This window comes from Staphylococcus sp. 510 (assembly GCF_057219715.1).
On the sequence record NZ_JBXVVK010000001.1, the window covers coordinates 1 to 57671 of the forward strand.

A 57671-nucleotide genomic window follows, 5' to 3' on the forward strand; every position below is an offset into this window, starting at 1 on the left:
TTGGACTTGAAGAATGATTTGAAGTGTCTAATAATTGAGTAATTCTCATTCTTAGATTTTAATTTTTTAAACGTTTATAATAGTGATATTACTTACATTCAAGTATTAAAAGGGGAGAAATATGTTATGAATATTTCAATAATTGCAGTAGGGTCAGAGTTACTATTAGGTCAAATAGCTAATACAAACGGTCAGTATTTATCCAAATTACTAAACGGAGTAGGTAAAAACGTTGTCGAACATACTGTTATTGGAGATAATCCTGAACGCTTAGAGTACATAATACGACAAGGACTAAAACGATTTGACATGATTGTACTAACAGGTGGATTAGGTCCAACTAAAGACGATCTTACAAAGCATACAGTTGCCAAAGTATTAAATAAAGAATTAGTTATAGATCAACCATCTTTACGATATATAGAAAGTTATTTTGCAGACCAGGGACAAGTTATGACGCCAAACAATAAACAACAAGCGCTTGTTATTGAGGGAGCTACTGTACTACCAAATAAGAATGGTATGGCTCCTGGTATGTTAGTGGAAATTGAAGATAAACAGGTAGTATTATTACCAGGACCGCCTAAAGAAATGCAACCAATGGCGAAAAATGAGTTGTTATCCTATATTTTAGATGACGATAACGTCATCTTCTCAGAACAACTTAAATTTGCGGGAATAGGTGAGTCCAAAGTTGAAACTATCTTAATGGATTTAATCGACCAACAAACTAATCCTACTATTGCGCCACTTGCAGGAACACATGAAGTATATATCAGATTAACTGCAAACGCTGAAACTGAAGAAGAATGTCAGAAACTAATCCAACCGATGAAAAACGAAATTTTGAGTCGAATTGGTAATTACTACTTTGGATCTGATGATATCAGTATAGAAGAATCAGTGATGGAATGTATGGACACTTCATTTGCAATATATGACGGCGTCACTAATGGTGCTTTATATACACGATTGAAAAATGTAGATGATAGACAACTATTAAAAGGTGCATTACCACATTCTTCGCAATTTGTTGATAGCGAATTAAATATAAATGAACAATTATATGAGAGTGCTAAATACGTCCGAGATTTATTTAATGTAGAAATGGGTATGGCATTATTGCACGATGAAAATGAAGTTTATTTAGGAAAACTTGTCGGAGAAGAATTGGAAATTGAGTCATTTAAAATGTCTCAGAACAGAAATTTACTTAGAAACAGAAGTCAAAATTATGCACTCATTAGATTATTAAAATGGTTAGAACAATCGAAATAAATCAATTACCGTTTAAATTAATAGCACGTTTGTTCGTTTTTGTATAATTAAATCTTGGAATAACGCGAACAAATATTCGCAAAATGCTTGTAATTTTATTTAAAAGCTTGTATAGTATGAATTAAGATATTAAACAGAAAACATTCTCAATTTAGGAGGTCTCGCTTTGGATAACGAACGTCAAAAAGCTCTCGATACAGTAATAAAAAATATGGAAAAATCATTTGGTAAAGGTGCAGTAATGAAATTAGGCGATAATAAAGGTCGCAGAGTTTCAAGTACATCAAGTGGTTCAGTTACATTAGATAACGCATTAGGTGTAGGTGGCTATCCTAAAGGAAGAATTATTGAAATATATGGACCAGAAAGTTCTGGTAAAACTACAGTTGCATTACATGCCATTGCAGAAACACAAAAAAATGGTGGCGTTGCTGCATTTATTGATGCTGAGCATGCTTTAGATCCTGTTTATGCTCAAGCATTAGGCGTAGATATTGATAACTTATACTTATCACAACCTGACCATGGGGAACAAGGTTTAGAGATTGCTGAAGCTTTTGTTCGTAGTGGTGCAGTGGATATCGTAGTAGTCGATTCAGTAGCTGCATTAACACCTAAAGCTGAAATTGAAGGTGAAATGGGAGATACACATGTTGGTTTACAAGCGAGATTAATGTCTCAAGCATTACGTAAACTCTCTGGTGCTATTTCTAAATCAAATACGACTGCTATCTTCATTAACCAAATTCGTGAAAAAGTAGGTGTAATGTTCGGTAATCCAGAAACAACACCAGGTGGAAGAGCATTGAAATTCTATAGTTCTGTTCGATTAGAAGTTCGTCGTGCCGAACAATTGAAGCAAGGACAAGAGATTGTTGGTAATAGAACTAAGATTAAAGTAGTTAAAAACAAAGTTGCACCACCATTTAGAGTTGCCGAAGTTGATATTATGTATGGTCAAGGTATCTCTAAAGAAGGCGAACTGATTGATCTTGGTGTTGAAAATGAAATCGTTGATAAATCTGGTGCTTGGTATTCTTATAATGGGGAAAGAATGGGACAAGGTAAAGAAAACGTTAAAACTTACCTTAAAGAAAATCCTCAAATTAAAGATGAAATTGATCAAAAACTACGTGAAAAGCTCGGTATTTTTGATGGTGACGTAGAAGAAAAAGAAGAAGACGCTCCGAAGTCATTATTTGATGAAGAGTAAAATAATTTAATGTATTGAAAGAGGTCAAGACAAAAGTATTTAGGATATGAGCAGAACTGATTGATGAACAAAATTGCTATTAAAATTTTGTTGAATCGTGTGAGTTTCTTGTTCAACAAGCAGTAATCATTAGTTTTCAATTAGAAAACTAACGAATACTGCAGATAAATCCTGCTATGGGGATGCTGTTTATCGGTTATCCAGAGTATAAAAACTTTATGTCTTCACCTCTTTTTTTATTTATATAGAAAACTAAAAGTTAAAAATTAAATCTTGTAATATAAGTATTTAATACATTTATGATACTGATAAGTTCAAATTGATATCTTGACACTTATAAGTGTAAAACCGTACAATTAGTATGTATGATTCTTATATAATTTCATATAATCATATTGATTTTGATATACAGAGCAAACCCTAGATAAAGGAGGTGTTTATGTGAATTTATTAGGCCTCCTACTCATTTTGCTGGGTATAATTCTAGGCGTTGTTGTAGGGTATGTTGTTGCCCGAAATTTATTGCATCAAAAACAAGTTCAGGCTAGACAAACTGCCGATGACATTGTTAATCAAGCACACAAAGAAGCAGACAACACTAAGAAAGAAAAATTGCTTGAAGCAAAAGAAGAAAATCAAATTTTAAGAGAACAAACTGAAAATGAACTACGTGAAAGACGTGGTGAATTACAAAAACAAGAAACCCGACTTCTTCAAAAAGAAGAGAACTTAGAGCGAAAATCTGATCTATTGGATAAAAAAGATGAGATTTTAGAGCAAAAAGAATCAAAAATTGAAGAAAGACAACAACAAGTAGATGCAAAAGAGAGTAGTGTTCAAACATTAATAATGAAGCATGAACAAGAATTAGAACGCATCTCCGGTCTCACTCAAGAAGAAGCTGTAAATGAGCAACTTCAACGAGTTGAAGAAGAACTGTCACAAGATATTGCAATACTTGTTAAGGAAAAAGAAAGAGAAGCTAAAGAAAAAGTAGATAAAACCGCAAAAGAATTGTTAGCTACTACAGTACAAAGATTAGCAGCAGATCATACAACTGAGTCAACCGTATCAGTTGTAAACTTGCCAAATGATGAAATGAAAGGTCGAATAATCGGACGTGAAGGAAGAAATATTCGAACACTTGAAACACTTACGGGAATCGATTTAATTATCGATGATACTCCAGAAGCTGTCATTTTATCTGGTTTTGATCCTATCAGAAGAGAAATCGCTAGAACAGCTTTAGTTAATCTAGTTTCAGATGGAAGAATCCATCCTGGACGCATTGAAGATATGGTCGAAAAAGCTAGAAAAGAAGTAGACGATATCATTAGAGATGCTGGTGAACAAGCAACATTCGAAATCAATGTTCATAACATGCATCCTGACTTAGTTAAAATACTTGGCCGTTTAAATTACCGTACAAGTTATGGACAAAATGTGCTTAAACATTCAATTGAGGTAGCACATTTATCAGGAATGTTAGCAGCCGAACTAGGTGAAGATGTTACTTTAGCGAAACGTGCTGGCTTACTTCATGACGTTGGTAAAGCAATAGATCATGAAGTCGAAGGTAGTCACGTAGAAATAGGTGTTGAATTAGCGAAAAAATATGGTGAAAATGAAACAATCATTAATGCTATTCATTCTCATCATGGTGATGTTGAACCAACATCTATTATCTCAATTTTAGTTGCAGCAGCTGATGCATTATCAGCAGCTCGTCCTGGCGCTCGTAAAGAAACATTAGAAAATTATATTCGTCGTTTAGAGCGTTTAGAAACACTTTCTGAAAGTTATGATGGTGTTGAAAAAGCATTCGCAATTCAAGCAGGAAGAGAAATCCGTGTGGTAGTATCTCCTGAAGAAATAGATGATTTAAAATCATATCGATTGGCTAGAGATATTAAAACTCAAATTGAGGATGAATTACAATATCCAGGTCATATCAAAGTGACAGTTGTTCGAGAGACTAGAGCAGTAGAATATGCTAAATAATTTCTTACCCCTGATCATCGTAAAGGTGATTGGGGGTTTTATGTTAAAAAAAAGTGATTATTGATTTACATCAAATCAATAATCACTTTTTCATATTATGTTAGTATTAAAATTGTTTATTTTAATTGTAAATCTGTTTTTTTCAATTCTTGGATAATTTCAGCTGTGTCATAACAGTTAGTAGCGATGTTAGCATATCTTTCAGCTAAGCGATATGCATTGATATATAATTTTAAGCTATCTTTTGCGATATCTTCCACATCTTCTGATTTAGATGGGTTAGCACTTACTACTAATTCTGCAAATTTTTCAGGATCGATATTAATAGACATTTATTATTTACAACTCCTAAACTTTTGATAAACATATACTAACATAATATATGTTGATAAAAAAGCAAAGACAGTTATTACTCAAATAAATAATTTTCAAAGAGTACTTTAAATAAAGTTATCTATCTATTAAACTTATTTGTATGAGAGGATGAACATGACATGAGAATATTATTTATAGGAGATATCGTTGGTAAGATTGGAAGAAATGCGATTTCAACATATTTACCTAAGTTAAAACAAGAATATCGTCCTACCGTTTCCATTGTAAATGCAGAAAATGCAGCACACGGTAAAGGACTGACAGAAAAAATATATAAGCAATTACTTCGTGAAGGCGTTGATTTTATGACAATGGGTAATCATACATATGGTCAACGTGAAATTTATGAATTTATCGATGAAGCTAAAAGAATGGTCAGACCAGCTAACTTCCCGAGCGAAGCACCTGGCGTGGGTATGCGCATTATTCAAATTAATGATATTAAGTTAGCGATTATTAATCTACAAGGTAGAGCTTTTATGCAAGATATAGATGATCCATTTAAAAAGGCTGATGAACTTGTTAAAGAAGCACAAAATGTGACACCTTATATTTTTGTAGACTTTCATGCTGAAACGACATCAGAAAAAAATGCTATGGGGTGGTATTTAGATGGTCGAGTTAGTGCGGTAGTTGGTACACATACTCATATCCAAACTTCAGATAATCGTATCTTACCTAGTGGAACTGGATATATTACTGATGTTGGTATGACAGGATTTTACGATGGCATATTAGGTATTAATAGAGATGAAGTGATAGAACGATTTATTACAAGTTTACCTCAACGTCATGTAGTTCCTGACAATGGTCGAAGCGTGTTATCTGGTGTTATCATTGATATAGATAAGAATGGTAAAACGACTAACATTGAAAGAATACTGATTAATGACGATAATCCTATGAAATTATAGTGCAATGACATGTGACATAACAGTTACAATTAGTTATCGTCCATTAGTATGAATTTAAAAACACGCCACTGTTTACATAGTAATACAGTGGTTCTTTTTGTTATCATTTAATATGAATTAAAACCACAGGAGGCTTATGATATGAAATCACAAATATCATGGAAAGTGGGCGGACAACAAGGTGAAGGTATTGAATCAACTGGTGAAATCTTTGCGACTGCAATGAATAGAAAAGGTTATTTCCTATATGGTTATAGACACTTTTCAAGCCGTATCAAAGGTGGGCACACAAACAATAAAATTCGAGTGTCTACATCTCCAGTACATGCAATAAGTGATGATTTAGATATTTTAATTGCATTTGACCAAGAGACTATTGAAGTTAATCATCATGAAATGCGCGAAGATAGCATCATTATTGCTGATTCAAAGGCGAAACCAGTTAAACCTGAAAATTGTCAGGCACAACTTATAGACTTACCGTTTACAAGTACTGCAAAAGAATTAGGCACTGCATTAATGAAAAATATGGTGGCAATCGGTGCTACATCAGCATTAATGCATTTAGATACATCTACATTTGAAGATTTAATTACTAATATGTTCACTAAAAAAGGTGACAAAGTTGTTGAAATGAATATTCAAGCATTAAATCAAGGCTATCAACTAATGAAAGAACAATTAGCCGATATCAATGGTGACTTTGAATTACAAGAAAGTAATGAAGCACCACATCTTTATATGATTGGGAATGATGCTATCGGATTAGGTGCTATTTCAGCAGGCTCTAGATTTATGGCTGCATATCCAATTACACCTGCGTCAGAAATTATGGAGTATATGATTGCTAATTTACCTAAAGTAGGCGGAACAGTAGTTCAAACTGAAGATGAAATCGCAGCTGCAACGATGTCTATTGGTGCAAATTATGCAGGGGTTAGAGGTTTTACAGCTAGTGCAGGTCCAGGATTGTCATTAATGATGGAATCGATAGGCTTATCAGGTATGACTGAAACGCCATTTGTTGTGATTAATACACAACGTGGTGGTCCATCAACTGGTTTACCAACAAAGCAAGAACAAGCTGACTTAATGCAAATGATTTATGGCACACATGGCGATATTCCTAAAATTGTTGTTGCACCTACTGATGCAGAAGATGCATTTTATTTAACGATGAAAGCATTTAACTTAGCAGAAGAATACCAATGTCCTGTAATTATCTTAAGTGATTTACAATTATCATTAGGTAAACAAACCGTTAAAAACCTAGATTATAATAAAATTCAAATTAAACGTGGTGAACTAATCCAATCTGATATAGAACGAGAAGAAGATGATAAATCATACTTCCGAAGATATGCATTAACGGGTAGTGGTATTTCACCTAGACCTATTCCAGGTACAAAAGGTGGTATTCATCATATAACTGGTGTTGAACATAACGAAGAAGGTAAGACAAGTGAAGCTGCTACAAATCGTCAACAACAAATGGATAAACGTATGAGAAAAACGAAAAATCTTCTAATAGAAAAACCTGTAGAACTTACTGAAAATCATGAACAAGCAGATATTTTATATATTGGATTCATTTCTAGTAAAGGGGCAATTCAAGAAGGGGCAGAACGTTTAAACAATCAAAATGTTGCTGTTAATACATTACAAATTAGACAATTGCATCCTTTCCCTACAGAAACGATTCAAAATGCAATTGATAAAGCTCAAAAAGTAGTTATTGCAGAACATAACTATCAAGGACAATTAGCAAGTATAATTAAAATGAATGTTAATATTCAAGATAAATTGGTGAATCAAACGAAATATGATGGCACACCATTCTTACCACATGAAATTGAAGATAAAGGTTTAGAAGTTGCCAAAGAATTAAAGGAGTTGGTCTAATTGGCTACATTTAAAGATTTTAGAAATAATGTTAAGCCAAACTGGTGTCCTGGGTGTGGCGATTTCTCTGTTCAAGCGGCTATACAAAAAGCAGCAGCAAATGTAGGACTAGAACCTGAGGAAGTTGCACTCATTACAGGAATTGGATGTTCAGGTAGATTATCTGGTTATATAAATGCATATGGGGTTCATGCGATACATGGTCGTGCATTACCACTTGCACAAGGCGTAAAAATGGCTAATAAAGATTTAACTGTTATCGCTTCTGGTGGAGATGGTGATGGGTATGCTATTGGTATGGGTCATACAATTCACGCTTTACGTAGAAATATGAATATGACATATATTGTCATGGATAATCAAATTTACGGATTGACAAAAGGGCAAACATCACCTTCATCTGCTGTAGGCTTTGTGACTAAATCAACACCAAAAGGTAATATCGAGAAAAATGTAGCACCTCTAGAATTGGCATTATCATCAGGCGCAACATTTGTAGCACAAGGTTTTTCAAGTGATATCAAAGCACTAACGAAATTAATTGAAGACGCTATCAATCATGATGGCTTTTCATTTGTAAATGTGTTTTCACCATGTGTGACTTATAATAAAATTAATACTTATGACTGGTTTAAAGAAAACTTAATTAGTATTGACGATATTGAAAATTATGATCCAACTAATAAACAACTAGCCATTCAAACTGTGTTGGAACATGAATCACTAGTTAAAGGTATTGTTTACCAAGATACAGAAACACCTTCATATGAATCACAAATTGAAGAAATGGAAGGCGAAGCATTAGCTAAAAAAGATATTCACATTTCTGAAGAAACATTTAATGATTTAACAAAACAATTTGTATAACTTTAATGAATTAACCTGAGGCACAATAAAGATGGCTCAGGTTAATTTTATATGTGACTTAAATATTCAAATCATAAGTAATATTTATTTAACTACATATCCTTGATTTTATAAAAATATTTTTATTATTGAAACACTCCAATTTTTTAATTTGAAAAGGTTAATAAAAAATATAAAATTGTAAGTACTATAATGATTTTGTAAATTAGAATTAAAAATATATAGATGGTGGAATAGAATAGTAAGGATTAACTGAGGAGGTATAGGGATGGATAAATATAGTACGATGATTGAATTACAAGAAAATACTATTGAAGACAAAGATTGGCATATCGAATGTATAGATAATCATCACGATATAACTATTCTTGCTATTCATGGTGGTGGTATCGAACCTGCAACTAGCGAATTAGCATTAGTCACTGCACAAACTAATGATTATAACTTTTTTACGTTTAAAGGGGATAGAAGCAAAGGTAATAATGAATTACATGTGACTTCAATTCACTATGATAATGATACAGCATGTCAATTGACTCAAAAAAGTAAAAGAGCTATTTCAATACATGGATGTACTGGACATGAATCAGTCGCTTACATCGGTGGGAAAGATGACGAGTTAATAGAACTTATCACTTCAGAACTTGATAAAATTGGTGTAAACGTCCAGTCTGCACCTCATACAATGTCTGGTAAGCAAAAAGAGAATATTGTGAATCAAACTCGTATTAAGGGTGGCGTTCAACTTGAATTGACGAAATCTTTAAGAAAGCAATTTTTTAAAGATGGAAAAATTGGTCGTAAAAGTAGAGAAGATAAAAATAATTGGGATGATTTTTTATATGATTTTGCTAATGCACTTGCAACAGCACTTGATAAAGTAGAAAATGAGAGTTGAATATAAGTAATCATATAGAACGATATATTATATAAATTGAGGTGCATAAAATGATCGATACACTAATGAGTATTCAAATTATACCGAAAACACCAAAAAATGAGGATGTTATTCCATATGTTGATGAAGCAATTAAAATCATTGATCAATCTGGTTTACATTATCGCGTAGGGCCTCTCGAGACAACAGTCCAAGGAGACATGAATGAATGTTTAATTTTAATACAAAAATTAAATCAACGAATGGTTGAATTAGAGTGTCCAAGTATAATAAGTCAAGTTAAGTTTTATCATGTGCCAGAAGGTATAGAAATAGAAACATTAACTGGAAAATATGATGCAGGGTAAAATAATAATATCTAAAGCATATTCTAACAAATGATAAATTTTAAAATCATAGTGCATAAATGAGGCAGGACCAAAAGCTAGTCATTTTGATATAGATAGAAAAGAGATTTTCTTCGTCAATTTTTCGTATTGATAATCATGCTAGTGGCTTTGGTCTTAGCCTTTTTTGTATGATTGAATGATGACGCTTTTTGCACTTTTGTATTAAATTTAATATAATGTAGAAATGATATATGGGCATATAGAAAGGATTTTTAATAGTGAATGAAGAGCAGAGAAAAGCTGGTACGATAGATATTTTAGCAGAACGTAATCGTAAAGAAGAAAAAGATTATAGCAAATATTTTGAACATGTGTATCAACCACCTAATTTAAAAGAAGCTAAAAAGCGTGGGAAACAAGAAGTTGAATACAATAGAGACTTTCAAATAGATGAAAAATATCGTGGCATGGGTAAAGAACGTACATTTTTAATAAAAACATACGGGTGTCAAATGAATGCACATGATACTGAAGTTATGGCGGGGATTTTAGAAGCTTTAGGTTATAGTGCAACGACTGATATTAACACTGCTGATGTCATTTTAATCAATACTTGTGCAATTCGTGAGAATGCAGAAAATAAAGTGTTTAGTGAAATCGGTAACTTGAAACATTTAAAAAAGGAAAGACCTGATTGTTTAATTGGGGTATGCGGGTGTATGTCTCAAGAAGAATCAGTTGTAAACAAAATATTAAAATCATACCAAAACGTTGATATGATTTTCGGTACACACAATATCCATCGTCTACCAGAAATATTAGAAGAAGCCTACTTATCAAAAGCAATGGTTGTTGAAGTATGGTCTAAAGAAGGAGATGTTATTGAAAATCTTCCTAAAGTACGTGATGGTCATATAAAAGCATGGGTAAATATTATGTATGGTTGCGATAAGTTCTGTACATATTGCATCGTGCCATTTACTAGAGGTAAAGAACGTAGTCGTAGACCAGAAGACATTATTGATGAAGTAAGAGAGTTGGCTAGAGAAGGTTATCAAGAAATTACATTATTAGGTCAAAATGTTAATTCTTATGGTAAAGATATTGAAGGACTAGACTATGGATTAGGCGATTTACTAGAAGATATTTCTAAAATTGATATTCCGAGAGTAAGATTTACAACTAGCCATCCATGGGACTTTACAGATCGTATGATTGAAGTAATTGCTAATGGAGGTAATATTGTTCCGCATATCCATTTACCAGTACAATCAGGTAATAACGCAGTATTAAAAATTATGGGAAGAAAATATACGAGAGAAAGTTATTTAGATTTAGTATCTCGCATAAAAGAAGCCATTCCTAATATTGCCTTAACGACGGATATTATTGTTGGTTATCCTAATGAAACTGAAGAACAATTTGAGGATACTTTAACTTTATATGATGAAGTAGGATTTGAACATGCCTACACGTATTTATATTCTCAAAGAGATGGTACACCAGCTGCGAAAATGAAAGACAACGTACCTACAGAAGTTAAAAAAGAACGTCTACAACGCTTAAATAAAAAAGTCGGAGAGTACTCTCAAAAAGCTATGAGCCAATATGAAAATGAAATTGTCACAGTGTTATGTGAAGGCTCAAGTAAAAAAGATGATTCTGTTTTAGCGGGTTATACTTCAAAAAATAAATTAGTCAATTTTAAAGCACCAAAAGAAATGGTTGGCAAGCTAGTAGATGTTAAGATTGATGAAGCTAAACAATATTCTTTAAATGGTACCTTTATAGGAGAACATCAAAGAGAATTGGTGATGCAATAATAATGTATAACAAAACACAAATACTTTCTAATGCAGATCAATTAGCGCAGAAGATTAAAAACTTAGAAATGATCAAAGAATATCAATCAATTGAATCACAAATTCATAATAATAAAGCGATTGAAAATAAAATGAATCAATTAAAAAAGCAACAGAAGCAATCAGTTAACTTACAAAATTATGGTAAGGAAACGGCATTTCACCAGTCAGAGAATCAAATACATCAGTTAGAAAATGAAATCAATGAATTGCCGATTGTTGAAGAATTCCGTGCATCACAGTACGAAGCTAATGATTTATTACAAATGATGATTAATACAATGGAAAATCGCTTAAATGAGCATAATGAGAACTACCACGATAAATAAATTGGATAAGGAGACAATGCATTGAATATTAGAAAATTAACCATAACAGCGCTATTAATAGCGATTAATGTCATCTTAAGCAGTATCATTGTCATCCCACTTGGTCCAATCAAAGCAGCACCTATGCAACACTTAGTTAATGTACTTTGTGCAGTTTTTGTAGGGCCTTGGTATGGATTAGCTCAGGCTTTAATATCATCCATTTTACGCGTAACATTTGGTACAGGAAGTGTATTTGCATTTCCAGGCAGTATGATCGGTGTGTTATTGGCTAGTTTATTTTACATGTATCGTAAACATATTTTTATGGCTGCAGTAGGTGAGGTTTTAGGCACGGGTATTATAGGCAGTTTGATCTGTATTCCATTAGCATGGATACTTAACTTACAAAACTTCTTTGTAAAACCGCTTATGACTGCTTTCATTGTATCTAGTATTATCGGTGCAGCTATTAGTTATGTGTTATTAATAATATTAAAAAGACGAGGCCTCTTAGATCGTTTTCAAAAATAATGATTGAGTACGTATAGTCCAATGTGTAACTGTAATGATTTAGCACATGGGATTATGCGTATTTTTTATGCTTCATTTTAGATAATGGGCTAGATGTGATTGTATATGTTAAAATAGATGAGTTAAATAATACGTAAAAAATTACATAAATTTATTGAACCATATTAATAAAAAGACTATAAAATAAGGGTTGTGAAGAACTTTATGTCAAATGTGACACCAATGATGCAACAATATTTAAAAATCAAATCAGAATATGATGACTGCTTGTTATTCTTTAGACTTGGAGACTTTTATGAAATGTTCTTCGATGATGCTAAAGAAGCATCAAGAGTATTAGAGATTACGCTAACAAAAAGAGATGCCAAAAAAGATAATCCTATACCTATGTGTGGCGTTCCATATCACTCAGCAGATAGTTATATAGAGACGCTAATTAATAACGGGTATAAAGTAGCGATTTGCGAACAGATGGAAGACCCAAAACAAACTAAAGGTATGGTTAAAAGAGAAGTTGTTCGAATCGTAACGCCAGGGACAGTTATGGATCAAGGTGGCGTGGATGAAAAGCAAAATAACTATATCTTGAGTTTTATACAATCTCCTCATGAATATGCATTAAGTTATTGTGATATTTCAACAGGTGAATTTAAAACTACACATTTTGAAGATGAAGCTACATTATTAAATGAAATCACGACTATCAATCCCAATGAAATAGTTATTTGTGAGCCTTTATCTGAGAATATGCAACGACAAATTAATATGATTACCGAAACCATAACAGTTCGAGATGAGATTTCAAATCAATATTTTGAAGTGAATAACATTGAACATCAGCACATGCAACAATCAACGCAATTATTGTTAGATTATATACAACATACACAAAAAAGAGATTTATCACACTTAGAAGATGTCCAACAATATGCTGCTATTGATTTTATGAAGATGGATTTCTATGCTAAAAGAAATTTAGAATTAACAGAAAGCATTAGATTGAAATCTAAAAAAGGGACACTTCTATGGTTGATGGATGAAACCAAGACGCCAATGGGTGCAAGACGACTGAAACAATGGATAGACCGTCCGTTAATATATAAACAACAAATCGAAGAACGATTAAATATCGTTGATGAGTTTATCAATCATTTTATTGAACGAGATACATTGAGAAACTATTTGAATCAAGTATATGACATAGAAAGATTAGTAGGTCGTGTAAGTTACGGAAATGTAAATGCACGCGATTTAATTCAACTTAAACATTCAATTAGTGAAATACCTAATATAAAGCAATTATTAAGTCAATTAGATAGCGATACGATTACGCAATTTGATGCACTCGAACCGCTTGATGACTTACTCGAAGTATTAGAGAATAGTTTGGTTGAAGAACCACCTATTTCAGTCAAAGATGGTGGCCTATTTAAATCAGGATTTAATCACCAATTAGATGAATATTTAGAAGCTTCACGTAATGGTAAATCTTGGCTTGCTGAATTACAAGCCAAAGAAAGAGAACGTACAGGCATTAAATCATTAAAAATAAGTTTTAATAAAGTATTTGGCTACTTTATCGAAATTACTCGTGCCAACTTACAAGGCTTTGATCCATCACAGTTTGGATATAATCGTAAACAAACATTATCTAATGCTGAGCGCTTTATAACAGATGAGTTAAAAGAAAAAGAAGATATTATTTTAGGTGCCGAAGACAAAGCAATAGAGTTAGAATATCAATTATTTGTCAAATTAAGAGAACATATTAAAGAATATACCGAGAGACTTCAAAAACAAGCTAAAATCATATCGGAACTGGATTGTTTACAAAGTTTCGCAGAAATAGCTCAAAAATATAATTATGTTCGACCACATTTTAGTGATGATAAAACATTAAAATTAAAAAATTCTAGACATCCAGTTGTTGAACGTGTCATGGATTATAATGATTACGTACCTAATGATTGTGCTTTAGATAATGACACATTTATTTATCTGATAACGGGCCCTAATATGTCTGGTAAATCGACTTATATGAGACAAATTGCAATTATTAGTATAATGGCTCAAATGGGTGCGTATGTACCTTGCGAATCTGCGACATTACCAATATTTGATCAGATTTTCACTCGTATTGGCGCTGCAGATGATTTAGTTTCAGGTAAAAGTACATTTATGGTAGAAATGTTAGAAGCTCAAAAAGCATTAACCTATGCTACTGAGGATAGTTTGATTATTTTCGATGAGATAGGAAGAGGAACGTCAACGTATGATGGTTTAGCGTTGGCACAAGCGATGATAGAGTATGTCGCACAAACCTCACATGCTAAAACGCTATTCTCAACACACTATCATGAATTGACGACATTAGATCAGCTATTACCATGTTTAAAAAATGTGCACGTAGCGGCTAATGAATATAAAGGAGAGCTCATCTTCTTACACAAAGTTAAAGATGGTGCGGTTGATGATAGTTATGGTATTCAAGTAGCGAAACTTGCTGATTTACCTGATGAAGTCATTCAAAGAGCACAAGTTATTTTGAATGATTTTGAACAAAAATCTGATAGTCCTGAACCTCAGATCGTTCAAACTGAATCATATCAAGCTGATGAAACTAAGGCACCTAATAAAAAGGCAAATCATGACAAGTGTGATGAGAAAGAAGCATCATTTGAACAAGCCGCATTTAACTTATTTGAATCGGAAACACAACAAAGCGAAATTGAAACGCACATCAAATCATTAAACTTATCAAACATGACTCCAATCGAAGCATTGATAAAATTAAACGAATTACAAAATCAATTAAAATAGAGGTGTTGTAAATGGGAAAAATTAAAGAACTACAAACCTCCTTAGCTAATAAAATTGCAGCTGGCGAAGTAGTCGAAAGACCTAGTTCGGTTGTTAAAGAATTACTGGAAAATGCCATCGATGCCCAATCAACTGAAATAAATATTGAAGTAGAACAATCTGGTGTTGCATCAATACGTGTAGTAGACAACGGTACTGGAATAGAAGCTGATGATTTAAGTTTGGTATTTCATCGACATGCGACAAGTAAATTAGATGCAGATGATGATCTATTTCATATTAGAACATTAGGATTTCGCGGCGAAGCCTTAGCCAGTATCTCTTCAGTATCGAAAGTAACGTTACGTACCTGTACAGATAATGAAAATGGACATGAAATATATGCTGAGAATGGCGAAATTATTAACCAAAAACCAGCTAAAGCGAAAAAAGGTACGGATATCCTTGTAGAATCATTATTTTACAACACACCGGCCAGATTAAAATATATTAAAAGTCTGTATACAGAACTAGGGAAAATAACTGATATTGTAAATCGCATGGCAATGAGCCATCCAGACATAAGAATATCTCTTGTTTCTGATGGCAAGACACTACTCAAAACGAATGGTTCTGGGAAAACAAATGAAGTAATGGCAGAAATATATGGCATGAAAGTGGCAAAAGATCTCGTACATATCACAGGTGATACAAGTGATTACCATCTAGAAGGATATGTAGCTAGACCTGAACATTCAAGAAGTAACAAACATTATATTTCTATATTTATTAATGGTAGATATATTAAAAATTTCGTTTTGAATAAAGCCATTGTAGAAGGTTACCATACGTTACTAACTATTGGTCGATATCCTATTTGTTATATCAATATACAAATGGATCCTATATTAGTAGATGTCAATGTACATCCTACTAAACTTGAAGTGAGATTATCTAAAGAAGAACAACTATATGATTTGATAGTAGAAAAAATACGAGAAGCATTTAAAGATAAAATCCTTATTCCTAAAAATGACTTAGATCATCATCCAAAGAAAAATAAAGTGCTCAATAGCTTTGAACAACAAAAGTTAGACTTTGAACGTAAACAAAATGAAGTCCAAAATCGTCCACAATCATCTGAAGATGAGAGACAAGAAGATTTAAGTGCAACCACATTAGATAAAGTTGAGAATCAAAATATTTCACAAGTGAACGAAGACAATGAAAGTACATTGTTTAATGACTCTCAATATATTAAACGTAATCATGATGATCATTACTTCAATAATCAAAAAGATATTTTAAATGAATTAGATAATCAAAATGAGACTCTAGAACAAGAAGAAAATCAAAATGAAAATGACATTAAAGGTACAGTAAGTGCTTCAACACGTCGACGTGTACCATATATGGAAGTTGTCGGACAAGTTCATGGCACATATATCATTGCTCAAAACGAAAATGGCATGTTTATGATTGATCAGCATGCTGCTCAAGAACGTATTAAATACGAGTATTTTAGAGAAAAGATTGGGGAAGTAACAAATGAAGTTCAAAACTTGTTAATTCCAATGACATTTCATTTCTCAAAAGATGAACAGTTCATTATAGATCAGTATCAAGAAGAATTAGACAGAGTAGGCGTACACCTTGAACATTTCGGTGGACATGATTATATTGTTAATAGTTATCCAGTTTGGTTTCCAAAAGCAGAAGCGGAAGAGATCATCAAAGATATGATAGAACTCGTATTAGAAAATAAAAAAATTGATGTGAAAAAAATGCGTGAAGATGCAGCAATAATGATGTCTTGTAAAAAGTCGATTAAAGCTAATCATTATCTTAAAAATAATGAGATGGCAGATTTAATTGATCAATTGCGTGAAATGGAAGATCCATTTACATGCCCGCACGGAAGACCCATTATCATTAACTTTTCGAATTACGAATTAGAAAAATTATTTAAACGTGTAATGTAGAGAGGAGCAATCATTTGAAAGAAAATATACTCCCGGCAATTAGAAATATGAAAGATTTAGATAAGCTCATTAAAACCGAATATAAATCATGTGTACTGTTGGATATGCATATCGGTCATCTTAAAAGTATATTAGATCTTTTGAAAAATAAAGGTATTGAATGTTATATCCATATTGATTTAATTAAAGGGTTAAGTCATGACGAATATTCTTGTGAATATATTATTCAACAATATAAACCTAAAGGCATTGTTTCAACAAAGACTAAAGTGATTAAAAAAGCAAAGTCGCTAAATACGCTAACTATCTTTAGAGTGTTTATTATAGATAGTCAGGCTTTAAGTCGGAGTATTGAATTAATCCAAAAAGTACAACCAGATTTCGTTGAAGTGCTACCGGGTATTGCACACAAAGCAGTGAGATGTATTCAAGAAGAGACTGATACATCTGTGATTGCAGGTGGATTGATTAGTGAAGTATCTGAAGTAGAAGAGGCCATTAATAATGGTGCAGAATATATTACAACAAGCAATCAAAAATTATGGTAACAATAGAATAATATCTCTATGAATAAGTGTAGGAATCAGTCGAACTGTTGAGTCGCTGATTCCTTTTTATATATCAAAAATGAGTTGAGTAATGAGGATTGAAATGAAATAAATTTGACAAATTTATAACAAAAATATTGACAACGCTTACAACATAACTGTAATATATAACCAAGTTATTAAAAGTTAATATTAGAACAGAGAAGGGGAGATTTCTGCAGCTTTATAACGTTGTAGGGGTCTCCCTATCTATTTTGGGAGGAATAGTTATATGAATGCTTATTTAGCAGAGTTTTTAGGTACGGCCATCCTTATACTTTTCGGTGGCGGCGTTTGTGCTAACGTTAATTTAAAACGTAGTGCTGGTAATAACGCTGACTGGATTGTTATCGCTACAGGATGGGGTCTAGCCGTTGCAATGGGTGCATTTGCAGTTGGTAAATTTTCAGGTGCACATTTAAATCCAGCAGTTTCAATTGCATTAGCCATGGATGGTGGATTTAGTTGGGCGCAAGTTCCAGGATATATCGTTTGCCAAATGCTTGGAGGTATCGTTGGTGGTGCCTTAGTATGGTTAATGTATTTACCACATTGGAAAGCAACAGAAGATCAAGCTACAAAATTAGGCGTGTTCTCAACAGCCCCTGCAATTAAAAATTATTTCGCAAACTTTTTAAGTGAGATTATTGGTACAACAGCTTTAACTTTAGGTATTTTATTCATCGGTGTAAATAAAATTGCTGATGGTTTAAATCCATTAATTGTCGGTGCTTTAATTATTGCAATCGGGTTAAGTTTAGGTGGTACAACAGGTTATGCAATTAACCCTGCCCGTGACTTAGGTCCTCGTATCGCGCATGCCATTTTACCAATTGCTGGTAAAGGCGGTTCAAACTGGTCATATGCGATTGTACCTGTACTAGGTCCTATTGCTGGAGGTATGCTAGGCGCAGTCATTTATGAAGTATTTTATAAACAAACATTTAATGTAAGTTGTGTAGTTGGTATTATTTTAGTTATCATTACATTAGTATTAGGTGTGATTTTAAATAGAACTTCTAAAAGTAATGATATTGAGTCAATCTATTAATCAATATAAGAAAATATCACAATTTTAGTGTTTGTTATTAAAAAATTGCATATAAATTAACATGATGTGTTGATATATGATATAAGTAATTATCATTAAAATACTTTAAATAATATTGAAGACATCAAAAGGAGTCAAATACCTATGGAAAAATACATTTTATCAATAGACCAAGGAACAACAAGTTCAAGAGCTATTCTATTCAATAAAGATGGCGAAATTAAAGGTGTAGCACAAAGAGAATTTAAACAACATTTCCCACAATCAGGATGGGTAGAGCATGATGCGAATGAAATTTGGACGTCAGTACTATCTGTGATGGCAGAGGTCATGAACGAACATAACATTAGAGCAGAACAAATCGAAGGTATTGGTATTACAAACCAACGTGAGACAACAGTTGTTTGGGATAAAAATACCGGTCGACCAATTTACCATGCAATTGTATGGCAATCTCGTCAAACGCAAAGTATTTGCCAAGAATTGAAAGACCAAGGTCATGAAGCATTGTTCCGTGACAAAACTGGTTTATTATTAGACCCATATTTTGCAGGAACAAAAGTCAAATGGATTTTAGATAATGTTGAAGGTGCACGTGAAAAAGCAGATAATGGCGATTTACTATTTGGTACAATTGATTCTTGGTTAGTATGGAAATTATCTGGTAAAGAAGCACATATCACAGACTATACAAACGCAAGTCGTACATTAATGTTCAATATCCATGACTTAAAATGGGATAAAGAATTATTAGATATTTTAGAAGTACCTGAAAGTATGCTACCTGAAGTGAAGCCATCAAGTGAAGTTTATGCACATACAGTTGATTATCATTTCTTTGGTCAAAATGTACCAATCGCAGGTATCGCTGGTGACCAACAAGCTGCCTTATTTGGTCAAGCATGTTTCGACAAAGGTGACGTGAAAAACACTTACGGTACTGGTGGATTCATGTTAATGAACACTGGTGAAGAAGCAGTTAAATCTGACAGCGGATTATTAACAACTATCGCATATGGTATTGATGGTAAAGTAAACTATGCTTTAGAAGGTTCTATCTTTGTTTCAGGTTCAGCTATTCAATGGTTACGTGATGGATTAAGAATGATAAATTCAGCACCTCAAACTGAAAACTATGCGACTAGAGTAGACTCAACTGAAGGTGTATACGTTGTACCAGCATTTGTAGGATTAGGAACACCGTACTGGGATTCCGAAGCTAGAGGTGCTATCTTTGGATTAACTCGTGGTACTGAAAAAGAACACTTCATTCGTGCAACATTAGAGTCACTATGCTATCAAACTCGCGATGTAATGGAGGCAATGTCTAAAGATTCAGGTATTGAAGTTCAAAACTTACGTGTTGATGGTGGCGCAGTTAAAAATAACTTTATTATGCAATTCCAAGCAGATATTGTTAATACACCTGTAGAAAGACCTGAAATTCAAGAAACAACTGCACTTGGTGCTGCATACTTAGCAGGTTTAGCAGTTGGATTCTGGGAAAGTAAAGATGACATTGCTAACAGATGGAAACTTGAAGAAGAATTCGAACCAAAAATGGAAGAAGAACAACGCACTAAGCTTTATAAAGGTTGGAAAAAAGCTGTAGAAGCTACACAAGTATTTAAATTAGAAGATTAGTCTTTAGCAAATCAATAAATTGTAAGCTCGAGATAGACTAGATTTTCTTATTTATGTTATACTTGAAACAAGTTAATAAGGAAATCGAGAAATGAGAGATTTATTCGTACAATTAAATGGTAATTGTGGGATAAGTCTCTCTTTTTTTATACTAAATAGGAGGCGTTGAATTATGGGTTTATCAACACTAAAAAGGGATCACATTAAGAGAAATTTAAAGAATGAAGAGTATGACGTTGTTATTATTGGTGGCGGAATTACAGGTGCAGGTATTGCATTAGATGCTAGTAACCGTGGCATGAAAGTTGCTTTAGTAGAAATGCAAGACTTCGCACAAGGAACAAGTTCACGTTCTACAAAATTAGTACATGGTGGTTTACGTTATTTAAAACAACTACAAGTAGGCGTTGTAGCTGAAACTGGTAAAGAACGTGCGATTGTATATGAAAATGGTCCACATGTAACAACACCAGAATGGATGTTATTACCTATGCATAAAGGTGGTACATTTGGTAAATTTACAACGGCCATTGGTTTAACAATGTATGATCGTTTAGCAGGTGTTAAAAAATCTGAACGTAAAAAAATGCTTTCTAAACAAGATACAATTAATAAAGAACCTTTAGTGAAACAAGATGGACTAAAAGGTGGCGGTTATTATGTTGAATACCGTACAGATGATGCAAGATTAACTATTGAAGTGATGAAAAAAGCAGCTGAAAAAGGTGCTGAAATCATTAACTATACAAAATCAGAACACTTTACTTATGATTCAAATAAAAAAGTAAACGGTATTGAAGTTGTAGATATGATTGATAATGAAACGTATCCTATCAAAGCTAAGAAAGTAATCAATGCTTCAGGACCTTGGGTAGATGAAGTAAGAAGCGGTGACTATGCACGTAATAACAAACAATTACGTTTAACAAAAGGTGTTCACGTTGTAATCGATCAATCTAAATTCCCATTACAACAAGCAGTTTACTTTGATACAGAAAAAGATGGTCGAATGATTTTTGCGATTCCTAGAGAAGGTAAAGCATATGTAGGTACAACTGATACATTCTATGATAATGAAAAAGCAACACCATTAACAACGCAAGAAGATAGAGATTATTTAATTGATGCGATTAATTACATGTTCCCAACAGTTGATGTAAAAGATGAAGACATCGAATCTACATGGGCTGGTGTACGTCCGTTAATTTTAGAAGAAGGAAAAGACCCTTCAGAAATCTCTCGTAAAGACGAAGTATGGGAAGGCGAATCAGGCTTATTAACAATCGCGGGTGGTAAATTAACAGGATACCGTCATATGGCATTAGAAATTGTTGATTTATTAGCTAAACGTCTTAAAAAAGAATATGGTTTAACATTCAAACCATGTGCGACTAAAGAATTGAAAATTTCTGGTGGTGACGTTGGTGGTAGTAAAAACTTTGACCACTTTGTTAAACAAAAAGTAGACGCTGCTAAAGGCTTTGGTATTGATGAAGATGTAGCGTACCGTTTAGCAAGTAAATACGGTTCAAATGTTGATGATTTATTCAACATTGCTCAAACTGCGCAATATCATACTAGTCAATTACCATTAGAAATTTATGTAGAATTAATCTATGGTATCCAACAAGAAATGGTATTTAAACCAACTGACTTCCTTGTACGTAGATCAGGTAAATTATACTTTAATATTGATGATGTACTACAATATAAAGATGCAGTTATCGATGTATTAGCAGATATGCTTCAATATAGTGAAGGTCAAAAACAAGCCTATACTGATGAAGTAAATAAAGCGATTGATGAAGCACAATCTGGTAATAACCAACCAGCAGTTAAAGAATAATTTAAATCAATTTCAAACTACTAGCATTGAGTTTTATCTCAATGTTAGTAGTTTTTTTATATGAAATGTTATATTTGTCATACATGCTTATAAGACAAAAAATACATCTGAATGTGAATTGTTAACTAAATATGCATACAATTTGATTCCGATGTTATCAAAAGGTATATTGAATATAATATGTATGTTTATATTAATAAACATGATGAATGAAGATAAGAAGTTTTGGGGGTATATGCGTGAGTCAAAGTCAATTCAACATTACAGTCAAAGATGGAACAATGATTGAAGTGAAAATAGATAAAGCTAATAATGAAACAATTGGTATAGTCCATCTTTTTCATGGTATGGCTGAACATATGGATCGATATGATGAGTTAGTTAAAGCATTAAATTTACAAGGGTATGATGTACTTAGACATAATCATAGAGGTCATGGTAAAAATATAGATGAAAATGAAAGAGGCCACTTCAATGATATGACACAGGTTGTTGACGATGCATACGAAATAGTAGAAACCATTTATGATAGCCATTTTGAACTACCTTATATTGTGTTAGGTCATTCAATGGGGTCAATCATTGCAAGACTATTTGTAAAACAATACCCTCAATTTGCAAATGGTCTCATATTAACTGGTACAGGTATGTTTCCTAAATGGAAAGGTATCCCAACTTTGGTTCTATTGAAATTAATCACAATGATTTTAGGTAAAAGACGTCGAGTTAAATGGGTTAACCGATTAATGAATAAATCCTTTACTAAAAAGATTGATCAACCTCAAACAGAAAGTGACTGGCTATCTACCAAAAGAGAAGAAGTGAACAAATTTATCGATGATGAATATTGTGGATTCAGAGTATCTAACCAACTGATTTATCAAACAGTTAAATATATGATGGACACTGCCAATGTTAAATCATTAAAGCAGATGAATCACAATCTACCTATACTATTAATTTCAGGCAAAGATGATCCCTTTGGAGAATATGGTAAAGGTGTTAAAAAACTAGGTAAGATTTATAAAAAAGCAGGAATCAAACACATAACTGTGCAATTATATAAAAATAAACGCCATGAAATATTATTTGAAGATGATTATTTAACAACTTGGCAACATATGTTTGAATGGATTAAAAAGCAAATATTAAAGAAAAATAAAGTGAGTGAATAAGATGAGTAATACAGATAAGCCATTTCTAATTGTAATTGTAGGACCAACGGCGTCTGGAAAAACAGAATTAAGCATAGAATTAGCAAAACGATGTAATGGAGAAATTATTAGTGGCGACTCTATGCAAGTATATAAACAAATGGATATTGGTACTGCTAAAGTTACAAAAGAAGAAATGGACGGTATTACCCATCATATGATTGATATATTGAATCCTGATGACACATTTTCTGCTTATGATTTCAAACAACGAGCAGAAAAGTGTATCAATGATATTATTCAAAGAGGTAAGACACCTATTGTTGCTGGTGGAACTGGATTATATATTCAATCTTTACTTTATAATTATCAATTTGAAGATGAAACCGTTTCAGATCAAAAAATGAAAGAAGTCAAATCTAAATTAAATGAATTAGCAAAATTAAATAATAATGAATTACATGAATATCTTAATTCATTTGATCCTGAATCAGCCGACAATATACACCCTAATAACAGAAAAAGAGTATTGAGAGCGATAGAATATTATTTAAAAACAAAAAAACTTTTAAGTTATCGCAAGAAAGTTCAACAATTCACTGAAAATTATGATACATTATTAGTAGGGATTGAAATGTCGCGTGAAACATTATATGAAAAAATAAATAAACGTGTTGATATTATGTTGAGACACGGATTATTTAATGAAGTGCAACACTTAGTTGAACAAGGCTATGAGTCAAGTCAAAGTATGCAAGCAATTGGGTATAAGGAATTAATACCTGTTGTGAAAGGGAATATGGATTTACAGTCAGCTATTGATAAGTTAAAACAGAATTCGCGAAAGTATGCGAAACGTCAATTGACTTGGTTTAAGAATAAAATGAACGTTCACTGGTTAGATAGAGAAAATATGTCACTTCAAATGATGTTAGATGAGATTACACCCCAAATAAATAAAAGGAGTACTGAACATGATTGCAAATGAAAACATCCAAGATCAAGCACTAGAGAACTTTAAATCAGAAAAAACAGAAGTCACTGTGTTCTTTCTAAATGGTTTCCAAATGAAAGGAACAATTGAAGATTTCGACAGCCAAGTGATTCGTTTAGTTTCACAAGGAAAACAACATCTGATTTACAAACATGCGATCAGCACTTTCATGATTGATGATGAAAACGAATCAGCATCAGAAACATCTGAAGAATAAGACATAATTGAAGTGCAGTAAAGCACAAATCATAAATGAACGTAGTAATAGTTACATAGAAGAGAAATAATGGATTTATTAGTTCTAATTAGTGCTTTATCGTATTTAAGATTGTAATTCAAAAAAGCTTCATTTAAAGTAAGCATTCGCGTATATCAATTCGCTATTGCAGATCACTTTAAATGAAGCTTTTTAATATTAAAAAATGAGAAGTTTATGTTTGATATTTTAAAGAAGTTTTTCAATTTCATTTTCTAATTGTGCCGGTTTCTTCTGAGGAGAAAAACGTTTAACTACATTACCGTCACGATCAATTAAAAACTTAGTGAAGTTCCACTTAATTTTTTCATTAAACATCCCTTGTTGTGCATCAGTAAGGAAGCGGAATAACGGATGTTGATGTTCTCCTTTAACATCAATTTTTTGATGGATAGGGAATGTTACACCGTAATTTAATTTACAGTTTTGAGCAGCTTCTTCACCCGATCCAGGTTCTTGACCACCAAATTGATTACAAGGGAAGCCTAAAATAATAAATTTTTGATCTTTATATTTTTCATAAAGCTTTTGTAACCCTTCAAATTGTGGTGTGAAACCACATTCACTTGCAGTATTTACGATTAACATCACATAATCTTTATAATCTTCTAACTTATATGTTTCTCCTGTATTCTTTTCTACAACGAAGTCATATATAATTTCCATAAGATCACCCTTTCGAATTAATTACAATTTAACATAATATTGACGAATAGTCTTTATATTGGCACTATGATAAAATATTTAAGAACTAAATTAAAAGGGAGATGTATATCATGGCACAGCTATCAACACATGATACAAAGAAAAAATTAGAAACGGCTGTACTAATCGGTGTACATGCTCAAAACGATAATGAATTTAATTTTGAATCGACAATGGAAGAATTAGAAGCGCTATCAGAAACATGCCAATTAAATGTTAAAGGTCAAATCACTCAAAACCGTGAACAAGTTGATCACAAATACTATGTTGGTAAAGGTAAAATTGAAGAAATTCAAGCTTTTATAGAATTCCATGATATAGATGTTGTTGTGACTAATGATGAATTAACGACAGCTCAATCTAAAACATTAAATGGCAATTTGGGCATAAAAATTATCGATAGAACACAGTTGATTCTTGAAATTTTTGCATTAAGAGCAAAAAGTAGAGAAGGTAAGCTACAAGTAGAATTAGCACAATTAGATTATTTATTACCACGTTTACAAGGACATGGTCGTAGTTTATCAAGGCTTGGTGGTGGCATTGGTACACGTGGTCCAGGTGAAACGAAGCTTGAAATGGATCGTCGACATATCCGTACAAGAATGAATGAAATCAAGCATCAATTACAAACTGTTGTTGAGCACAGAGACAGATACCGTAGTAAACGTGAACAGAATCAAGTCTTTCAAATAGCATTAGTAGGATACACTAATGCTGGTAAATCATCATGGTTTAATGTGTTAGCTAATGAAACAACATATGAACAGAATCAATTGTTTGCAACATTAGATCCTAAAACACGCCAAATACAAATCAATGAAGGATTTAATTTAATCATTTCAGATACAGTTGGATTTATTCAAAAATTACCTACAACGCTAGTAGCTGCATTTAAATCAACTTTAGAAGAAGCTAAAGGAGCAGATTTACTCTTACATGTGGTTGACGCAAGTCACCCAGAGTATCGCTCTCAATATGATACTGTCAATCAACTTATTAAGCAGCTAGATATGGATCAAATTCCTCAATCAGTGATTTTTAATAAAAAGGATCAATGTCCAAGTAATATGGACCTACCAGTTTCTGAACAACCTTATGTATTTGTTTCAAGTAGAGATGAATCAGATAAGGATAAAGTGAAAAATTTATTAATCAATCAAATTAAGCGTAGTTTAACGTATTACGAGGAGACAGTACCGAGTTCGGATGCAGACCGACTCTATTTCTTAAAACAACATACACTCGTCAGTGAACTCAATTTCAATGAAAAAGACGAGTCTTATGAAATTAAAGGATATAAAAAAATATAAAAAGGAAGTTAGCAAGATGACAGATATGAGAAGTCTTATTGAAGATGTAGAATCTACATTGACACCGTACTTTAAAGATATTGAACGCATTGCTTTGATTAATCAAGAAAAGGTATTAGATGCGTTTCATGCAGTTAAAGCTACAGAAAGTGATTTATTAGGAACAACTGGCTATGGATATGATGATTTTGGACGTGATCATTTAGAAGAAATTTATGCAAGAACATTTAAAGCAGAAGATGCCATTGTAAGACCTCAAATTATTTCTGGAACACATGCCATTACCTTGGCTTTACAAAGTAATTTGAAATACGGTGATGAATTATTATATATCACGGGTAGTCCATACGATACATTATTAGAAGTTATCGGAGTAAACGGCAATGGCATTGAGAGTTTAAAGGAACATGGTGTTTCATATAATGAAGTAGCATTAGCAGAGGGTAAAATTGATATACCTAACGTTCTAAATGCAATTAATGATCGAACTAAAGTCGTTGCTATCCAACGTTCCAAAGGTTATGATCAACGACCTTCAATACCTGTTGATGAAATTAAAGAAGCGATTTCGGCAATTAAAGCACAATATCCGAATGTCATTATCTTTGTCGATAATTGTTATGGAGAATTTGTTGAAGAACAAGAACCTACAGAAGTTGGCGCTGATATAATTGCAGGTTCACTCATTAAAAATCCTGGTGGTGGATTAGCTAAAATAGGCGGCTATATCGCTGGTAATAAGGATTTAATTGAGCGTTGTGGTTATAGATTAACTGCACCAGGTATTGGTAAAGAAGCAGGCGCATCTTTAAATTCATTACAAGAAATGTATCAAGGATTTTTCCTAGCACCTCACGTCGTCAGTCAAAGTTTAAAGGGCGCTTTATTCACGAGTCTGTTACTTGAAAAATTAAATATGACTACAACACCTAAGTATAACGTTAAACGTACAGACCTAATCCAAACTGTTACATTTGAAACAAAAGAACAAATGATATCATTTTGTCAAAGTATCCAACATGCATCGCCAATCAATGCACATTTTAGTCCAGAGCCGAGTTACATGCCAGGTTATGAAGATGATGTTATTATGGCTGCGGGTACTTTCATTCAAGGTTCCTCAATTGAATTGTCTACTGATGGCCCTATACGTGAACCGTATGAAGCATATGTTCAGGGTGGTTTAACATATGAACATGTTAAATTAGCTGTTACACGTGCAGTCACTCAATTAAAAGAACAAGGACTTGTTTAATTTGATATTGGGAGTGGGACAGAAATCATAAAGAACCACTAATCATTGATGATGTAGTGGTTCTTACGCATTAGCCACAGCTAATGTGTACTTTAAAATAGGAATACATGAGTGAAACTCATTCATAAGAAATACTAATTTTTAAAGAAAAAGTATTTCTTTAGCGTTGTCCCACCCTGTTTCAGCTTGTTTTATCAGAAAATTTTAAAATTTATTCAGAAATTTTGTGAATGTTGTTACGTGGTGGTATTTCAATGCTTCTAAAATGCAGTCATATCAATGGTTTTACTTATCATGTCAGAAAACCTAACATATTTTTGTAATCTGAGCTAAACTATGCTAAATTAAGTACAAGTTCAAAAGTGGAGGAGATGTTAGCGATGTCTAATGATTCTATTAGAAGAAACATGGCTGTATTCTCCATGAGTGTAGTCAGTAAATTAACAGAATTAAGTCCAAGACAAATTCGTTATTATGAGACACATGAACTTGTTAAACCGGAAAGAACTGAGGGAAATAAGAGATTATTTTCGCTGAATGATTTGGAAAGATTATTAGAAATTAAATCTTTAATTGAAAAAGGCTTTAACATTAAAGGTATTAAACAAATTATTCATAAACAAGAGAATCACTTATCATCAGACGAACATGAAACTAGAAAGAAAATGATTGTAGATGCAACTCAAAAACCATACGGTGAAACATTGCCGATAAATCGAGGAGACTTATCCCGATTTATAAAATAAAATTTGGAGGATTTCAAGTATGCCAAAACGTAGTTTTACAAAAGACGATATTCGTAAGTTTGCTGAAGAAGAAAATGTGAGATATTTAAGATTACAATTCACTGATATTTTAGGAACAATTAAAAACGTTGAAGTACCAGTAAGTCAATTAGAAAAAGTATTAGATAACGAAATGATGTTTGACGGATCATCCATCGAAGGTTTCGTACGTATTGAAGAATCAGATATGTACTTACACCCTGACTTAGATACTTGGGTTATCTTCCCATGGACAGCTGGTCAAGGAAAAGTTGCACGTTTAATCTGTGATGTATTCAAAACAGATGGTACACCATTCGAAGGTGACCCTCGTGCCAACTTAAAACGCATCTTAAAAGAAATGGAAGATTTAGGTTTCACAGACTTCAACTTAGGGCCTGAACCAGAATTCTTCTTATTCAAGTTAGATGACAAAGGTGAACCTACATTAGAATTAAATGATGATGGTGGTTACTTCGACTTAGCACCTACGGATTTAGGTGAAAACTGCCGTCGTGACATCGTTCTTGAATTAGAGGACATGGGCTTTGATATTGAAGCAAGTCACCATGAGGTTGCGCCAGGTCAACACGAAATTGACTTTAAATATGCAGATGCAGTAACAGCATGTGATAACATCCAAACATTCAAATTGGTAGTTAAAACAATCGCTCGTAAACATAACTTGCATGCAACATTTATGCCAAAACCATTATTTGGTGTGAACGGAAGCGGAATGCACTTCAACGTATCATTATTTAAAGGTAAAGAAAATGCATTCTATGATCCAAATGGCGACATGGAATTAACTGAAACAGCGTACCAATTCACTGCAGGTATTCTTAAAAATGCACGTGGATTCACAGCAGTATGTAACCCATTAGTAAACTCTTATAAACGTTTAGTACCAGGTTACGAAGCGCCATGTTATATTGCATGGAGTGGTAAAAACCGTTCACCATTAGTACGTGTACCTTCATCAAGAGGTTTATCTACTCGTATTGAAGTACGTTCAGTTGACCCAGCAGCTAACCCTTACATGGCATTAGCAGCAATCTTAGAAGCAGGATTAGACGGTATCAAAAACAAATTAGAAGTTCCTAAACCAGTAAACCAAAACATCTATGAAATGAATCGTGAAGAACGTGAAGCTGTTGGTATCCAAGATTTACCATCAACTTTATACACTGCGTTAAAAGCAATGCGTGAAAATCCAACAATCAAAAAAGCGTTAGGTAATCATATCTATAACCAATTCATCAATTCAAAATCAATTGAATGGGATTATTACAGAACTCAAGTTTCTGAATGGGAACGTGAGCAATATATGAAACAATACTAAAACGCTAAACAACATTGGGGAATGTCGTTATATCAAGGGCTAGAGCAATTTTGCTTTAGCTCTTTTTTGTATGATGGCGTGAACAATACAATTTATGTAGAATCGTGTTTAGATTGTTGTCCACTTATTGTCCACCTCTCTCGATAAAAATGAAATAAAAGAATTTTTAATGAACTTAAGACAATTAACTTTTATTATAAATATCATTGAGGGAAGAAATAAAAAAGTTAGTATGACTCTATTATAGTCGTAGTGAACGAAATGATAATTTAAAAATAAGAACGCAAAAATAGATGGATAATAGATATCAAATAATTAATATAAAATAAAAAGAAAGGTAGACATTAGTTATATATTTACTGATGTTATGGTAAATAATTATGAAAGTAACGATTACAGTAAGGAAAACGACAAAACAAGAGAAATTAGATTTTTTAAAAGGGGCACTTCTCTTAATTGGAATTATACTTTTAATAAAATATTTAATTTAGTTTTAATAAGTAATATGAACATTGAACTATTTGGAAATGCTTTAATTTAAATTTTGCCATAAGTGAATACTGTATTTAGACCAAGACGTATCTAATTAGATACGTCTTTTTAAATGTAAAAAGTGATAAGATCTCAAAGACATCATACAAAACGAAATCTTTTCTCATGTAATGACTAAATTAGAACGTGTCACGAGTCATGTCGTTATTCGTGGTCGTCATCCAAATGAATTCGTATCTGAATTTAAAAAACAAACGCAATCTACTACGTATAACGCTAGTCGATTGTTAGTAACCGAATCAGCACGTGTACAAACAGAATCACAAAAGATAGCTTATCTTAAAGATTTAGGCGAAGATGGCGAATATAAATATGTTGCCAAAATAGATAGTAAAACATCTAAATTATGTCATTCACTCAACGGAAAAATATTTAAAGTTAAAGATATGATACCAGGTGTGAATGCGCCACCTATGCATCCTTGGTGTAGAAGTACCACAGTGCCACATGTCGGCAGTTGGCGATACAAGTTCTTTAAAGAGCGTGAAGGTAAGTATCAAGTAGAACAAAAAGAAGAAAATAACGAGCTTAAACAAGCTAAAGTGTTAGGTAAGAAAATTAATATTACTGATCAAGCGATTGATAAAGTAAGATACGTTGATATTCCAACACATACCAAAGAAGAAAATCAATTTATACAAGAACAACATAAAGCCTTGCTTAAAGACGCCAAAGAAAACAATGATAGCAATGAAGTAGCTTATTTATTAAAAGATGGTAAAGTTACAAAAGTATATGGTGATCAAGATAGTGTATCTTTTGCACCAGGGGAAAAAGCAACAGAATTGTTATTTAACAGTAAACCTAATACAATTATTATGTTACATAACCATCCTGGGCAGTCTAGTTTTTCTCTTACAGACTTGTATTTATTTATATTTAATAATTCTATTAAAACACTGACAATTGTTACAAATAAAGGTCAAACAAAGTACTTAACTAAGACAAAAGAATATTGCAAATCAACTTGTATTGATTGTATTAAAAAATAAAATAAAAATAAGAATATAAAAAAATTCAATCATAAGGATATTGATATGATTCTAAAGAGATTATATAATAGTGGTAACATAATATATAAAGTTAGGTGATTAAAATGTATTTTGCACAGTTAGATGGTGAAATAACTAATAAACAGTCACAAGAATTATTGGATGAAGAATACAAGAAAGCAATAGAATTAGAAAATAAGAATAAAGAACAAAAATTAGAAAAATAGCATCCTTTCTACATAAAAATATAGAAAGTGGTGCTATTTTTATACATTTTTTTAACCTTCCAATGTGAAGGTTATTTTTATTGTCCAAAACGTGCTGATGACAATTAAAAGATTTAAGTGAAGATGGCGAATATAAATATGTGGCTAAAATAGATAAGAAAACGTCTAAGTTATGTCATTCAATCAACGGCAAAGTATTTAAAGTTAAATAAATGATTCCAGGTGTAAATGCGCCACCTATGCATCCATGGTGTAGAAGTACCACAGTGCCACATGTAGGGAATTGGCGAGAGAAATTCTTTAAAGAGCGTAAAGGTAAATATCAAGTAACCAATGAAATATTCGAAAGAGAAAAATTACAAGAAAAAGCTAAAAAAGAAATGCTTGAAATGATAAGTAATGGTAAAATAAAAGTAGAAATTAATCCTGAAAAACAAAATAGACATATGTTAGGTCATAAGCTATATGAGAAATATAAAACTAAGAATTTTTTAGTAGGAAAACGAATACCTAGTTATACAATACTAAAAAGTGATGAATTAAATAGATTGTTAATCCAAAAATTTGGTGCTGGACGATTGATTACTGATAGTGAAGGAAAATGGAAAAATAAAGAAGTAATCAATTTTGGTCAAATTATAGGGAAAGACTATATAAATGGAAAATTTATAAAAACGCAATGGGGTACAGTTCATTATTCAAAAACTGGTAGCCACATTGTTCCAAATGGAAAGGAAGATAAGAATTGAAATTATGGACTTATATTGGTAAAAAAGTAATTTTAGAATTAACTGATGGCCAAAAATTTAGTGGAAAAATTACAAATTATGATGATGAAATAGATAACGAAAGCAGAGAAGACTCTATACATTTAGATGATGGAAACGCTCTATATGATTTTGATGAAAGTCAGATTAAATATATTAAAATATTAGAATAAACATCTAATCGTAAGAAACTATAGTGGTGCTATTTTTATACCCAATTTTAACCTTCCAATGTGAAGGTTATTTTTTAATGTCCAAAACGTGCTGATGACAATTAAAAGATTTAAGTGAAGATGGCGAATATAAATATGTGGCTAAAATAGATAAGAAAACGTCTAAGTTATGTCATTCAATCAACGGCAAAGTATTTAAAGTTAAATAAATGATTCCAGGTGTAAATGCGCCACCTATGCATCCATGGTGTAGAAGTACCACAGTGCCACATGTAGGGAATTGGCGAGACAAGTTCTTTAAAGAGCGTAAAGGTAAATATCAAGTAGAGAATAAAGTATCTGAAAAAGAAAAATTACAAGGAAAAGCTAAAAAAGAAATGCTTGAAATGATAAGTAATGGTAAAATAAAGATGAAATTGAATAATGAAAAACAAGAGCGTCATATCTTAAATACAAATGCATATATTAATAAGAAAAATAATTCATCTTACTTACCAAGTTATATTACAATAGATTCTAATGAAATAGAAAAGTTGACTAAAAAAGAATTTATTGATATTCCTGTTTTATTTGATGATGAAGGGAATTTTAGAAAAAAACAAGTTATAGATTACAAAAAGATAATAGGTAAATCATATGTGAATGGAAAGTATATTGAAACGAATTTAGGTAAAGTTCATTATTCTAAAACTGGATTTCATGTAGTTCCATATATTAAAAAGGAGTGATTAAATATGAAATTACAATCATACTTAGGTAAATCAGTTAAATTAACTCTTACTAATAATAAAGTATTGATTGGAAAAGTGATTGACTTTGATGATAAAGTTGATAATTTCGATAATTATGATTCAATAGAAATTGATACAGGTAGTATTTCATATGATATATCAGAAAATAAAATTAAAACTATAGTTTTAAACACATAACTTTTTTTCTACACAGATAAATAGAAAGTGGTGCTATTTTTATACCCAATTTTAACCTTCCAATGTGAAGGTTATTTTTTAATGTCCAAAACGTGCTGATGATATTTAAAAGCAAGTATGGAATAACAGTCGACAGACTATAAACGGAGGTATATCTCATGGAGAATAATCAAAGTAATATTACTGAAGAACCTAAGAACAATGAGGAATTAAACAACAGTGATGAACAATCACAACAAACTGAGAAAACTTTTTCTCAAGAAGAAGTATCACAAATACTTAAAGACCGTTTGACCAGAGAACGTAAGAAGTCAGATGAACGTATTAAAGATGCTGTTCAAGAAGCTGAGAAATTAGCCAAGATGAATCGTGATCAGAAGACTCAATATGAACTTGAAAAAGTTCTGAAAGAAAATCAAGAACTTAAAGCAGAAAAAGCTTTGAATCAAATGAAAGAGGAAACACGATTAATGCTTAAAGAAGCTGGTGTTGACAATGTTGATGACCAGGTAGTCTAAAAAATGTCTTCTGTGAACATATAATAAAAGCACCACTCTCTTAAAGAATGATGCTTTCAAAATACTTATCTATATCAATTCTAATAATCGATTAACATTTTCTTCAGTTGTGGCCCAACTTGTCGCAAATCTTACAACTCGATGTTGATCATCATATTTTTCCCAAACGGCAAATTTTACTTTTTGTTTTAATTCATTAATTTTATCGTTACTTAAAATGAAGAATTGTTGGTTAGTGGGTGAATCAAAATATAGTCGATATCCTTATTTAAGGAAACCTTCTTTCATTTTATTGGCCATTTCTATCGCATGGCGGCTAATTTTGAAATATAAATCATCTGTAAATAATTCAAGAAATTGTATGCCGGTTAATCGTCCTTTAGCTAAAAGGGCACCATGATGTTTAATACGTGTCGTAAAATGTTTGGGTTCGTTCTGCTTCGTAAATACAACTGCTTCTCCACATAATGCACCGATTTTAGTTCCACCGATATAAAAAATATCACAGAAATTCGCAACATCTTCAATAGTCATATCTGATTGATCACTCATCAAACCATAACCTAAGCGCGCACCGTCCATAAAAAGGGGGAGATTATGTTTTCGGCAAACGTTAGATAGTGCTTCTAATTCATTTTTTGAATATAATGTACCGTATTCAGTAGGATGGGAAATGTATACCATACCAGGAAAGACTATATGATCACGTTTAAAATCACTATTAAATGTTTCAATATAATCTTCAACACCGTTGGCAGTGATTTTTCCTTCTGATGAAGGGATTGTCAGTACTTTATGTCCACTATATTCGATTGCGCCACCTTCATGTACTGCAACATGACCTGTATCTGCTGAGATAACACCTTCATAGCTTTCTAACATGGAGTTAATCACGACTTGATTTGTTTGCGTACCTCCTACTAAAAAACGAATCGTTGCATCAGGACATTTAATTTTATGTTTAATTTGTTGGATAGCTAGATCCGTAAATTGGTCAAAACCATATCCTGGAGCCTGAATTCGATTTGTTTCAATTAAACGTTGTAAAACTTTTTCATGTGCACCTTCTAAATAGTCATTTTCAAAAGATAACATTTACTTTCCCTCCAATATTACAATGAATTACTTTCCTTAATTAGTTAGATTATTCTGATAACTAAGATGGATGAATATATTATATCTTATTTTAAATATATTTCAAATATATTCCGAGCAATATAATGTCAAAATATATTTAATTCCTTTTCTCGCTTTCGCTATTTATTGAATTATTTTTGGAAAAGCCGTATCATTTAATCAATAAAAAGAAAAGGGGATTAGAACATGGAACAAATTAAATTTAAGACTTTTACAGAAAGTAGTTTAGAAAAATTAGAAAGTACTTTAAATGAATTTTTAAAATCAGAAGAAGGGGCAAATTATCGTTTGTTAAATGTTACAATTAAACAGACTGAAGAACAAAAGTTTCCAAATATTGAGGAAGATTTCACTGCTTTTGTGACTTTAGTCAAAAATGAGTCAAATTAAAAGATAATATGTCGTTAGGAGTATATGTTTATGGAATTAAAGTTTTCTCATGATTTGGGTATGCTTTTTACGATATTACTTGCAATAGGTTTTGTAATTAATGTTGTTTTAGCATTTATTATTATATTTTTGGAGAGAAACCGACGTAGTGCAAGTTCTACATGGGCGTGGTTATTTGTACTATTTGTATTACCTTTAATTGGTTTTATCCTTTATTTATTCTTTGGACGTACAGTGTCTAAACGTAAGTTGGATAAAAATAATGGTAAAGAATTAGATGCCTTTAATGAACTTATTGATAAACAGATTAAGGATTTTGATGAACACAATTATGGTACTGATAACGAATTAGTAGCGAAACACCATGACCTAGTACGAATGTTACTTATGAATCAAGATGGATTTATTACTGAAAATAACCAACTTGATGTTTTTACAGATGGTCATGAATTATATGATCAAATGTTAGAAGATATTCGAAATGCTAAAGATTATATTCATTTAGAATACTTTGGCTTCGAATTGGATGGCTTAGGTAAACGTATCATCAAAGCATTAGAGGAAAAACTGAAAGAAGGTTTAGAAGTCAAATTATTATATGACGATGTCGGTTCTAAAAAAGTTGGAAGAGCTAATTTTAAACACTTTAATGAACTAGGCGGAGAAGTAGAGGCGTTTTTTGCTTCTAAATTACCTATTATCAATTTTAGTATGAACAACCGTAATCACCGTAAAATTGTAGTCATTGATGGACAAGTTGGCTATATAGGTGGCTTCAACGTTGGTGATGATTATCTTGGTTTAGGTAAATTAGGTTATTGGAGAGATACGCATTTTAGAATTGCTGGAGATGCAGTTGATGGTTTACAAACTCGATTTATGATGGACTGGAATTCACAAGCACATAGACCACAATTCGAATATAACGATAGATATTTCCCGAAAAAGCATGTGCAAGATGGACATGTACCTATGCAAATTGTGGCGAGTAGTCCAGCAGAAGATTGGCATCAAATTGAATTTGGTTATACTAAAATGATTATGAAAGCGAAAAAGTCGATTTATATACAAACGCCTTATTTTATTCCAGATAATTCATATATCAATGCTTTGAAAATGGCAGCAGCGACTGGTATTGAGGTACATTTAATGATTCCTTGTAAGCCAGACCATCCATTTGTTTATTGGGCAACATTTGCGAATGCGGCACAATTATTAGAAAGTGGTGTCCATATTTATACATATGAAAATGGATTCCTACATTCTAAAGTATGTTTAATTGATGATGAGGTCGTGTCAGTCGGTTCAGCAAACATGGACTATAGAAGTTTTGAATTAAACTTTGAGGTTAATGCATTTGTGTATGATAAAGATATGACTAAAAAAATTAAACAAGCTTATAAAGAAGATATTAAAAAGTCAAAAGAATTAACAATAGAAGGCTATAGAAATCGTTCATTAACAATTAAAATTAAAGAAGATTTAGCTAAACTTATTTCACCAATTTTATAATAAACAAAAAATCTGTCACTAATGGTGGCAGTTTTTTGTTTATTATAAGTATATTATGTAAAGTATGTGACAAATGTCATATCTAAATAATGACAAACGCTACTATTTTGAGTTATACAAACTTGATATTCTGTATTCAACTCAAAAAAGAGGTGGTATAAATGATAAAAATAAATCATTTAAGTAAACAATTTAACAATGTCAATGTACTTGAAAATATTAACTTAAATATAGAAGATGGGATTTGCACGGCACTCATTGGCAAGAATGGGGCAGGAAAATCAACATTAATCGATATTATTATTGGTAATAAAGCAATGGAATTTGGTGAAATTATTGATAAACATAGTTTAATTAATAGAAAATATATGGCTGTTTTATATCAAAAAACACATTTTCCAAAATTAGTAAAAGTAAAAGAGTTATTTAATTTATATTGTAGTTTATACCAAGAGCATATTTCTAAAGAGGATTTTATGAATATCACTAACTTTGACGAACAATTGTTAAATCAATGGGCTTCAAAGCTTTCTGGTGGACAACAAAGAATTTTAGATTTTGCCTTAACAGTTACAGGTAGACCAAAGTTACTTATATTAGATGAGCCAACCACTGCAATGGATATTGAAACGAGAGAACATTTTTGGAAAATAATCAATCGATTTAAAAGTGAAGGTATGACCATCTTATATACCACACATTATATAGAGGAAGTAGAAAGAATGGCTGATCAAATTGCTTTATTAGAAAATGGTCATATTAAAATTAAGGGGGATATAAATAAAATAAAGTCTTTAGAAAAAGCATCTTACATATATATTCCACTTAAATATAAAGATGAAGTTCAAAAACTGGCTGTTAATTTTATATTCAAAAAATTAGAACAAAAGTTCGAAATTAAAACAAAACAAGTCAAGGACATATTAATTGAAATGATGAATCAGAATATTGATTTAAATGAAATTGAAATATATAAATCATCTCTATTAGAAGTGCTATTTAATAAGTCGAATATCAGTGAGGAGGAAATATAATGCTAATGTCTTATTTTACAATCGAATTTAAAGTTCTACTTAGGAAAAGATTATATTTAATTATGTCCATATGTTTACCACTATTTTTTTATCTTTTATTCACTTCTATATTAGATTTGCCTAAATCTGAAAGAATAATATTTTATAAGGAATATATGTATAGTATGGTAGTATTTAGTTGTATGAACTTTTGTTTGATTTCATTTCCTGTTGATATGATTGAAGAAAGAACAAATGGGTGGTTTAAGCATCTTATGACCACACCTCTCAATATAACGTCATATTATTTGGTTAAAGTTAGTAAGACTACTTTTCAGTTTTTATTAGCTATTGTATTAATATTTGTAGTAGCACATTTTTATAATAACGTAAATATGGAAATGATAAAGTGGATAAAATCTGCAGTTATATTATGGATAGGTGCTAGTTTGTTGTTAACATTAGGTTTAATTATTGCTCAATTTAACGATACTCAAAAAGCAAGCAGTATTGCTAACTTAATAGGTATAGGATTAGCGATTTTAGGAGGTTTATGGTTCCCAACTAACACATTTCCTAATTGGTTACAAACTATTTCTAAATTAACACCTACTTATCATCTTAAACATTTGGCTTATCGTTTAAGTAAAGGTGATAGTCTCGATTTTACTTCTTTTGGAATAATATTTTTTTATAGCGTGATATTTTTAATTATCGCAATACTGATTAATAAACAGAAAGCAGTGGATTAATATGGCAAATGTATCCGTTTGGACAAAAATTGGAACTAGAATAACTCCTTTAATTTATTTGATTTTTCCGATATTAAACCTTATCGATTACAGTATTGACAGACCCAAATTGGAATATTTACTGATTCTAATCATTTTTGCAATTGATTATATCACAATTGTCTTTTACTATAATCACATGAGTGATAAAACACTATATACACTGTTTCTGATTCACTATATATTATTAGATTATTTTGTTATATGTAAACAACCAATGAATGCATTATTTTTCTTCTTTAGTGCATTTGCTATTCCTTTCATGTTGAAAAAAGGATTTAAGTCTAAATATTTTATTACATTTGTTATTGCGATGATAGTAACACTAGGAATCACTTTTATTTTTATAAATGAAGCAACATTACCTCTATCAATTTATTTTGTGGTCATTTTTTTAATGTGTGTAGGGAATATTTATGCTTTAGAAGAGCGTAAAATGAAAGAAAAACTTACAGAACAGAATAAATACATTAATATTCTAATAGCGGAACAAGAAAGATCACGTATAGGACAAGATTTACATGATACGTTGGGTCACGTTTTTGCAAGTTTAACATTAAAATCAGAGCTAGCTATGAAACTGATTGATCAACAACCAACTAAAGCTAGAGATGAAATAGAATCAATCAATGAACTATCAAAAGACACGTTAAAAAAAGTGAGAAATATAATAGAAAATCTTCAAACGCCTTCATTTCTAGAAGAAGTCAAAGCTGTCTCGACAATTTTAAAAGATGCTCAAATTGATTTTGCTTTTTCTAACACACAAATAGTAGCATCTTTAAATCCAGCTAAACAGGCTTTAGTATCCATGATTTTAAAAGAGGCGATAAATAATATAATTAAACATGCTAATGCAACTGAAGTTAAAATTAATTTAAGTGATTATCAAAATTGCATTATTTTAACTATCCAAGATAACGGTATAGGAATGAATAATAAAGATAAAGAAAAGCTTGGTAGTATTCGGAGTAGAGTAAATTATTTAAACGGAGAACTAAATATTGAAAACCACAATGGAACTAAGCTAACAATCTGTGTACCTAGAGGTGAAATGATGTGATTACAATGATTATAGCTGAAGATCAACATATGCTTAGAAAAGCAATGGTACAACTTATAGAATTAAATGATGATTTGAAGGTATTAGCAGATGTAGGAAATGGTAATGAGGCATTAGAGTTAATAAAAACATATAAACCTGATATTGCAATACTAGATATAGAAATGCCAGGTAAGACAGGTATTGAAGTCTTAGCAGAATCTAAAACTTTAAAATTACAGACCAAAATTATTATTGTTACAACTTTTAAAAGACCAGGATATTTTGAAAAAGCTGTAGCAAATGATGTAGATGCATATGTTTTAAAAGAGCGATCCATAGATGAATTAGTAAATACTATTCAGAAGGTAGTTAAAGGGAAGAAAGAATATAGTGATAGCTTGATGACATCATTAATTACGTACACCAATCCATTAACGCACAAAGAACAAGTTGTCTTACGAGAAATCGGTAATGGATTAAGTAGTAAGGATATTGCAGATAAATTATATTTATCAAATGGAACAATACGTAATTATACCTCATCTATTATTGATAAACTTGAAGCAGAAAATCGTTTTGATGCTTGGAAAATTGCCACAAATAATGGGTGGATATAATTAGCTTGGTTGTTTATCAACATGTTCTGAAAGTAATTTTAAAATTTCAATTGCTTTATAAGTTGGTGTTTCAATGCTTAAAGTATGATCGAATGTATGATTTTGGGGTGTTTTAACTTTATAAGTAATTTCATAGCTATCAATGATGCAATCTATAATTTCCATAATTTCCCCCTCCTAAAAATTTTATTGAATTAATTGTTTTATTAATTTTTATATACCACAAATTTTACAAATTATTCCTCTAATATTCACATAAATGTTACAAAATAAATATTTTTTTGAAATGAAAAAAGGCCATTGAATTTGATTTCAATGGCACGCTTTGTTTATTATTGATATTTCATAAAATTAATTGCTATCGTTTTCTTTTTTCCATGAAATTAGTAATTAAATAAACGATAAATCCTACAAAAATCCCTAAAAATAATGCAACTACGGCAGAAACTATAGTTGGGAATTTAAATACAACTTGCATTACAATACCTATTATAACTGCCACAATGACTGCTATAAGTGTGACTCTATTCTCACTAGACATATTGTTAATTCACTCCTATCATTGATTATTATATCATGGTCATGCTTGTTTAAAAATTTTTATTTAGTATTGACGCTATGATTATTATTCATTATGATTAGTCAGGATAAATAAGTAAGAATGGGTGACATCAATGAAATCGAAAAAGTCTTTATCAACACTCGTGTTGGTAATCATAGTTGTTTGTGTATTATTGTTTCAATTTATTAATCATACTGGACCATTTAGTGGATCTAAATCTGAAAATACTAGCACAGAATTAAAAGGAAAGGAAAAAGTCCATATTGATAGGGTAGTTGACGGTGATACATTTGTAGCAAAACAGGGCAACAAAAATATTAAAGTGCGTTTAATTGGTGTTGATACGCCTGAAACAGTTAAACCGAACACACCTGTTCAACCTTATGGTAAAGAAGCTTCAAACTATAGTAAGAAAACTTTAACCAATAAAGATGTATATCTTGAATATGATAAAGAAAAAAATGACAGATATGGTAGAACATTAGCATATGTATGGCTAGATAAAGATCATATGTATAATAAAGAACTAATTGAAAAAGGTTTAGCAAGAGAGAAGTACTTTGCGCCAAATGGCAAGTATAGAGATGTATTTAAAAAAGCTCAAAATGAAGCTAAGAAAAACAAAGTTAATATTTGGAGTTAATATATAATAAAAAGGCCAATACATTTATGAATATCATTTCATAAATGTATTGGCCTTTTATCATATCAATTTTAATTAAATTGTTGTGTAACTTGTTCAACTTGATCTTTAGTTAGTGGATGTTTAGATAAACTTACTGCATCGCTAATCACTTTTTCAAGTGATGATTTAGTTGAAACTGTGTCTACATATTTGTCGCTTTCTTCAGAACCTTCGATAATATTGACAGTTCCATCATTAAAATACACCACACCGATACTTTGAATTTTGAAATTAAACTGTGACTCGATTTGGTCTTTTAATGCTTTAGCGTTATTAGCAGCTTGTTGGTATGGATCATAATCATAAAATTCATAAATCACTCGATTATCTTGAAGCATTTCAATAAATGTATAGACACCTTCACGAGTAGTATTGAATTGTTTATGATACTGTTCACTAATATAATGTCCAACTATTTTATCTCTATTTAGAGGTTGTTGGTCTAAATTAATATGCTTATCAGGCACATCAAAATGATAGAAAGTTTTTTGGTTCCAATGTTTAACATCAACATTGATTAAACCGACATCAGTAACAATAATGAAATCAAATGATCTTACATAATCAAATAATGGATGTTTAGTGGCAAGGTTACTCGTTGCTATAATGTTATATACATTTAATTGACCACTTTCCACAAATTGATCTAAGATACCTCGTAAATCACGCTTAGCATTTTTGAATGCATGTGGGCTAATGCCTTTGTTGGTACTTAGCATTTGATTTTTTAAAGAAAGATTTTCCTCACTTAAAGCTGAATTTTTGGCTACGATTTGATTTTTTGCATATTCTTCAGTTTCAACTCTACTTTTTAAATACTGTTGATTCAAGAAAAATGCGATAATCAAAACAATGATGATAATTATTAGAATTATCGATAAAGTTGACATAATTTTCACCCGAATCTATTTAGATTTAAACAGTAATGCATATGTATGATAGTGATATGAAATATTAATTTTTATGAAAAAGAAAATAATATATATAATCAAAATCACACAATTGATAACTCAATATTGATTATAAACTTACATTTAATGATGTTCAATCTATTGTAAGTGAAATTAAGAATAATATTTGAAATTTTAACGTTATAGACACTTTTAATAAATAACCATTGGAGTAACCACCAATTAAGATAAAATAATAAAAATTTATCAAGATATTAAATATAATTTTTACTAATTGTTCACAAATAATCAATTGAAAAAGATGTAGCTAGAAGGTATAATATAGGGTATGAAAGCGTTTACTAAGAAGGTGGTGTACATGTATATGGAAGAACATTCAAATACTCAAACTTTAGTTGAAGCATTAATTCAATCATCATCACAATCTTTCAAATTTCATGGTGTTGTAGCAATGCAGTTATTTTTAAGTGATGACCTTGAACTACCTTCAAAAGTAGATATTTGTGTAGAACGAAAAAAGTTAATAGATGTTGTCAAAGCTATACCTAATTATTTTAATGTTCGCCTTTTTAATAAAGCTGGTGAATGTTCCGATAGTCATAACATGTCATTAAAAGAAATTACACATGCAAATGTTTATGATGAAGAGCGTCAAATTATGAAGATTTTTGTATATGATGTTGTGAATGATGAGTGGATATTTAGGTTGAATTCCCAAATTCGTTTGCCTAAGAATAATATTTATTTCCATTCATTAAATTATGATGTGGATTATATTAAACCGGAAATCGTACTGATGTATGATTTATTAGATAACCAAAACTATCATCAATTCTCGAATTATAAAAAAGTAATTGATTCATTGAGTTACTATCAATTTTTCATTCTTAAACTTGTTGTGGGTGAAAAAAGAATTAAAGAAGCTATTTTAAATAATAAAAAGATATTAGAAGCTTAAAAGCAACTTTCTAAAGGACTAGATTTTGTCCTATTTAGAAAGTTGCTTTTTTAATTAATCTTTTATGCAAACACCATGATAACAGAATTCATATGTTGCTCTTACAGCTTTTTCTGCGTCTTCTAATTTGATACCAAACATCATTGAAATTTCAGATGCCCCTTGGTTAATCATTTTTAAATTAATATTAGATTCTGCAAGTGCATGGGTAATTTTACTGGCAGTACCAATAACTCTATTCATTCCTTCACCAACAATCATTAAAATTGCAAGGTCGTGATCGATACTCAATTCATCAACATCACAATGTCTTTGTATATCGTTTAGTACACGACTTTCTACATCTCTTATTTGGTCAGAGCGCATGACAAGACTGATATTATCTATACCTGAAGGCATATGATCAAATGAAATATTATAATCTTCAAGAACACCTAAAATCTTTCTTGTGAAACCAACTTGTCTGTTCATCAAGTATTTTTTGATATTAATAACAGTAAAATCTTTATCACAACTAATACCACTTATAACATTTTTAGAATTGATTTCCCTATCATGTAAGATAAATGTGCCTTTATCTTCAGGACGGTTTGTATTCTTAATAACAACAGGGATACGGTCTTTATGTAAAGGTTGTAGCGCCTCATCATGGAATACACTAAAACCAGCGTATGAAAGTTCACGCATTTCTCTATAAGTTATTTCTTCGATAATTTCAGGATTTTTAATAATGTTAGGATTTGCCTTGAATATACCAGATACATCTGTAAAGTTCTCATATAGGGATGCTTTAACACCTCGAGCAATAATAGCACCCGTAATATCTGAGCCACCTCTAGGAAAAGTAACTATAAAATTATGTTTGGAAACGCCAAAGAATCCAGGAATGATTAATTTCTCTTTGTAATCATTTAATTTGAATATTTGTTCATAGGCAGAATCTAAAATTTGAGCTTGTTTAGGTAAATCAGTGACTAAAATACCTGCATCTTTCGGTGAAATATATTTAGTAGGAACACCTTGGCTATTGTTGTAAGCTGCGATAAGTTGTGCATTAAAGTCTTCGCCGCATGACACAATAGCATCATAAAGACGTGCAGGTTTATCTTTAAGTTCACGGATATGTTTTTCCAAAGTTTCATCAATTGTAGTAAGAATATCACGGTCCATATCTAATTCTTCAACAATATCTGCATAACGTTGAATAATCTCATGCTTTTTATGTTGATAGTCAATGTTGTTGATGACTTTTTCATATAAACGAATGAGTAAGTCAGTCGTTTTAATATCATCACTTGAACGTTTTCCTGGAGCAGAAACGATAATAATCTTACGTTCTGGATCATCATTAACAATTTTTAATACTTTTTTAATTTGCTTGGCGTTAGAGACTGAACTGCCTCCAAATTTAGCTACTTTCATAATAAAACAACCTTTCTAAAAAATCAGAAAATTTTATTTAGTTTTTCGGTGGAGCGTGGTACTATAAAGTTATATTTTCATTATTGTGAACTTTACAAAAATTAAGAATAATTCTATAATATACCATCATATAGTATTTTTCAACGATACATTTGTTTTTCTCAAGTGAACAAGGAGGTACAGCAACATGAAGGAATTAAATATTGCATTACTTGGCTTAGGTACTGTAGGATCAGGCGTTGTTAAAATTATTGAAGAGAATAGGCAACAAATTAAAGATACGCTCAATAAAGATATTGTTATCAAACATATACTTGTTCGTGACAAATCTAAGAAACGTCCATTAAATATTAGTCAATATCACTTAACTGAAGATGTAAATGAAATTTTAAATGATGACACTATTGATATTGTTGTGGAAGTTATGGGAGGCATTGAACCTACAGTTGATTGGTTACGTAGTGCTTTAAAGAATAAAAAACATGTCATTACTGCGAATAAAGATTTATTAGCAGTACATTTAAAATTACTTGAAGATTTGGCAGAAGCTAACGGTGTTGCTTTAAAATTTGAAGCTAGTGTTGCAGGTGGTATTCCTATTGTGAATGCAATTAATAATGGTTTGAATGCCAATAATATATCTAAATTTATGGGGATTTTAAATGGAACATCAAACTTTATTCTTTCAAAGATGACTCAAGATCAAACAACATTTGAAGATGCACTTAAGGAAGCTAAGCGTCTAGGTTTTGCTGAAGCTGATCCAACAGACGATGTAGATGGTGTAGACGCCGCTAGAAAAGTAGTAATTACGTCTTATCTATCATTTAACCAAGTGATTAAACTTAATGATGTTCAATTGACAGGTATTAGAAATACGACATTAAGTGATATCAATGCGGCAAAGGCACTAGGATATAAAATTAAATTGATTGGTAAGGGAACTTATAATAATGGAAAGGTTAATGCATCCGTAGAACCTACTTTGATCGATGAAAAGCATCAACTTGCGGCAGTTGAAAATGAGTATAATGCCATTTATGTCATTGGTGATGCTGTAGGCGATACAATGTTTTATGGTAAAGGTGCAGGTAGTTTAGCTACAGGCAGTGCTGTAGTGAGTGATTTACTGAATGTTGCTTTATTCTTTGAATCAAATTTACATACGCTACCACCTCATTTTGAATTGAAAACTGAAGAGACAAGAGAAATGATGGATAATGAAGAAGCCGTTCTTGTTCAAGAAAAGTTAAACTTTTATGTAGTGCTTAAATCTCAAGCACAGTCTGAAGAAAAGTTAGAAAAAGAGCTTAAATCACATTTACCATTCCATAAATCATTAAAGGTAACTAAGCGTGACGCAGATACGTATGCAATAGTAATTTTAGGATTAGATCAATCACCTGAACAATTATTAAATGATGCAGGATTTGATGTTAATAAAGTTTATCCAGTAGAAGGGGTTTAATACTTATGAAAAGATGGCAAGGTTTAGTTAGAGAATTTGAAACATATTTACCTGTAAATGATCAAACACCTCAATTAACGTTGAATGAAGGTAATACACCGTTAATTTATTGTGCAAATATGTCGGAAATGCTTGGGATTGAATTATACGTGAAATATGAAGGTGCGAACCCAACAGGTTCTTTTAAAGATAGAGGCATGGTTATGGCTGTAACTAAAGCAAAAGAACAAGGTAAAAAAATTGTTATTTGTGCGTCAACAGGTAATACGTCAGCATCTGCAGCGGCATATGCAGCGAGAGCAGGATTAAAAGCAATAGTAGTTATTCCTGAAGGTAAAATTGCTTTAGGTAAATTATCACAAGCAGTAATGTATGGTGCGGAAATCGTATCTATCGAAGGAAATTTTGATGAAGCTTTAGAAATAGTAAAAGAAATTGCTAAAAATGGCGATATTGAATTGGTGAACTCTGTTAATCCATTTAGAATAGAAGGGCAGAAAACGGGTGCCTTTGAGTTAGTAGAACAACTTGACGGAGAAGCGTCAGATATTTTGGCGATTCCAGTTGGGAATGCAGGTAACATAACTGCATATTGGAAAGGTTTCAAGGAATATCATGAGAAAAAAGGTAGTCAACTACCACAATTATTTGGTTTCCAAGCAGAAGGCGCGTCACCAATCGTTCAAAATAAGGTCATTAAAAATCCAGAAACAGTCGCTACTGCTATTCGTATTGGAAATCCTGCGAGTTGGGAGAAAGCGACTAATGCACTAAACGAATCAAATGGCTTAATTGATAGTGTGACAGATGAAGAAATCTTAGAAGCTTATCAAATGATGACATCTAAGGAAGGGGTATTCAGTGAACCTGCTAGTAATGCCTCAATTGCAGGTTTAATTAAATTAAAACGTGTTGGTCGCTTACCACAAGGCAAAAAAGTTGTAGCTGTTTTAACAGGAAACGGTTTGAAAGATCCAGACACAGCTATTTCTTTACTAGACAACCCAATTCAACCACTTCCTAATGATAAAGAAAGCATCATTAAGTATATTAAAGGAGCTTTATAATATGGAAGCTATGTTAAAGTTGAAAATTCCCGCTTCAACTGCAAATTTAGGTGTTGGATTTGATTCGATTGGTATGGCATTAAATAAATATCTTCATATGAACGTCAAAGCAATTCAAGGTGATAATTGGGAATTTAACTACTTTAATGAAGAACTAGAGTGTTTACCAAAGGACAAATCCAATTATATTTATCAGGTCGCTCAAAAAGTTGCTAATAAATATGATGTAGAGTTACCAGCGTTAAGTATCGATATGAGAAGTGATATACCTTTAGCAAGAGGTTTAGGTTCTTCAGCTTCAGCGTTAGTAGGTGCACTCTATATTGCTAACTATTTCGGAAATATTCAATTATCTCAGTATGAATTACTTCAACTTGCAACTGAGTTTGAAGGTCATCCTGATAATGTAGCGCCTACTATATATGGTGGATTAATTTCTGGTTATTATAATCCAGATACTAAAGTGACAGATGTTGCACGTATTGATGTACCTAAAGTAGATATCATACTAACAATACCACCTTATGAACTTAAAACTGAAGATTCTCGTCAAGCATTACCAAATACTTTTTCACATTCTAATGCGGTAAGAAATAGTGCAATCAGTAATACAATGATCTGTGCATTAATACAACACAAATATGAATTAGCTGGAAAAATGATGGAACAAGATGGTTTTCATGAACCCTATCGTCAACATTTAATTCCAGAATTTGCAACAATTAGACAAATTTCTAAAGCACACAATGCATATGCAACTGTCATTAGTGGTGCGGGACCAACAGTATTAACGATGAGTCCACGTGAACATAGTGGTGAAATAGTAAGAACTTTAAAGAATGACATGTCACATTGTATCTCAGAATTAGTGACTATCAATGAAGTTGGTGTCATTGAAGAAATAGTGTACCAGTGAGCTTGTTTTGATGTAAAATATAGATAAGTCATTGAAAGGAGATTCGAAATAACATGAGTAAATATAAAGTAATCGTAATGGATATGGATGACACACTAATGAATAGTGAGAATCAAGTATCTCCAGAAACACAATCTTATCTTATTGATATTCAAGACAAAGGATATAAAGTTGTTTTAGCTTCAGGAAGACCAACTGAAGGGATGTTACCTGTAGCAAGAACATTGAAATTAAATGAACATGAAAGTTATATTATTAGTTATAACGGTGGTAAAACAATTAATATGACTACAGAACAAGTAGAAGTAAGTCAAAGCGTATCTAAAGAAAATTTTGACGCGATTGTAGATTATTGCCGTGAAAAAGGCTTTTTAGTATTAACTTATGACGAAGGTTATATTATTTATGATGGCGATCATGAATACATGAATATTGAATCAGAATTAACTGGTCTACCGATGAAACGTGTGGAAGATATTAAATCTTATATTACACATAGTGTGCCAAAAGTTATGGGCGTCGATTATGTAGGTAATATTACTGAAGCGCGTATCGACTTGAATGGTTTCTTTAATGAGGACATTGATGTTACTACAAGTAAGCCCTTCTTTTTAGAGTTTATGGCAAGAGATGTTTCAAAAGGTAATGCTATTACAGCATTATGTAAAAAACTAGATATTTCACTTGAAGAAGTGGTTGCATTTGGTGATAGTTTAAATGATCAATCCATGTTAGAGGTTGTTGGTCATGCCGTAGCTATGGGTAATGCAAGTGACGAATTAAAAAATATTGCGGATGAAGTAACTTTAGATAATAATTCTAATGGCATTCCACATGCTTTAAAACGTCTTTTATAATTAAATAGACTTAGGTATCTTGATGGTAACGCGATAACATATTTACTAACATGTTATCGATGTATACCAAGGACAAGTTACCTAAGTCTTTTTTTAGATTATTTTGCTGTGTGTGTCCAATCATTTTTGCCTTTATAGCGCTTAACATGTGCATAAACTTGATCCGCAGCATAATCAAGGTTTGTATAAACAGTTATAGTAAATGCTGATTGGTTTTCTTGAAACTTTTCTTCTAAAAATACTTCTTTAAGATGTGTAAATAAGTTGTTCATTTGGTCGTGATTCAAACTTGGATATTCTCGCAATGTATTCTTAACGAGTTGACCATTTTTTTCTTCTAAAGATTGCACGACAATAACAAAACGTTCGTCACTTTTAATCACATCATCGAACAAATTTGTTTGACCAATCATTGAAACCACCTCATAAGCCATTTTTCTTAACTTTATTATACATGATATTTTGTTTGCAGAAAATAAACTTTAATTATAAAACAATAGTAATTTATTAATTGTTGCGCGTTCATTTTGACAAAATAAAATACACCTTTCAATTAAAATTAGTTAAACAAATCAATTGAAAGGTGTAATGAATATTAATCATTTTAATGACTTTTAATTATTTTTGAAAATATGAGAACTTAAATCCATTTCTTCAAGTTTGACAAACTTCGTTTTCTTAATCATTTTATGAACAAAGAAGATAATTGCTAGGATTAGAATAGGTGCAAAGTTTCTAATCACGCTAATCCAATCACCAGAAGCAATGCTTCCGAAAGAACTACCAAATAATAAGAATAATAATGTAGCAATTACAACTATAGGACCGAATGGATAAAACGGTGCTTTATATGGTAATAATTCATTAGCATCTTTACCTTGTTTTTTAATAGCACAACGCACTCTTATTTGTGCCCAAATACTAGAGCCCCAAACAATGATGACCATCGAACCAATAATGTTTAATAAATTAAATACAGCATTTGAATTAAAATTAGCATATATTACTACAGCTACTACTAATAAATAAGTTGTTAGAATAGATCTAATCGGTAATTTAGTAGCTTTATTTAATTTGCTGAAAAATTGTGGTGCTTGTTTATCAACACTTAATGAATAAAGCATCCTGCTTGTTGTATAAATACCTGAGTTTGCAGCTGATAATAATGAAGTTAAAATAACTGCATTAATGACTGAAGCAGCAAAGGCAATACCTATACGGTCAAATACGATTGTAAATGGACTTTGAGTAACAGATTGACTTTCATTTAATAGTAATGGATCAGTATATGGGATTATTGCAGCGATAACTGCTATAGATAATACATAGAATAATAAAATTCTCCAAAATACTTGTTTAATCGCTCTAGGCATTGATTTACTTGGATCACTTGATTCTCCAGCTGTGACTGCAACAACTTCTGTACCACCTACAGAAAAGCCAGCAACTAATAAAACACTTAAGATACCTGAGATACCACCTACAAAAGGTGCTTCTCCTTTAGTATAATTTTCAAATCCATAAGAATGTCCACCTAAAATACCAAAAATCATCAAAATACCAAAAACTATAAATACAATAATTGTGACTACTTTAATTAGTGATAACCAAAACTCTGTTTCACCAAATGCTTTTACTGAGAAGATATTTAGTAGTAAAAGTAACGTAATAAATATCAAGCTCCAAGCTAAGGGACTAAAGAAATTAAAAGCATCCCAAAACTTTAACACATTTGCTGCAACAATAACGTCTACACTTGTTACAAGGGTCCACATTCCCCAATATAACCAGCCCATGGTAAAACCTAATGACGGATCAACAAATCGTGTAGAGTAAGAACTAAATGAACCAGATACTGGATAGAAAGTAGCTAATTCACCAATAGACGCCATTAAAAAATAAAGCATGATACCTATTAACAGGTAAGCAAGAATAGCGCCGCCAGGTCCAGCTTCGGAAATGACACTACCTGTGGCCACAAACAAACCAGTTCCGATTGCACCACCTATAGCAATCATGGTTATGTGTCTGGAGGTTAAACCTCTCTTCATATTATTATCTTCCATATACTGTCTCCCATCTATTTTAAATATATCCATCATTTTAATTCTTTTATACCTACTATTCAATAGTAATTTAGCACTTTAAAGCAAAATATTCAAATTTTCTGATAATTATCTAAGAAAAGGCGTTTAAGTTTCATTCATTTAGGGGATACTTTATAATGGATACTATATTATAATAATTCTAATTTAAGTGGAGGGGAATTTAATGTCTAAACAAGACGGCAAGTTAACAGGTTTATTCGGCGCACCCGTGTCTGATAGAGAAAATAGTATGACAGCAGGTCCAAGAGGTCCACTTTTAATGCAGGATATTTACTTCTTAGAGCAAATGTCACATTTTGATCGTGAAGTGATTCCTGAAAGACGTATGCATGCTAAAGGTTCTGGTGCATTTGGAACATTTACAGTCACTAACGATATTACACAATATACAAGTGCTAAAATGTTTTCAGAAGTAGGTAAACAAACTGAAATGTTCGCAAGATTTTCTACTGTATCTGGTGAAAGAGGTGCAGCAGATGCTGAGAGAGACATTCGTGGATTTGCTTTGAAATTCTATACTGAAGACGGAAACTGGGATTTAGTTGGTAATAATACGCCTGTATTCTTCTTTAGAGACCCTAAATTATTCGTAAGTTTAAATAGAGCAGTTAAAAGAGACCCAAGAACAAATATGAGAAGTGCACAAAATAACTGGGATTTCTGGACAGGATTGCCAGAAGCATTACATCAAGTGACAATTTTAATGTCTGATAGAGGTATTCCAAAAGATTTACGACATATGCATGGATTCGGTTCACACACATATTCTATGTACAATGATAAAGGTGAACGCGTATGGGTTAAATATCATTTTAGAACACAACAAGGCATTGAAAATTTAACAGATGAAGAAGCGGCTAACGTGATTGCTACGGATCGTGATTCATCACAACGTGATTTATATAATGCGATTGAAAATGGCGATTATCCTAAATGGAAAATGTATATTCAAGTAATGACAGAAGAACAAGCAAGAAATCATAAAGATAACCCATTTGATTTAACAAAAGTTTGGTACCATGGTGATTATCCATTAATTGAAGTTGGAGAATTTGAATTAAACCGCAATCCTAATAACTACTTCCAAGATGTTGAACAAGCTGCTTTTGCACCTACAAACATCGTTCCAGGTCTAGACTATTCACCAGACAAAATGTTACAAGGTCGTTTATTCTCTTATGGTGATGCTCAACGTTATAGATTAGGAGTTAACCATTGGCAAATACCAGTTAACCAACCTAAAGGTGTAGGTATTGAAAATTTATGTCCATTTAGTCGTGATGGACAAATGCGTATTTTAGATGATAACCAAGGTGGCGGACCTCATTATTATCCAAATAATCAAGGTGTGTATGATTCTCAACCAGAATTTAAAAAGCCACCATTCCCAGCTGATGGTGATGGTTATGAATATAACCAACGTCAAGATGATGATAACTACTTTGAACAACCAGGTAAGTTATTTAGATTACAATCAGATGAAGCCAAAGAGAGACTCTTTACTAATACAGCAAATGCGATGGATGGTGTGACTGAGGATATTAAACGACGTCATATTCGTCATTGTTATAAAGCAGATCCAGATTATGGTAAAGGTGTAGCGAAAGCATTAGGTATTGATATTGATTCAATTGATTTAGAAGGTGAGCAAGACGAAACTTATGAGAACTTTAAAAATTAAAAGTTAAGATTGCGCACAGAAGATTTATATGATAAAATTTTAAATCGTAAGTATTCCTAACTAGAAAGGGTGTTGAACGTGCGCGTAAATATCACATTAGCATGCACAGAATGTGGCGATCGTAACTATATCACTACTAAAAATAAAAGAAATAATCCTGAGCGTATTGAAATGAAAAAATACTGCCCAAGATTAAATAAATATACGTTACATCGTGAAACTAAATAATCACTTATCTTTCAAATACGACAATTTGAAATGCGAAAAGACCTTTTTCTTAATTGAAAAAGGTCTTTTTTTAATAAAGAAAGTCAACAATTTACTTAGCTAAGGAAATTTCAAGGTTGCAAAAATCAAAATACGTGTTATTATATAAAACGTAATAATTACGATTTAAAAAAAGAGAGGTAATAAGAATGGCTAAGAAATCAAAAATCGCAAAAGAACAAAAAAGACAAGAATTAGTAGATAAATATTTTGAATTACGAAAAGAACTTAAAGCTAAAGGTGATTATGAAGCTTTAAGAAAATTACCACGTGATTCATCACCTACACGTTTAACTCGTAGATGTAAAGTGACTGGACGTCCAAGAGGTGTATTGAGAAAATTCGAAATGTCACGTATCGCATTTAGAGAACATGCTCATAAAGGACAAATACCAGGTGTGAAAAAATCAAGTTGGTAAAACTCGTACTAAAGTCCATTTACAAGAACAATAAAACAATGTAAAGTAAGTAAGGATAATATTTTTCTGAATAAAGCAACTGATTTTGTTTTGATTATTCGGATTTTAGCTATTTATCCCAAAATATATTGTTTTTATAAAGGGGCTTTTAGATTAATATGAAAATATTTGATTATGAAGACATACAACTAATACCAAACAAATGTATTGTTGAAAGTAGATCTGAATGTGATACATCAATTCAATTTGGTCCACGTTCATTTAAACTTCCAGTTGTACCAGCTAACATGCAAACGGTTATGAATGAAGATTTAGCACAATGGTTTGCAGAAAATGACTATTTTTATATCATGCATCGATTTAATGAAGCAGCTAGAATTCCGTTTATCAAAAAAATGCAAAGTAATCATTTATTTGCATCTATTTCAGTTGGTGTAAAAAAAACCGAGTTTGAATTTATTGAACAACTCGCAAATGAAGAAATAACACCTGAATATATTACAATCGATATTGCACATGGACATTCTGATTCTGTCATTAATATGATTAAGCATATTAAATCATATTTACCTAATTCATTTGTTATTGCAGGTAATGTAGGAACACCAGAAGGAGTTAGAGAATTGGAAAATGCCGGTGCTGATGCAACGAAGGTAGGTATCGGACCTGGTCGAGTTTGTATAACTAAAATTAAGACAGGATTTGGTACAGGTGGTTGGCAATTAGCTGCACTTAATTTATGCAGTAAAGCAGCTCGAAAGCCATTGATTGCTGATGGTGGTATACGAACTCACGGTGATATTGCTAAATCAATCCGTTTCGGGGCTTCAATGGTTATGATTGGTTCATTGTTTGCAGCACACGAAGAATCACCGGGAGAAACAGTTGAACTCGAAGGTAAACGCTATAAAGAATATTTTGGTAGTGCTTCCGAATTCCAAAAGGGCGAACATAAAAACGTTGAAGGCAAAAAGATGTTTGTAGAACATAAGGGATCATTGAAAGATACTTTAAAAGAAATGCAACAAGATTTACAAAGCTCTATTTCTTATGCGGGTGGAAAAGATTTAAAATCACTTCGAACAGTAGATTATGTGATTGTTAGAAATTCAATCTTTAACGGAGATAGAGACTAAGTATCTTATGGTAGGTGACTACAATTAAAAAGTTTCTCGTATTTTTTGTCGCATGTTTATGTTTAGTCATTTTTCTGCCACTGAATGAGTTAAAGCCACTTGAAAAACTTCAAATAGAAGTTAGGCAACAGATAGATCATTGGGCATTTGGAGATTCTAATGAAGAAGATATAAGTTTGGATGTTCCAAATAAACAAGAGTTTGCTATTAATAATGTTCAAATGAATATGTCAAAAAAAGAAGTAGAAGATAAATTAGGTAAAGAAAAGCGCATCACTTCTAATGAATATGGTACCAACTGGTATACGTATTACGATGATGATTATAACCAATTTGTCATGATTAGTTATATTAAAGATAGAGTAAACGGTATGTATACTAATCAAAACTTAATTTCTTCTCAGTCTAAAATAAAATATGCGACACCTAAAAACAAGGTGAGAGATCGTTTAGGTAAACCTCTTGATGAGATAAAAAAAGGGAATAAGCGATTCGAAATTAAAAATGATGAAGATGAATATGATGTATTTCACAAAAAGCATATTTATACTACAGTTTTCTATGATAAACATGAAAAGAATGGTGTCACTGCGTTATATCAAGTAAGTGACGAAATGGAAAATAGGCTTCAAGAGCAATATGGTGCACCTTCTAAATCTTTAGAAAAAAGTTTTGAATTACAGGATTTTGATATCGTTAATGCAGAAAGAAAGCAAAGACAATTATCAACATTAAGTTATTCTAAATCCATTTCTGACACTGCTAGAAAGCATAGCCAAGATATGGTAGAAAATAGTTATTTTGATCATACTGATTTAAATGGAAAATCGCCATTTGACCGATTGAAAGCAGATCGTCATGATTTTAATGCAGCTGGAGAAAATCTAGCCTATGGACAACAAAATAGTATATATGCTCACGAAGGATTAATGAATTCATTAGGACACAGAAAAAACATACTAAATGATAGCTTTTCAACTTTAGGTGTCGGCGTCGATTTTAATGATCAACGACAACCATATTGGACAGAAAATTATACTGGTTAATCGTTTAAAACAATATATGTTGGGGTACTAAGTAGTTGTAAGGAAGTAGATAGAATGTCAACTAAATCAAAACAACAACCTGATATCTTAGAAAAAGTAAAAGAAGTTTTGAATAAGAATCAAAATAAAAAGGATTAGGCTAATGGCCTAATCCTTTTTTTATAGGGGGTTATGAGGATAAGTTATGATTACATTTCTCTATATAAACCGATTACTTTTCCAACTACTATAACATTATCTAAGTAAATTGGATCCATTGTACTATTTTCTGGTTGTAATCTGTATCGGTTCTTTTCTTTATAAAATCTTTTAACTGTTGCTTCATCATCTTCAGTCATCGCAACAATGATATCGCCATTTTCTGCGATTGTTTGACTACGAACGATGACTTTATCGCCATCAAGAATACCTGCTTCAATCATACTGTCTCCAACAACATTTAAAATAAAGATATCGCTATTATGTGTGGAAGTTAAGTGTTCAGGTAATGGAAAGTATTCTTCAATATTCTCGACTGCAGTAATTGGAATACCGGCTGTTACTTTACCTATTACAGGAACATGAATCGTTTCTTCCATACTAATATTATCGTTTAATTGTTCGCTAACAATTTCAATTGCTCTAGGTTTAGTAGGATCGCGTTTAATATAGCCTTTTTCTTCTAATCTTGATAAATGACCATGAACGGTTGAACTTGAGGCCAATCCTACTGCTTCACCAATTTCGCGAACACTTGGCGGATACCCTTTTGATTGAACAATCTGCTTAATGTAATCATATATTTCGCTTTGTCTTTTCGTTAATTCTCTCATATATAGGCACTCCCTAGTTTTATTTAAGTTTATTATAGCATCTCTATAATCAAATAACAAACGTTTGTTCGTTAAAGTGTTGACATGGAACATCTGTTCTGTTAAATTATAAATACAAACAAACGTTCTAGGAGTGAATTTCATGTTAACAAAACAAACAAAGACATTTTTAACATATATAGCAGTATTTTTAGTATCTTGCCTTATCTTTTTAGTATTCTTCTTAAGTGTTAATCAAAGTGCACATTCAGAACAAACGTACGAAATGACAGATCATGAAATTCATCAGAATGCTAACCAAAATGAACATCAAGTACCTAATAATGATGGGAACAGCGAACATAAATCTGGGTCTATGTTCGCATTAGCCCACTAAGATAGATTAAATAAAGAGAAAGTGAGCGTAACGATTTGGTTATGCTCATTTTTTTGTTATATTTTATGGAAGGTTTATCAAGGCTATATTATTATAAGAATATAAAAATATATGATATAAGGTTAGAAAATTATGATATATATA

The 57671-nt window shown here is 31.7% G+C and carries 55 protein-coding genes and 5 pseudogenes; 50 read left to right on the forward strand and 10 right to left on the reverse strand.

Going from position 1 to position 57671, the window contains the following annotated elements; all coding sequences use genetic code 11:
• Nucleotides 1–126 precede the first annotated feature (126 nt).
• From AC2D8K_RS00005 to rny, 3 genes are all read left to right on the forward strand, one after another.
• Nucleotides 127–1278: a CinA family nicotinamide mononucleotide deamidase-related protein gene (locus AC2D8K_RS00005; protein WP_002451245.1), complete on the forward strand. Its 1152-nt coding sequence runs from the start codon at nucleotides 127–129 to the stop codon at nucleotides 1276–1278.
• A gap of 166 nt (nucleotides 1279–1444) precedes the next feature.
• Nucleotides 1445–2491: a recombinase RecA gene (gene recA / locus AC2D8K_RS00010; protein ID WP_002451246.1), complete on the forward strand. Its 1047-nt coding sequence runs from the start codon at nucleotides 1445–1447 to the stop codon at nucleotides 2489–2491.
• Between the two features lie 441 nt (nucleotides 2492–2932).
• Complete coding sequence (gene rny, locus AC2D8K_RS00015) at nucleotides 2933–4492, forward strand: ribonuclease Y (protein WP_002451247.1); 1560 nt, start codon at nucleotides 2933–2935, stop codon at nucleotides 4490–4492.
• Nucleotides 4493–4608: 116 nt separating this feature from the next.
• On the opposite strand, the gene AC2D8K_RS00020 is transcribed toward rny, so the two are convergent.
• A complete protein-coding gene (locus AC2D8K_RS00020; protein WP_002451248.1) occupies nucleotides 4609–4824 on the reverse strand; it encodes a hypothetical protein in 216 nt (71 codons plus the stop codon).
• A gap of 162 nt (nucleotides 4825–4986) precedes the next feature.
• On the opposite strand from AC2D8K_RS00020, the gene AC2D8K_RS00025 reads away from it, so the two are divergent.
• The 17 genes from AC2D8K_RS00025 to hfq all read left to right on the forward strand — a co-directional run bounded on the left by AC2D8K_RS00025 (nucleotide 4987) and on the right by hfq (nucleotide 24755).
• Nucleotides 4987–5781, forward strand: coding sequence for a TIGR00282 family metallophosphoesterase (locus tag AC2D8K_RS00025; RefSeq protein ID WP_002451249.1), 795 nt, complete (start codon nucleotides 4987–4989; stop codon nucleotides 5779–5781).
• A gap of 141 nt (nucleotides 5782–5922) precedes the next feature.
• Nucleotides 5923–7683, forward strand: coding sequence for a 2-oxoacid:acceptor oxidoreductase subunit alpha (locus AC2D8K_RS00030; protein WP_002451250.1), 1761 nt, complete (start codon nucleotides 5923–5925; stop codon nucleotides 7681–7683).
• Nucleotides 7684–8550, forward strand: coding sequence for a 2-oxoacid:ferredoxin oxidoreductase subunit beta (locus tag AC2D8K_RS00035; RefSeq protein WP_002451251.1), 867 nt, complete (start codon nucleotides 7684–7686; stop codon nucleotides 8548–8550). It begins immediately after the preceding gene.
• A 268-nt stretch (nucleotides 8551–8818) separates the two neighbouring features.
• A complete protein-coding gene (locus tag AC2D8K_RS00040) occupies nucleotides 8819–9448 on the forward strand; it encodes a poly-gamma-glutamate hydrolase family protein (RefSeq protein WP_002451252.1) in 630 nt (209 codons plus the stop codon).
• A 50-nt stretch (nucleotides 9449–9498) separates the two neighbouring features.
• Nucleotides 9499–9795: a thiamine-binding protein gene (locus AC2D8K_RS00045; protein WP_002451253.1), complete on the forward strand. Its 297-nt coding sequence runs from the start codon at nucleotides 9499–9501 to the stop codon at nucleotides 9793–9795.
• Between the two features lie 260 nt (nucleotides 9796–10055).
• Complete coding sequence (gene miaB, locus AC2D8K_RS00050; protein WP_002451254.1) at nucleotides 10056–11600, forward strand: tRNA (N6-isopentenyl adenosine(37)-C2)-methylthiotransferase MiaB; 1545 nt, start codon at nucleotides 10056–10058, stop codon at nucleotides 11598–11600.
• 2 nt (nucleotides 11601–11602) lie between these two features.
• Nucleotides 11603–11968 (forward strand): YlbF/YmcA family competence regulator, encoded by a 366-nt coding sequence (locus tag AC2D8K_RS00055; RefSeq protein WP_002451255.1) that lies wholly within the window; start codon nucleotides 11603–11605, stop codon nucleotides 11966–11968.
• Nucleotides 11969–11989: 21 nt separating this feature from the next.
• Nucleotides 11990–12481: an energy coupling factor transporter S component ThiW gene (thiW, locus tag AC2D8K_RS00060; protein WP_002451256.1), complete on the forward strand. Its 492-nt coding sequence runs from the start codon at nucleotides 11990–11992 to the stop codon at nucleotides 12479–12481.
• 204 nt (nucleotides 12482–12685) lie between these two features.
• On the forward strand, nucleotides 12686–15301 hold the full coding sequence (mutS, locus tag AC2D8K_RS00065) for a DNA mismatch repair protein MutS (RefSeq protein ID WP_002451257.1): 2616 nt from the start codon (nucleotides 12686–12688) through the stop codon (nucleotides 15299–15301).
• Nucleotides 15302–15312: 11 nt separating this feature from the next.
• Nucleotides 15313–17262, forward strand: a complete 1950-nt coding sequence (gene mutL / locus AC2D8K_RS00070) for a DNA mismatch repair endonuclease MutL (RefSeq protein WP_002451258.1) — start codon at nucleotides 15313–15315, stop codon at nucleotides 17260–17262.
• Nucleotides 17263–17276: 14 nt separating this feature from the next.
• Complete coding sequence (locus tag AC2D8K_RS00075; protein WP_002451259.1) at nucleotides 17277–17810, forward strand: glycerol-3-phosphate responsive antiterminator; 534 nt, start codon at nucleotides 17277–17279, stop codon at nucleotides 17808–17810.
• Between the two features lie 271 nt (nucleotides 17811–18081).
• Complete coding sequence (locus AC2D8K_RS00080; RefSeq protein ID WP_002451260.1) at nucleotides 18082–18900, forward strand: MIP/aquaporin family protein; 819 nt, start codon at nucleotides 18082–18084, stop codon at nucleotides 18898–18900.
• A gap of 144 nt (nucleotides 18901–19044) precedes the next feature.
• Complete coding sequence (glpK, locus tag AC2D8K_RS00085; protein ID WP_049425252.1) at nucleotides 19045–20544, forward strand: glycerol kinase GlpK; 1500 nt, start codon at nucleotides 19045–19047, stop codon at nucleotides 20542–20544.
• Nucleotides 20545–20716: 172 nt separating this feature from the next.
• Nucleotides 20717–22390, forward strand: coding sequence for a glycerol-3-phosphate dehydrogenase/oxidase (locus AC2D8K_RS00090; RefSeq protein WP_002451262.1), 1674 nt, complete (start codon nucleotides 20717–20719; stop codon nucleotides 22388–22390).
• A 239-nt stretch (nucleotides 22391–22629) separates the two neighbouring features.
• Nucleotides 22630–23565, forward strand: a complete 936-nt coding sequence (locus AC2D8K_RS00095; protein ID WP_002451263.1) for an alpha/beta hydrolase — start codon at nucleotides 22630–22632, stop codon at nucleotides 23563–23565.
• A 1-nt stretch (nucleotide 23566) separates the two neighbouring features.
• On the forward strand, nucleotides 23567–24532 hold the full coding sequence (gene miaA / locus AC2D8K_RS00100; RefSeq protein WP_484697762.1) for a tRNA (adenosine(37)-N6)-dimethylallyltransferase MiaA: 966 nt from the start codon (nucleotides 23567–23569) through the stop codon (nucleotides 24530–24532).
• Nucleotides 24519–24755, forward strand: coding sequence for an RNA chaperone Hfq (gene hfq / locus AC2D8K_RS00105; RefSeq protein WP_002451265.1), 237 nt, complete (start codon nucleotides 24519–24521; stop codon nucleotides 24753–24755). Before miaA ends, hfq begins: the two co-directional genes overlap by 14 nt.
• A 228-nt stretch (nucleotides 24756–24983) precedes the next feature.
• Here the strand turns inward: hfq and AC2D8K_RS00110 are convergent, their stop codons facing one another.
• Nucleotides 24984–25460: a glutathione peroxidase gene (locus AC2D8K_RS00110; RefSeq protein WP_484697764.1), complete on the reverse strand. Its 477-nt coding sequence runs from the start codon at nucleotides 25458–25460 to the stop codon at nucleotides 24984–24986.
• Between the two features lie 110 nt (nucleotides 25461–25570).
• On the opposite strand from AC2D8K_RS00110, the gene hflX reads away from it, so the two are divergent.
• The 12 genes and pseudogenes from hflX (at nucleotide 25571) to AC2D8K_RS00170 (ending at nucleotide 34331) form a co-directional block, all read left to right on the forward strand.
• Nucleotides 25571–26812: a GTPase HflX gene (hflX, locus tag AC2D8K_RS00115; protein WP_002451267.1), complete on the forward strand. Its 1242-nt coding sequence runs from the start codon at nucleotides 25571–25573 to the stop codon at nucleotides 26810–26812.
• A gap of 16 nt (nucleotides 26813–26828) precedes the next feature.
• The gene (locus tag AC2D8K_RS00120) at nucleotides 26829–28067 is read left to right on the forward strand and encodes a methionine gamma-lyase family protein (RefSeq protein ID WP_484697767.1); all 1239 of its coding nucleotides are present in this window, start codon (nucleotides 26829–26831) and stop codon (nucleotides 28065–28067) included.
• Nucleotides 28068–28447: 380 nt separating this feature from the next.
• The gene (locus AC2D8K_RS00125) at nucleotides 28448–28813 is read left to right on the forward strand and encodes a MerR family transcriptional regulator (protein WP_002451269.1); all 366 of its coding nucleotides are present in this window, start codon (nucleotides 28448–28450) and stop codon (nucleotides 28811–28813) included.
• 19 nt (nucleotides 28814–28832) lie between these two features.
• Complete coding sequence (glnA, locus tag AC2D8K_RS00130) at nucleotides 28833–30173, forward strand: type I glutamate--ammonia ligase (protein WP_002451270.1); 1341 nt, start codon at nucleotides 28833–28835, stop codon at nucleotides 30171–30173.
• Between the two features lie 674 nt (nucleotides 30174–30847).
• A pseudogene (locus tag AC2D8K_RS00135) lies at nucleotides 30848–31717 on the forward strand (minor capsid protein); the annotation flags it as partial.
• 104 nt (nucleotides 31718–31821) lie between these two features.
• The gene (locus AC2D8K_RS00140) at nucleotides 31822–31944 is read left to right on the forward strand and encodes a hypothetical protein (RefSeq protein WP_002451272.1); all 123 of its coding nucleotides are present in this window, start codon (nucleotides 31822–31824) and stop codon (nucleotides 31942–31944) included.
• A 104-nt stretch (nucleotides 31945–32048) separates the two neighbouring features.
• Nucleotides 32049–32693 (forward strand): annotated as a pseudogene (locus AC2D8K_RS00145) (polymorphic toxin type 50 domain-containing protein); the annotation flags it as partial.
• Entirely contained in the window at nucleotides 32690–32884 is a 195-nt protein-coding gene (locus AC2D8K_RS00150) for an LSm family protein (RefSeq protein ID WP_002451274.1), read from the forward strand. The pseudogene AC2D8K_RS00145 and the gene AC2D8K_RS00150, both read left to right, overlap by 4 nt.
• Before the next feature lie 101 nt (nucleotides 32885–32985).
• A pseudogene (locus tag AC2D8K_RS00155) lies at nucleotides 32986–33612 on the forward strand (polymorphic toxin type 50 domain-containing protein); the annotation flags it as partial.
• A 6-nt stretch (nucleotides 33613–33618) separates the two neighbouring features.
• Nucleotides 33619–33813 (forward strand): hypothetical protein, encoded by a 195-nt coding sequence (locus AC2D8K_RS00160; RefSeq protein ID WP_002451276.1) that lies wholly within the window; start codon nucleotides 33619–33621, stop codon nucleotides 33811–33813.
• Between the two features lie 64 nt (nucleotides 33814–33877).
• Nucleotides 33878–33996: pseudogene (locus AC2D8K_RS00165) on the forward strand (hypothetical protein); the annotation flags it as partial.
• On the forward strand, nucleotides 33972–34331 hold the full coding sequence (locus AC2D8K_RS00170; RefSeq protein WP_002451277.1) for a capsid assembly scaffolding protein Gp46 family protein: 360 nt from the start codon (nucleotides 33972–33974) through the stop codon (nucleotides 34329–34331). The pseudogene AC2D8K_RS00165 and the gene AC2D8K_RS00170, both read left to right, overlap by 25 nt.
• 69 nt (nucleotides 34332–34400) lie before the next feature.
• Here AC2D8K_RS00170 and AC2D8K_RS00175 read toward each other — a convergent pair.
• Nucleotides 34401–35426 (reverse strand): annotated as a pseudogene (locus AC2D8K_RS00175) (threonine aldolase family protein).
• 228 nt (nucleotides 35427–35654) lie between these two features.
• Between AC2D8K_RS00175 and AC2D8K_RS00180 the strand changes: the two are divergent.
• The 6 genes from AC2D8K_RS00180 (at nucleotide 35655) to AC2D8K_RS00205 (ending at nucleotide 40836) form a co-directional block, all read left to right on the forward strand.
• Nucleotides 35655–35858 (forward strand): hypothetical protein, encoded by a 204-nt coding sequence (locus AC2D8K_RS00180; protein ID WP_002451279.1) that lies wholly within the window; start codon nucleotides 35655–35657, stop codon nucleotides 35856–35858.
• A gap of 30 nt (nucleotides 35859–35888) precedes the next feature.
• Nucleotides 35889–37370, forward strand: a complete 1482-nt coding sequence (gene cls, locus AC2D8K_RS00185) for a cardiolipin synthase (RefSeq protein WP_002451280.1) — start codon at nucleotides 35889–35891, stop codon at nucleotides 37368–37370.
• A gap of 161 nt (nucleotides 37371–37531) precedes the next feature.
• Nucleotides 37532–38404 carry an ABC transporter ATP-binding protein gene (locus tag AC2D8K_RS00190; RefSeq protein WP_002451281.1) on the forward strand — a complete coding sequence of 291 codons (873 nt, stop codon included), beginning with the start codon at nucleotides 37532–37534 and terminating at the stop codon, nucleotides 38402–38404.
• Nucleotides 38404–39135, forward strand: a complete 732-nt coding sequence (locus tag AC2D8K_RS00195; protein ID WP_049424822.1) for an ABC transporter permease — start codon at nucleotides 38404–38406, stop codon at nucleotides 39133–39135. Before AC2D8K_RS00190 ends, AC2D8K_RS00195 begins: the two co-directional genes overlap by 1 nt.
• Nucleotide 39136: 1 nt before the next feature.
• Nucleotides 39137–40237 carry a sensor histidine kinase gene (locus AC2D8K_RS00200; RefSeq protein WP_207023924.1) on the forward strand — a complete coding sequence of 367 codons (1101 nt, stop codon included), beginning with the start codon at nucleotides 39137–39139 and terminating at the stop codon, nucleotides 40235–40237.
• Nucleotides 40234–40836, forward strand: coding sequence for a response regulator transcription factor (locus AC2D8K_RS00205; RefSeq protein WP_002451284.1), 603 nt, complete (start codon nucleotides 40234–40236; stop codon nucleotides 40834–40836). The genes AC2D8K_RS00200 and AC2D8K_RS00205 overlap by 4 nt, the downstream gene beginning before the upstream one ends.
• Here AC2D8K_RS00205 and AC2D8K_RS00210 read toward each other — a convergent pair whose 3' ends face one another.
• Together AC2D8K_RS00210 and AC2D8K_RS00215 are read right to left on the reverse strand one after the other, a co-directional pair.
• Nucleotides 40837–41001 carry a hypothetical protein gene (locus tag AC2D8K_RS00210; RefSeq protein WP_002451285.1) on the reverse strand — a complete coding sequence of 55 codons (165 nt, stop codon included), beginning with the start codon at nucleotides 40999–41001 and terminating at the stop codon, nucleotides 40837–40839.
• Nucleotides 41002–41194: 193 nt separating this feature from the next.
• The gene (locus AC2D8K_RS00215; RefSeq protein ID WP_002451286.1) at nucleotides 41195–41377 is read right to left on the reverse strand and encodes a hypothetical protein; all 183 of its coding nucleotides are present in this window, start codon (nucleotides 41375–41377) and stop codon (nucleotides 41195–41197) included.
• A 133-nt stretch (nucleotides 41378–41510) separates the two neighbouring features.
• Here AC2D8K_RS00215 and nucI point away from each other — a divergent pair, with 133 nt between their 5' ends.
• Nucleotides 41511–42041: a thermonuclease NucI gene (gene nucI, locus AC2D8K_RS00220; RefSeq protein WP_002451287.1), complete on the forward strand. Its 531-nt coding sequence runs from the start codon at nucleotides 41511–41513 to the stop codon at nucleotides 42039–42041.
• 71 nt (nucleotides 42042–42112) lie between these two features.
• On the opposite strand, the gene AC2D8K_RS00225 is transcribed toward nucI, so the two are convergent.
• Nucleotides 42113–42973, reverse strand: a complete 861-nt coding sequence (locus AC2D8K_RS00225; RefSeq protein WP_002451288.1) for a hypothetical protein — start codon at nucleotides 42971–42973, stop codon at nucleotides 42113–42115.
• 379 nt (nucleotides 42974–43352) lie between these two features.
• Here AC2D8K_RS00225 and AC2D8K_RS00230 point away from each other — a divergent pair, with 379 nt between their 5' ends.
• On the forward strand, nucleotides 43353–43952 hold the full coding sequence (locus AC2D8K_RS00230) for a hypothetical protein (RefSeq protein WP_002451289.1): 600 nt from the start codon (nucleotides 43353–43355) through the stop codon (nucleotides 43950–43952).
• Nucleotides 43953–44006: 54 nt separating this feature from the next.
• Here AC2D8K_RS00230 and AC2D8K_RS00235 read toward each other — a convergent pair whose 3' ends face one another.
• A complete protein-coding gene (locus AC2D8K_RS00235) occupies nucleotides 44007–45374 on the reverse strand; it encodes an aspartate kinase (RefSeq protein ID WP_002451290.1) in 1368 nt (455 codons plus the stop codon).
• Nucleotides 45375–45561: 187 nt separating this feature from the next.
• Here AC2D8K_RS00235 and AC2D8K_RS00240 point away from each other — a divergent pair, with 187 nt between their 5' ends.
• Genes AC2D8K_RS00240 through AC2D8K_RS00255 form a run of 4 tightly spaced genes read left to right on the forward strand, consistent with a single transcriptional unit; the run spans nucleotide 45562 to nucleotide 49682 of the window.
• On the forward strand, nucleotides 45562–46842 hold the full coding sequence (locus AC2D8K_RS00240) for a homoserine dehydrogenase (RefSeq protein WP_002451291.1): 1281 nt from the start codon (nucleotides 45562–45564) through the stop codon (nucleotides 46840–46842).
• A gap of 5 nt (nucleotides 46843–46847) precedes the next feature.
• Nucleotides 46848–47909 (forward strand): threonine synthase, encoded by a 1062-nt coding sequence (gene thrC / locus AC2D8K_RS00245; protein ID WP_002451292.1) that lies wholly within the window; start codon nucleotides 46848–46850, stop codon nucleotides 47907–47909.
• A 1-nt stretch (nucleotide 47910) separates the two neighbouring features.
• Nucleotides 47911–48825, forward strand: coding sequence for a homoserine kinase (gene thrB / locus AC2D8K_RS00250; protein WP_484697777.1), 915 nt, complete (start codon nucleotides 47911–47913; stop codon nucleotides 48823–48825).
• 53 nt (nucleotides 48826–48878) lie between these two features.
• Entirely contained in the window at nucleotides 48879–49682 is an 804-nt protein-coding gene (locus AC2D8K_RS00255; protein ID WP_002451294.1) for a Cof-type HAD-IIB family hydrolase, read from the forward strand.
• 98 nt (nucleotides 49683–49780) lie between these two features.
• Here the strand turns inward: AC2D8K_RS00255 and AC2D8K_RS00260 are convergent, their stop codons facing one another.
• Together AC2D8K_RS00260 and AC2D8K_RS00265 are read right to left on the reverse strand one after the other, a co-directional pair.
• A complete protein-coding gene (locus AC2D8K_RS00260; protein ID WP_002451295.1) occupies nucleotides 49781–50095 on the reverse strand; it encodes a hypothetical protein in 315 nt (104 codons plus the stop codon).
• Nucleotides 50096–50296: 201 nt separating this feature from the next.
• Nucleotides 50297–51748, reverse strand: coding sequence for an amino acid permease (locus AC2D8K_RS00265; RefSeq protein WP_207023918.1), 1452 nt, complete (start codon nucleotides 51746–51748; stop codon nucleotides 50297–50299).
• 205 nt (nucleotides 51749–51953) lie between these two features.
• Here AC2D8K_RS00265 and AC2D8K_RS00270 point away from each other — a divergent pair, with 205 nt between their 5' ends.
• The 5 genes from AC2D8K_RS00270 to AC2D8K_RS00290 all read left to right on the forward strand — a co-directional run bounded on the left by AC2D8K_RS00270 (nucleotide 51954) and on the right by AC2D8K_RS00290 (nucleotide 56339).
• The gene (locus AC2D8K_RS00270) at nucleotides 51954–53471 is read left to right on the forward strand and encodes a catalase (RefSeq protein ID WP_484697780.1); all 1518 of its coding nucleotides are present in this window, start codon (nucleotides 51954–51956) and stop codon (nucleotides 53469–53471) included.
• Nucleotides 53472–53549: 78 nt separating this feature from the next.
• Nucleotides 53550–53699, forward strand: a complete 150-nt coding sequence (gene rpmG / locus AC2D8K_RS00275; protein ID WP_001831295.1) for a 50S ribosomal protein L33 — start codon at nucleotides 53550–53552, stop codon at nucleotides 53697–53699.
• A 188-nt stretch (nucleotides 53700–53887) separates the two neighbouring features.
• Nucleotides 53888–54157: a 30S ribosomal protein S14 gene (gene rpsN / locus AC2D8K_RS00280; protein ID WP_002451298.1), complete on the forward strand. Its 270-nt coding sequence runs from the start codon at nucleotides 53888–53890 to the stop codon at nucleotides 54155–54157.
• A 158-nt stretch (nucleotides 54158–54315) separates the two neighbouring features.
• Nucleotides 54316–55293, forward strand: a complete 978-nt coding sequence (gene guaC / locus AC2D8K_RS00285; protein ID WP_002451299.1) for a GMP reductase — start codon at nucleotides 54316–54318, stop codon at nucleotides 55291–55293.
• 14 nt (nucleotides 55294–55307) lie between these two features.
• Entirely contained in the window at nucleotides 55308–56339 is a 1032-nt protein-coding gene (locus AC2D8K_RS00290; protein WP_484697784.1) for a CAP domain-containing protein, read from the forward strand.
• A gap of 188 nt (nucleotides 56340–56527) precedes the next feature.
• On the opposite strand, the gene lexA is transcribed toward AC2D8K_RS00290, so the two are convergent.
• Nucleotides 56528–57151: a transcriptional repressor LexA gene (gene lexA / locus AC2D8K_RS00295; protein WP_002451301.1), complete on the reverse strand. Its 624-nt coding sequence runs from the start codon at nucleotides 57149–57151 to the stop codon at nucleotides 56528–56530.
• 142 nt (nucleotides 57152–57293) lie between these two features.
• On the opposite strand from lexA, the gene sosA reads away from it, so the two are divergent.
• Nucleotides 57294–57527: a DNA damage-induced cell division inhibitor SosA gene (gene sosA, locus AC2D8K_RS00300; protein ID WP_002451302.1), complete on the forward strand. Its 234-nt coding sequence runs from the start codon at nucleotides 57294–57296 to the stop codon at nucleotides 57525–57527.
• Nucleotides 57528–57671 lie beyond the last annotated feature (144 nt).

Coding starts and splice junctions, on each gene's coding strand:
- miaA (WP_484697762.1), top strand. CDS start 23,567: ATGAGTAATACAGATAAGCCATTTCTAATTGTAATTGTAGGACCAACG.
- AC2D8K_RS00235 (WP_002451290.1), bottom strand. CDS start 45,374: ATGAAAGTAGCTAAATTTGGAGGCAGTTCAGTCTCTAACGCCAAGCAA.
- AC2D8K_RS00160 (WP_002451276.1), top strand. CDS start 33,619: ATGAAATTACAATCATACTTAGGTAAATCAGTTAAATTAACTCTTACT.
- AC2D8K_RS00225 (WP_002451288.1), bottom strand. CDS start 42,973: ATGTCAACTTTATCGATAATTCTAATAATTATCATCATTGTTTTGATT.
- rpsN (WP_002451298.1), top strand. CDS start 53,888: ATGGCTAAGAAATCAAAAATCGCAAAAGAACAAAAAAGACAAGAATTA.
- AC2D8K_RS00170 (WP_002451277.1), top strand. CDS start 33,972: ATGGAGAATAATCAAAGTAATATTACTGAAGAACCTAAGAACAATGAG.
- hfq (WP_002451265.1), top strand. CDS start 24,519: ATGATTGCAAATGAAAACATCCAAGATCAAGCACTAGAGAACTTTAAA.
- glpK (WP_049425252.1), top strand. CDS start 19,045: ATGGAAAAATACATTTTATCAATAGACCAAGGAACAACAAGTTCAAGA.
- AC2D8K_RS00045 (WP_002451253.1), top strand. CDS start 9,499: ATGATCGATACACTAATGAGTATTCAAATTATACCGAAAACACCAAAA.
- AC2D8K_RS00180 (WP_002451279.1), top strand. CDS start 35,655: ATGGAACAAATTAAATTTAAGACTTTTACAGAAAGTAGTTTAGAAAAA.
- hflX (WP_002451267.1), top strand. CDS start 25,571: ATGGCACAGCTATCAACACATGATACAAAGAAAAAATTAGAAACGGCT.
- AC2D8K_RS00110 (WP_484697764.1), bottom strand. CDS start 25,460: ATGGAAATTATATATGACTTCGTTGTAGAAAAGAATACAGGAGAAACA.
- glnA (WP_002451270.1), top strand. CDS start 28,833: ATGCCAAAACGTAGTTTTACAAAAGACGATATTCGTAAGTTTGCTGAA.
- AC2D8K_RS00265 (WP_207023918.1), bottom strand. CDS start 51,748: ATGGAAGATAATAATATGAAGAGAGGTTTAACCTCCAGACACATAACC.
- AC2D8K_RS00260 (WP_002451295.1), bottom strand. CDS start 50,095: ATGATTGGTCAAACAAATTTGTTCGATGATGTGATTAAAAGTGACGAA.
- AC2D8K_RS00195 (WP_049424822.1), top strand. CDS start 38,404: ATGCTAATGTCTTATTTTACAATCGAATTTAAAGTTCTACTTAGGAAA.
- AC2D8K_RS00270 (WP_484697780.1), top strand. CDS start 51,954: ATGTCTAAACAAGACGGCAAGTTAACAGGTTTATTCGGCGCACCCGTG.
- AC2D8K_RS00090 (WP_002451262.1), top strand. CDS start 20,717: ATGGGTTTATCAACACTAAAAAGGGATCACATTAAGAGAAATTTAAAG.
- thrB (WP_484697777.1), top strand. CDS start 47,911: ATGGAAGCTATGTTAAAGTTGAAAATTCCCGCTTCAACTGCAAATTTA.
- AC2D8K_RS00005 (WP_002451245.1), top strand. CDS start 127: ATGAATATTTCAATAATTGCAGTAGGGTCAGAGTTACTATTAGGTCAA.
- mutL (WP_002451258.1), top strand. CDS start 15,313: ATGGGAAAAATTAAAGAACTACAAACCTCCTTAGCTAATAAAATTGCA.
- nucI (WP_002451287.1), top strand. CDS start 41,511: ATGAAATCGAAAAAGTCTTTATCAACACTCGTGTTGGTAATCATAGTT.
- AC2D8K_RS00210 (WP_002451285.1), bottom strand. CDS start 41,001: ATGGAAATTATAGATTGCATCATTGATAGCTATGAAATTACTTATAAA.
- AC2D8K_RS00040 (WP_002451252.1), top strand. CDS start 8,819: ATGGATAAATATAGTACGATGATTGAATTACAAGAAAATACTATTGAA.
- AC2D8K_RS00080 (WP_002451260.1), top strand. CDS start 18,082: ATGAATGCTTATTTAGCAGAGTTTTTAGGTACGGCCATCCTTATACTT.
- AC2D8K_RS00200 (WP_207023924.1), top strand. CDS start 39,137: ATGGCAAATGTATCCGTTTGGACAAAAATTGGAACTAGAATAACTCCT.
- AC2D8K_RS00020 (WP_002451248.1), bottom strand. CDS start 4,824: ATGTCTATTAATATCGATCCTGAAAAATTTGCAGAATTAGTAGTAAGT.
- lexA (WP_002451301.1), bottom strand. CDS start 57,151: ATGAGAGAATTAACGAAAAGACAAAGCGAAATATATGATTACATTAAG.
- AC2D8K_RS00055 (WP_002451255.1), top strand. CDS start 11,603: ATGTATAACAAAACACAAATACTTTCTAATGCAGATCAATTAGCGCAG.
- AC2D8K_RS00230 (WP_002451289.1), top strand. CDS start 43,353: ATGTATATGGAAGAACATTCAAATACTCAAACTTTAGTTGAAGCATTA.
- sosA (WP_002451302.1), top strand. CDS start 57,294: ATGTTAACAAAACAAACAAAGACATTTTTAACATATATAGCAGTATTT.
- AC2D8K_RS00255 (WP_002451294.1), top strand. CDS start 48,879: ATGAGTAAATATAAAGTAATCGTAATGGATATGGATGACACACTAATG.
- AC2D8K_RS00240 (WP_002451291.1), top strand. CDS start 45,562: ATGAAGGAATTAAATATTGCATTACTTGGCTTAGGTACTGTAGGATCA.
- mutS (WP_002451257.1), top strand. CDS start 12,686: ATGTCAAATGTGACACCAATGATGCAACAATATTTAAAAATCAAATCA.
- AC2D8K_RS00025 (WP_002451249.1), top strand. CDS start 4,987: ATGAGAATATTATTTATAGGAGATATCGTTGGTAAGATTGGAAGAAAT.
- cls (WP_002451280.1), top strand. CDS start 35,889: ATGGAATTAAAGTTTTCTCATGATTTGGGTATGCTTTTTACGATATTA.
- guaC (WP_002451299.1), top strand. CDS start 54,316: ATGAAAATATTTGATTATGAAGACATACAACTAATACCAAACAAATGT.
- AC2D8K_RS00190 (WP_002451281.1), top strand. CDS start 37,532: ATGATAAAAATAAATCATTTAAGTAAACAATTTAACAATGTCAATGTA.
- AC2D8K_RS00215 (WP_002451286.1), bottom strand. CDS start 41,377: ATGTCTAGTGAGAATAGAGTCACACTTATAGCAGTCATTGTGGCAGTT.
- AC2D8K_RS00125 (WP_002451269.1), top strand. CDS start 28,448: ATGTCTAATGATTCTATTAGAAGAAACATGGCTGTATTCTCCATGAGT.
- AC2D8K_RS00140 (WP_002451272.1), top strand. CDS start 31,822: ATGTATTTTGCACAGTTAGATGGTGAAATAACTAATAAACAGTCACAA.
- thrC (WP_002451292.1), top strand. CDS start 46,848: ATGAAAAGATGGCAAGGTTTAGTTAGAGAATTTGAAACATATTTACCT.
- AC2D8K_RS00120 (WP_484697767.1), top strand. CDS start 26,829: ATGACAGATATGAGAAGTCTTATTGAAGATGTAGAATCTACATTGACA.
- AC2D8K_RS00030 (WP_002451250.1), top strand. CDS start 5,923: ATGAAATCACAAATATCATGGAAAGTGGGCGGACAACAAGGTGAAGGT.